The following is a 56,713-nucleotide window of genomic DNA, read 5'->3' as shown; positions in this document are numbered from 1 at the left end:
CCACCTACGACCCGCCCAAGCGCGACCGGCACCTGACCACGCTGGAAGACCTGGCGCACAGGCTGCAGGAAGCGCGGCAGGGGTAAGCGGCGCGGGCTCAGGCGGACTGAGGGAGACCCTCCGGTCGAGCCGGAGGGAAGGCGGTTTGTTTGGGGTGGGGTGTTAGCCCTCCCCATGTCACCCCGCGACTTGATCGCGGGGTCCAGGGCCACGCGGCACCGCATGAGTTGGTCGCCCTGGATTCCGCGATCAAGTCGCGGAATGACACATGGGTGTGGGAAAAAGGTGTGTCCCGCTGCGCCCCCTCTCCCGCATCCCTCCGACTTGACCGGAGGGTCTACTCTCAAATCAGCCTGCCGCAGCGCGCGTGGCTGCGGCACGGCAGGGGCCGCGAATGCCGTGCCCAACAGCAGATGCGAGTGGGCCCTCCGGTCAAGCCGGAGGGATACGTATTAGTGGGGGGTCGGACTCCATCTTGATTGTTCACTATGTAAACAATACACTTAAGGAACAATAAGGGAGGAGACATCATGGCTGACACGGAACAGGCGGCGGACATCGCCGCGCTGGTGGCGGCGCTGCCGACGGGCGACACCATCGCCAACCCCTACCCGCTCTATGACAAGCTGCGGGCCTATGCGCCGGTCAAGGGCTACCGGGATTATCCGCCGGGCACGGTGCCGGGGGCGGACGAGCCGGTGAATGCGTGGGTGCTGCTGGACTACGACCATGTGTCGAAGGTCGCACGCGACCACCGCACTTTCTCGTCGCGCGACCCGCTGCAGGAAAGCTCCTCGGCACCGACGCTGATGCTGGTGAACCACGACAACCCGGAGCATGACCGCCTGCGCGCGGTGGTGAACCTCGCCTTCTCGCGCAAGCGCATCGAGGATCTGTCGCCGCATGTGAACCGCATGGTGCATGACCTGCTGGAGGAGGTGACCCGGGCCGGCACCACGAGTATTGAAGTCATGGGCGAGATATGCGCGGTGCTGCCGGCCCGCGTGATGGTGCATCTGCTCGGCCTGCCGCCGGAGATCGCCGACCGCTTCCGCCACTGGGCAACCGCCTTCATGCTGTCCGCCGACCTGACGCCGGAGGAACGCGAGCGCTCCAACGTGGACCTGTTCACCTATTTCGCCAGGACCGTGACGCAGATGGAAGCGGATCTCGCGGCAGGCGCCGACGTGCCCGACAGCCTGATGCGCGCCCTGCTGACGGCGGAAGCCGACGGCCGCAAGCTGACAACCGACGAAGTGATCCGCTTTTGCCTGACGCTGGTGGTGGCGGGCGCCGAGACCACCACCTTCCTGCTCGGCAATCTGCTGCATGAGCTGGCGACCATGCCGGACATGCAGGCGCGGCTGCGGGCGGAGCCTGCAAAGATCGACGCCTTCATCGATGAGAGCCTGCGCCATTCAGGCCCGCCCCAGCGCCTGTTCCGCATCGCCGAGGCGGACACGCAGATCGGCGACGCGCTGATCCGCAAGGGCGACTGGGTGGCGCTGTTCTTCGCCGCGGCCAATCACGACCCGGCCATGTTCGCCGATCCGCAGGCCTTTGACATCGACCGGCCCAATCTCAACAAGCAGCTGACCTTCGGCGTGGGCATTCACCATTGCCTGGGCTCAGCGCTTGCGCGGGCCGAAGCACGCGAATTGCTGCGGGCGGTGCTTGAACGCTTCGGCGATATCCAGCTTGCGGGCACGGCCCCCGAGCCGCAGCGCGCCAGCCTGCTCAACCACGGGCTGGCAAATCTCACCCTCGCGCTCACCCCACGCCTGGCAGGAGCCGCCGAATGACCGAGCAGGACCGCAACATCGCAGCGACGCAGAACCTGTTCGCAGCCTTCGGCGCCGGAGATATCCCCGGCATTCTCGGCCTGTGCAATGATGACATCCACATCGAGTTCTACGGCCCCGCCGATATCATTCCGTATGCCGACATGTATGACGGGATGAACGCGGCGCGCCGCTTCTTCGAGACGGTGCTGTCGTCAGTGGACATCCATATCTTCGAGCCGCAGGAGTTTTTGGCAGACAGGGACAAGGTGGTGGTGACCGGGGTGCTTCACCTGACGGCAAAGGCCACCGGCCGCGACATCAAGTCGGACTTCGTGCACGTGATCACCATGAAGGACGGCAAATGGTCAAAGTTCCGCGACTTCATGAACACCCACGAGGCGGTGAAGGCGTTTTCGTGACAGGCGACGGACGCTGAGCTTCTTCCCCTCTCCCCTTGCGGGAGTGGGAGGGGCCTGCGGGCGCAAGCCCGTAGGAGGGTGGGGGGGCGGCAGCGGTGGTAATGGATCTCTGACGGTGGTGCGGGGGGATGGGCTCACCCCCTCACCCGGTGCTCACGCACCGACCTCTCCCGCAAGGGGAGAGGTGACATTAGGACTGCCCCCTTCTCCGTATCCCTCCGGCTTGACCGGAGGGTCTGCTCTCGGAGCCGCCTACCGCAGCATGCGCGGACACGGCACAGCAAGCACCGCCACCCCTGTGCCCGACAGCGAATGCGAGTGGGCCCTCCGGTCAAGCCGGAGGGAGGCGGTTCGAAGAATGGGCCTACACGTCGCGTTCCATGTCGGCGACTGAGTCGGTGATGGCCCGGAAGAACTTGATCCCCTCACGGATGGTTGTCTCGTCCATCGGTTCCATGATCTCGCGGATGACGGCGACGCCGCGCTGCATCATGGCGGCGATGTGCGCTTCGCCCTTGGGCGTGAGGCGGACGATCTTTTCGCGGGCGGAGCGCGGGTCTTCTTCCTGGGTGACCAGGGCCAGCGGCTCGGCGGCCATCGACCGGATGGCCTTGGTAATGGCGGCCCCGGAAATCTCGAACCAGGCACGCAGGCTCTGCTCGATGTCCTTGCGGCGCATCGTGGTGCCGCCCTCGCCTGCCGAATGGATGTGCCACAGCACGGCCACCTGATGGCGGCTGAGTTCGTCCGGCGCGCCCTTGTTGCGCAGCGCGTCCTCCACCTTGATCCCGGCCTTGTAGTGGATCGGGTAGAAATAGCCGAGCAGCGACTGCGCGGCGGCGGGCCGCGTGAAGGCGCTGGCGGCAGGCGGCGTCTTGGGCGTCGGCATAACGGGAACGGCTCCGGCGGGTGAATCAGTCCCCGCCAGTCTAGCCTGTTTTCAGCCGCGCGCGGCCTCACTCGGGCAGCGCGAAGGCCACGATCCGGTCATTCAGCGTTGCAGTGGACCGCGAATGACCGCCCGCCGAGATCACCACATATTGGCGGCCCTGCCACTTATAAGTCATCGGCGTGGCCTGTCCGCCGCCGGGCAGACGGCCCTTCCACAATTCAGCGCCGCTGGCCGCATCAAAGGCACGCAGATAGTCATCCATCGCAGCCCCGATAAAGACGAGGCCGGAAGCGGTAACCAGCGGGCCGCCGAAATTGGGCGTGCCCAGTTTCCACGGGATCGGCACAGGCGCGAGGTCGCGCACCGTGCCCAGGGTGGCCTCCCAGGCAATCTCGCCGGTGGAAAGGTCGATTGCGTGCAGCACACCGAAGGGCGGCTTGTTGCAGGGCAGGCTGAGCGGCGACAGCATCAGGTCGCGCTTCATGCCATAGGCGGTGCCGGCCTGCGGCGAGATTTCCTTGCCGGGCTCAGCCGCCTTGGCAGCCGCAAACCCCTCACGCGGGATAAGCTTCACCAGATGCACCGCCCGCGACGTGTTCACATACATGAGCTGGCTTGCGGGATTGAACGCCATGCCGCCCCAGTTCGCCCCGCCGCCGGAGAACGGGAACATCAGTGTGCCCTGCTCGCTGGGCGGAGTGAACAGACCGTCATTGCGGTATTTGGCGAACAGGTCCGCGCAGGCACCGCGATCAAGGAAGGTGAGGCCCCAGGCGTCATCCGGGGTGATGCTGTGCGGCACCAGCGCCGGCGGTTTCTGCGGCATGGGCTGAGTGGGCGACAGCCATTCCCCCGGCGCCCCGTCCTGCGGCACCGGCACCTCATCGACCGGGAAGACCGGCGCGCCCGTGTCCCGGTCGAGCACGAAGACAAAGCCCGTCTTGGCGACCTGCACCACCACGTCGCGCGAACCACCCGCATACTGAAGGGTGACAAGGCTGGGCTGCGCGGGCAGGTCATAGTCCCAGACATCGTGATGCACGGTCTGGAAATGCCAGCGCACCGCGCCCGTGGCACCGTCGAGCGCGACGACGGAATTGGCGTAGCGGTTATCGCCCGGACGCGCGCCGCCATAAAAATCCGGCGACGGCGAGGAGGTGGGCAGGAAGACAAGCCCGCGCGCCTCGTCAACGCTCATCGGCGCCCAGACATTGGCGTGGCCCGTGCGCGCCGCATCCTCAGCACGCCAGCTGCCCGGCTGCTCGGCGGCCCCCCGTGCCACGGGGTCAAACTCCCAGCGTGGCGCACCGCTGCGCGCGTCAAACGCCCTGACGCTGCCCTTGGGCGCGTCAGCCCGCGCTCCGTCGCTGATCGCGGAGCCGACCACCACCGTGTCGCCGATCACCACCGGCGGCGAAGTGATCTGGAATTCACCGCGCCACAGAAGCGCCATGCCGGGATCGATGGTGACAGTGCCCGCATTGCCGAAGCCGGCGCACGGCGTGCCCGTGGCAGCATCCACCGCGATCAGCCGGGAATCCGCCGTGCCCATGAAGATGCGCGCCACGCAGGCCGTGCCGTCTTCCGCCGACGGGTCCGCCCAATAGGTGACGCCGCGGCAGACGAACTGGTTGGCGGGGTTGTAGTCGGTCTCGATCTCAGCGTCATGGCGCCAGCGGATATCCCCGGTGCCCGGATCCAGCGATATGATTTCGTTGAATGGCGTGCAGTAGGTGAGCGCCCCGCCCGCGAGGATCGGCGTGCCCTCGGACGCACTGCGGGCCACCGCCTCCGGCCGGCGCTCCATATCGCCGCTGTCGAACACCCAGGCAGGTTCAAGGTCGGTGACATTTTGCGGGGTGATCTGTGTCGCGGCGCTGAACCGGCTGCCGCCCGCGTCGCCCCCATAATGGGCCCAGCCCTGACCGGGCTCTTCGGCGGCCGCCTCCCCGGCGGCGAGGGCCACAAGGGCATGACCAAGCAGAATGGCAAACGCAGACAGGCGGATCAGGCGCATGAGATCATCTCCACTAATTGAATGAATGATTCATTTAATTATGATCGCCTGTCAAGTGCTACGCTCACACCGACCACTGCCCTGATTCCGGAGACCGTCTTGGACCTGCCGACCGACGACACCAGTCCTGCCCCCTCCCCCGGCCGCCGCCGCTCCAAAGGCGGCGACACGCCGGAGGAGCGCCTGGCCCGCGTCGCCGCGGCGGCACATTGGTGCATCAGCCGCTTCGGGTTCCGGCGCACCCAGATGGCGGATGTGGCGAAGAAGGCGGGACTGTCAGCGGCAGCGCTCTACTCCTACGCCGCCAACAAGGACGCCCTGCTGACGCTCGCAGCACTCCACGCCATGGGGCATCCCCTGCCCGGCGCTGACGCCCTGCCGGTGGCGCCCTGGTCCATCGCCAAGCTGCGGGACATGGCGGAGGCGGATGTGGCGCGCATCGCGCACTGGCCGGTGATGGCCAGCGTCCTCAAGCGCCGGTCCCGGCCCACGCGGGCAGACCTGCAGGCCATCGCCGAGGAGATGTATGATTTACAGAGCGCCAACCGCCACGGCATCTGGCTGATGGACCGGCTGTCGCTGGAAATCCCCGAGATCGACCGGCTCTGGGCCACCAAGGGTCACGGCGCGACGCTGAAGCAGCTCATCGCCCTCATCAGCAAGGCGCCTGCGCCGGGGATCGCGGTGGACGTCGCCGCCCGCAATGCCATCGAGATCATGGCCTGGCCCTCAATGCACCGGCACCGGGACCTGTGGCTCAAGCCCGACGCGGACGAGGCCACCATACGCAAAACCGCCACCGCGCAATTTGTGGGCGCGGTGGCGGCTGCAATGTCGATCGACTGAGTAAAGGCGGCGGCAGGCGTCAGCCTTCGTTGGCCACCTGCTCACGGGCCTTCACCAGCAGTTCCTGCATGGTGCGGCGGATCTGGTGCTCGGACTTGTCCACGCCCTTGGCGGAGAAATCGCCGGAGACCTTGCGGAACACGTCTTCCTCGCCGGCTTCCTCGAAATCGGCCTTCACCACTTCCTTGGCGTAGGCCTGGGCATCCTCGCCGGACAGGCCCATCTCTTCGGCGGCCCACAGGCCGAGAAGCTTGTTGCGGCGGGCAACTGCCTTGAACTCAAGCTCCTGATCGTGGGCGAACTTGTTCTCAAAGTCCTTGCCGCGCTTGTCTAGTGAACTCATCGGATAAAGCCTCTTTGCCGGACCGCGTAGGAATGGGAGCCATGCTTTGGTGCATCATCCTGAAAAGCACGGCCAAAACGGCGGAATTCCGCCTGAAACCACGGGCTTGAGGCGCAGACCCCCGCCCAAGTTCAGCTAGGCATAGCCCCCAATTTCCGCTAAAGCAACACGTGTGCGCGCGCACTCTTGACGTCAAGTGGTCGCAGCGCGCAAAGAGCCGGTTTCGGCCCAAATCCAGCCTGGATTCTCTCCATATGACCCGTCGCAGAAAAATATACGAAGGCAAGGCCAAGATCCTCTATGAGGGCCCTGAGCCGGGCACCATTGTTCAGCATTTCAAGGACGATGCGACCGCCTTCAACAACAAGAAACACGACCTCATCGAGGGCAAGGGCGTTCTCAACAACCGGATCTCCGAGTTCATCTTCACCCGGCTCAACGAGATCGGCGTGCCGACGCATTTCATCAAGCGCATCAACATGCGCGAGCAGCTGGTGAAAGAGGTCGAGATCATCCCCGTCGAGGTGATGGTCCGCAACGTCGCCGCCGGCTCGCTGTCAAAGCGCCTGGGCATCGAGGAAGGCACGCCCCTTCCTCGCTCGATCATCGAATTCGCCTACAAGTCCGACGAGCTGGACGACCCGATGGTCACCGAAGAGCACATCACCGCCTTCGCCTGGGCAACGCCCCAGGAGATCGACGACATGATGGCGCTGTCCCTGCGCATCAACGATTTCCTCTCCGGCCTGTTCCTCGGCATCGGCATCCGCCTGGTGGACTTCAAGATCGAGTTCGGCCGCCTCTATGAGGGCGACATGATGCGCGTGGTGCTGGCTGACGAAATCAGCCCCGACTCGTGCCGCCTGTGGGACACCGCCACCAACGAGAAGCTCGACAAGGACCGCTTCCGCCGCGACATGGGCGGGCTGATGGACGCCTATCAGGAAGTTGCCCGCCGCCTGGGCATCCTGATGGAGAATGATACCCAGCCGCCGCGCACGGGCCCCGTGCTCGTCAAATAGGCGCCGACGCATTTCTGCCCTGCGCCCGGCACCATGGGCGCACCGGCGGGACCGGCACTATGCTGCCGCCCCGCACCACCTCGATTCGGAACCGCGCCCGCTCCGCCCGCCGGTGGCTGCGCGACCAGCAAGGGAGCCCTGCCAGAAACGGCCGGGAACATGTCCATGAAGGCACGTGTGCACGTCACACTGAAGAACGGCGTCCTCGACCCCCAGGGCAAGGCTATCGAAAAGACCCTCGGCAATCTGGGCTTCAAGGGTGTCGGCGATGTGCGTCAGGGTAAGGTCATCGAGATCGACCTCGACGAGACTGACACCGCCAAGGCCGAAGCCGCCGTCAAGGACATGTGCGAGCAGCTCCTCGCCAACACCGTGATCGAGAACTACACGATCGAACTGACCTCCGCCGAGAGTGCGGCCTGATGAAAGCTGCCGTCATCATCTTCCCCGGCTCCAACTGCGACCGGGACACGCTGGTGGCGCTTGAGCGCATCAGCGGCAAATCGCCCGCGAAAGTCTGGCACACGGAAACCGAACTGCCGGAGGCCGACCTCGTGGTGCTGCCCGGCGGCTTCACCTATGGCGACTATCTGCGCGCCGGCGCCATGGCCGCCCGCTCGCCGGTGATGGCCGCGGTGAAGAAGCGCGCCGAGCAAGGCGCCTATGTGCTGGGCATCTGCAACGGCTTTCAGATGCTGACCGAGACGGGCCTTCTGCCCGGCGCGCTGATGCGCAATGCAGGTCTCAAATTCATCTGCAAGGACGTGCATCTGAGCGTTGAACGCAACGACACGCCCTTTACGAAGAAATACGCGACCGGCAAGCCGATCCGCATTCCTGTGGCGCATCACGACGGCAATTACTTCGCCGATGACGACACGCTGAAGCGCCTTGAAGGCGACGGCCGCGTGGCCTTCCGCTACGTGTCGAAGGATGGCGAGGCCAGCGACGACGCCAATCCCAACGGCTCGCGCGGCAATATCGCCGGCATCTATTCGGATGATTTGCGCGTGCTCGGCATGATGCCCCACCCGGAACGGCTGATGGAGCCGGCCCTTGGCGGCAGCGACGGCCGCCCGATGTTCGAAGGCCTGATGGAGACGCTGTCATGAGCGAAGCTGTTTCTCACGACGCGCGGGAACTGCCCCAGGCCGACCCCGGCGTGACCGAGCCGGAAATCACCGACGCCGTCATCAAGGAGCACGGGTTCACGCCGGAAGAATATGACCGCGTGAAACGTGCGCTGAACCGCACGCCGACCATGACCGAGCTTGGAATCTATTCGGTGATGTGGTCCGAGCACTGCTCCTACAAGTCATCCCGCGTGTGGCTGAAGCAGCTGCCGACCACCGGCGAACAGGTGATCTGCGGGCCGGGCGAAAATGCCGGCATCGTCGATATCGGCAACGGGCTGGCCGCCGTCTTCAAGATGGAAAGCCACAACCACCCCTCCTTCATCGAGCCCTATCAGGGCGCTGCGACCGGCGTGGGCGGCATCATGCGTGACGTGTTCACCATGGGCGCGCGCCCCGTCGCCAACCTCAACGCCCTGCGCTTCGGCGCACCGGAAAACGGCAAGACCCGCCACCTGGTGGAAGGCGTCGTGGCCGGCATCGGCGGCTATGGCAATTGCTTCGGCGTGCCGACCGTCGGGGGCGAGGTGGAGTTCGACCCCGCCTACAACGGCAACATCCTCGTCAACGCCATGTGCGTGGGCCTGGCGGAAGCCGACAACATTTTCTATGCGGCTGCCTCCGGCATCGGCAACCCAGTCGTCTATGTCGGTTCCAAGACCGGCCGCGACGGCATTCACGGCGCCACCATGGCGTCCGCCGAATTCGACGATGACAGCCAGGAAAAGCGCCCCACCGTACAGGTGGGTGATCCGTTCACGGAAAAACTGCTGCTGGAAGCCTGCCTGGAGCTGATGGCCGAGGATGCCATCGTCGCCATCCAGGACATGGGCGCCGCCGGCCTCACCTCGTCGTCGGTTGAAATGGCCGGCAAGGGCAATGTGGGCATCGAGCTGAACCTCGACGAGGTGCCCTGCCGCGAAGAGGCCATGACGGCCTATGAGATGCTGCTGTCGGAAAGCCAGGAGCGCATGCTCATGGTGCTGAAGCCCGGCAAGGAAGACGTGGCCCGCCGCATCTTCGAAAAGTGGCAGCTCGACATCGCCGTCATCGGCACCATCACCGATACCGGCCGCATGGTGGTGCGCCACAAGGGTGTGATGGTGGCGGACCTGCCGCTGGACAGCCTGAACGATGACGCCCCGCTCTATGAGCGGCCCTACGAGTTCACCAAGCCGCCCAAGCCTTTCGACACGTCGAAAGCCAAGGCGCCGGACAATTGCGCCGAGACCCTGCTGCAGATGGTGGGCTCCCCTGCCCTGTCGTCGCGCCGGTGGATCTATGAGCAATATGACCACACCATCATGGGCGACACGCTGCAGCGCCCCGGCGGCGATGCCGGCGTCGTGCGCGTGCACGGCACCAACACGGCGCTCGCCGTCACCGTCGATGTGACCCCGCGCTATTGCTATGCGGACCCGAAGGAAGGCGGCAAGCAGGCCGTGGTGGAAACCTGGCGCAACCTCGTCGCCACGGGCGCGAAGCCACTGGCCATCACCGACTGCATGAATTTCGGCAACCCGGAACGGCCTGAGATCATGGGCCAGTTCGCCGGCTGCATCCTCGGCATGAAGGAAGCCTGCGAGGCGCTGGACTACCCGGTCGTCTCCGGCAATGTGTCGCTCTACAACGAGACCAACGGCAAGGGCATCCTGCCCACGCCGGGCATCGGCGGCGTCGGCCTCATTGAGGACGCCCGCATCTATGCCCGCATGGACGGCATGAAGGACGGCGACGCGCTGATCCTTGTCGGTGCCGAGGAAGGCTATCTCGGCCAGTCGCTTTATCTGCGCGACGTGCTGGGGATGGACATCGCCAAGGACGGCGGCGCGCCGCCCCCGATCGACCTTGAGACGGAGCGCCGCAACGGCGAGTTCGTCCGTGGGCTGATCGCCACCGGCCGCCTCTCCGCGGTGCACGACATCTCCGATGGCGGGCTCTATGTGGCCATGGCCGAACTGTGCATGGCCAGCAAGGTGGGGGCCGAGTTCTCCCTGCCCGACGGCGTGCCCGCCCATGCGGCCCTGTTCGGCGAGGACCAGTCCCGCTACGTGATCGCCCTGCCCGCCAATCTGGTGCAGCAGGCCCTGCGTGCTGCCGAGCGCGCCGGCGTCGAGGCTCGCCGCCTCGGCACGGTGGGCGGCGACCAGTTGATTACGGAGAACTGTGATCCCATATCCGTCGCGAGCCTGAGCGAGGCCCATGAGGGTTGGTTTCCGGCCTATATGGATGCTACCCATTAGGCGGATTTGAACGCCAAAACCACAGTGAAACTAAGCCTTTAGGAGTTGTCTCCATGCCGATGGCAGCAACCGAGATCGAAAAGCTGATCCGCGAGGCCCTGCCGGACGCCGAGGTAACCATCGAGGACCTCGCCGGTGACGGCGATCACTATTCCGCCAATGTGGTGAGCCCAGCCTTCGCCGGCCTGACCCGCGTGCAGCAGCACAAGCTCGTCTATGACGCGCTCCAGGGCCGCATGGGCGGCGAGCTGCACGCCCTGGCCCTGCAGACATCCGCGCCCAAGTAAGCGCCTGAAAGGATCGAACCGATGAGCGACATTCCGGCACTAGATATCATCCAGAGCGCCATCAAGAGCGACGACGTGGTGCTCTTCATGAAGGGCACGCCCGTCTTCCCTCAATGCGGCTTCTCCTCCACTGTCGTCCAGATCCTCAGCTATCTGGGCGTCAAGTTCACCTCGGTGAACGTGCTGGAGGACATGGATGTGCGCGAGGGCATCAAGCAGTTTTCCAACTGGCCGACCATCCCCCAGCTCTACGTGAAGGGCGAATTCGTCGGCGGCTGCGACATCCTCCGCGAGATGTTCGAAGAAGGCGAACTGCGCGACTTCCTCGCCGGCAAGAACATCCCCATGGAACAGCAGGCCGACGCGTAAGCACGCGCCTCACTCACAACACACCATTCCCCGGTTCAACCGGAAGAGCCATGCAGCCTCTCGGATAGACCCTCCGGTCAAGCCGGAGGGAAAGCGGTGGTGGGTTGGGCGGCTCATGTAATAGCCGCTATTCCTCCGGCTTGACCGGAGGATCTCTCTCACCCTGACAGAGCCTTAACCTCTCCCTGTGGGAGAGGTCGGCGCGCCAGCGCCGGGTGAGGGCTGCCGCGGGTGAGACATCCCGCATCCTCAGCCCCCCTCACCCTCCCACGTGCTGACGCACGCGGGCCCCTCCCTCTCCCGCAGGGGGAGAGGGGATTTCCCCAAGTCACAGCACCATTCCCCGGCTCGACCGGGAGAGACACCCGCCCCTCGGATAGACCCTCCGGTCAAGCCTGAGGGAGAGCGGTGGTGGGTTGGGCGGCTCATGTAATAGCCGCTATTCCTCCGGCTTGACCGGAGGATCTCTCTCGCCCTGGCAGAGCCTTAACCTCTCCCTGTGGGAGAGGTCGGCGCGCCAGCGCCGGGTGAGGGCTGCCGCGGGTGAGACATCCCGTAGCCTCAGCCCCCCTCACCCTCCCACGTGCTGACGCACGCGGGCCCCTCCCTCTCCCGCAGGGGGAGAGGGAAAATGATGCTGACGCCGCCACCACGTTCAGCTTCACCAAAAGAACCATGCTGCCTCTCAGATAGCCCCTCCGGTCAAGCCGAGGGAGAGCGGTGGTGGGTTGGTGGGTAAGTAAAAAAAATCGCTGTCCCTCCGGCTTGACCGGAGGGCCCATGGGCGGCGCGGCCGGGACATGCCGCGAAACATAATCCCCACCCCCAGCACATCGCGTATCCTGTGCAATGCCCCAAACGAAAAAGGGCCGCTCCCTCGGGAGCGGCCCTTCTCGTCTGGTCTGGAAACCGGCCTTAGCGGGAGTAGAACTCGACCACCAGGTTGGGTTCCATCGACACCGGGTACGGCACGTCCATCAGCTGGGGCACGCGCACATAGGTGGCGGTCATCTTGTTGTGGTCGACGTCCAGATAGTCCGGCACGTCACGCTCCGGCGAGCCGACGGCTTCAAGCACGAGAGCGAGCTGCTTGGACTTGTCCTTGACCTCGATGACGTCGCCTTCCTTGACCCGGTAGGACGGGATGGTGACGCGCTGGCCATTGACCTTGATGTGGCCGTGATTCACGAACTGACGGGCCGCGAACACGGTCGGCACGAACTTGGCGCGGTAAACGACCGCATCCAGGCGGCGCTCCAGGAGGCCGATCATGTTCTCGCCGGTGTCACCGCGCATGCGCACCGCTTCCTCATAGGTGGAGCGGAACTGCTTTTCGGTGACGTCGCCGTAATAGCCCTTCAGCTTCTGCTTGGCGCGAAGCTGGATGCCGAAGTCGGAGAGCTTGGAGCGGCGGCGCTGGCCGTGCTCACCGGGGCCGTAGGACCGGGTGTTGAACGGGCTCTTGGCGCGGCCCCAGATGTTCTCGCCCATGCGGCGGTCGATCTTGTATTTGGCGCTCGTGCGCTTGGACATGTGCGGTCTCAACTCGTTTGTGGTGTGGAGGCAGCCCGTCGCATGAAAAAAGCGCCGAAAACTGCCGGAAATCAAAGGCGGGCCCAACCGATTCCGGCAGAGCCCGCTAGATGGCGCCGGAGTATAGTCATGCAGCCCTTTGTGTCAAACGCTTATGGCCACTGCGAAAAACTGCGAAAACCGGCAGGAACAGGCGGCCCCCGCCCCCTTCAAATGCCCCGTCAGCCGCTCTTGTCCCCCATATCAAGCGGCACGGTTGTCCTGGGGTCCGGGAATGTCACGAACAAGGCCCCCACCAGAATCACCGAAAGCGCCACGAGGCCGAAATAATGCGGCAGGTCCGGCGACAGGGAATAGCCGCCCGGGCCGACAAGACTTCCGATCATAAACCCGGTGGCGCTCATGGAGGCGTTGAGGCCCGCCGCACTGCCCTGCTCATGCGGCTCCACCGACAGCGAGATGGCCGCCGAGATGCCGGGATTGGCCATGCCGAAGGCGACCCCAACCATCATCAGCCCGCCCGTCAGCATCCAGAAGGACCCGGCAAGCGTCAGCACCCCATAGGCGGCCAGCGCCAGCACCAGCCCGCCATAGATGAGCACCGGCGGCGTCAGGCGGAACCGCTGCACGATGGCCGTCTGCACAAACAGCGTGGCACCGGCCATCAGCATCAGCGCTGTGCCCGTGGCCCGCGCTGTGCCGGCGGCATCCAGCCCCAGAATGTCCTGGAAATAGAAGGCCGAGGTCTGCTGCGTCACCGCCACCATCATGGAGATCGCCATGGAGATGGGCATCATGGCGATGATCCGCCGGTCACGCAGGCGGATGCGCGGACGGCCGCCATTGGCCTCGGCCTCGAGCTGCGCCGGTGTCCGCTGCGGCTCCGGCAGCAGCTTCCACGCAGCAATGCCGCCGATGATGCCCAGCCCCGCCGCCAGATACATCGGCGCCAGCAACTGATAGGCGGACATCAGCCCCGCGATGCCCGGCCCGGAGATGAGCCCGAAGCCCATGGCCGCCGCCACCATGGAAGTGCCCGCGGTGCGGTCCTGCGCCGTGGTCGTGTCCGCCACATAGGCCTGGGCTGCGGGGAACACGCCCGCCGACGCCCCGGCCGATGCCACCCGCGGCACCAGCATGAGCAGGAAGATAGCCCAGAGCGGCAGCGCCACGGCCAGCCCCACGGCGACCGCGACCGTGAACAGCATCATGGTGACGCCGAACCCGGCCAGCCCCAGCGCGATGACATTGACCCTCCCCACCCTGTCCGCCTGCCGGCCCCAGACCGGTGAGCACAGGGCGAAGGTGCCGGCGGCAGCCGCGAACATCAGCCCCACCATCCATTCATTGAGGCCGATCTCGCGGGCGATGGGCGGCAGCACCGCAAACAGCATGGAGCGCGAAATGCCCACCGTCACCAGCGCCAGAAACAGGATCGCCAGCGGCCCGCGCCAGAAAGCGCGGCTCAATATCTGCGGAGCGCCGGTGGGAGGCGCACTCAAAGCGGCTTGCGCCCGTTGGAGGTGCGCACCAGCGAGGCGACGATACCCCTCAGGGTACGGACTTCCTGCAGCGTCAGCCCGGCACGCTGGAAGATGGCGCGGATGTTGCGCACCATGGCCGGGCGCTTTTCCGGCGGATAGAGGAAGCCGTGGCTATCAAGCTCCCGTTCCAGATGCTCATAAAAGCCGATCAGCTCGTCCCCCGGCGCGAGGTCTTCCTCTGTGGCGGCGGGGATCAGCGGCTCGGCCTCCTGCGTCTGGCGGAAATACTCGTACCCCACCAGCAGCACCGCCTGGGCGAGATTGATGGACGCAAAGCGCGGATTGACCGGCACGGTGAGAATGGCATGGGCGAGCGAGACATCGTCATTGTTGAGGCCCGACCGCTCACCGCCGAACAGCACCCCCACCCGCGCCCCGGAGGCTTCCAGCCCGCGTGATTCGGCAATTGCCGTCTGCGGCGTCATCACCGGCTTGATCAGGTCCCGGTCACGCGCCGTCGTCGCATAGACGCGCTCCAGATCCGCGATCGCATCTTCCGTGCGGTCGAACAGCCGCACCCGCACGCCCTCCTCCAGCGCGCCCGACGACGCCTTCTCCGCCCACGCATTGGGCCAGCCGTCACGCGCCTTCACAAGGCGGAGATCGGTAAGGCCGAAATTGAGCATGGCGCGCGCCGCCGTACCCACATTTTCCCCAAGTTGCGGTGCAACAAGAATCACCGCCGGGCCAGAATTCGCCGCCGCGACAGTATCTTGCTTGGTCCGGTCCGTTCCCGCCATGAAATGCCGTCAATTCCCATACCTACGCAGCTTGCGCTGCTTTAATCGTTAACGCTTGGGTGCTATACGAAATTGCTGGCGGAGGCCATATGCGTAAGGCTGCCGCTCCCCCATTCCGGCGCACCCCCCTTTCGGCGTGGCGTGCGCCAGGTCATCTCAGCGCAGCGTCATATATGCGCGATCCGCATATGCTTCCATTGAACGGGAATCACGTGCGGCGCACGCGCAGAACGGGTCAGAGGATTACATGTCGAAAATCAAGGTGGATAACCCTGTTGTGGAACTCGATGGGGACGAGATGACCCGCATCATCTGGCAGCTCATCAAGGACAAGCTGATCCACCCCTATCTCGACGTCGATCTCAAATATTACGACCTGGGCATGGAATACCGTGATCAGACCGACGATCAGGTGACCATCGACGCGGCCGAGGCCATCAAGCAGTACGGCGTCGGCGTCAAATGCGCCACCATCACCCCGGACGAAGCCCGCGTTGAGGAATTCGGCCTCAAGAAGATGTGGCGCTCGCCCAACGGCACCATCCGCAACATCCTCGGCGGCACGGTGTTCCGTGAACCGATCATCTGCAAGAACGTGCCCCGCCTGGTGCCCGGCTGGACCGACCCCATCGTCATCGGCCGCCACGCCTTCGGCGACCAGTACCGCGCCACCGACTTCGTGGTGCCCGGCGCCGGCAAGATGACCATGAAGTGGGAAGCCGAGGACGGCTCGGAGACCAAGGAATTCGAAGTCTTCAACTTCACCGGCCCCGGCGTCGCCATGGGCATGTACAACCTCGACGCCTCGATCATCGACTTTGCGCGCGCCTGCATGAATTACGGCCTGCAGCGCAAATGGCCGGTCTATCTGTCCACCAAGAACACCATCCTCAAGGCCTATGACGGCCGCTTCAAGGACCTGTTCCAGAAGGTCTACGAGGACGAGTTCAAGGACCTGTTCGCCGAGGCCGGCATCACCTATGAGCACCGCCTGATCGACGACATGGTGGCCTCCTCCATGAAGTGGTCCGGCAAGTTCATCTGGGCCTGCAAGAACTATGACGGCGATGTGCAGTCGGATTCAGTCGCCCAGGGCTTCGGCTCCCTCGGCCTCATGACCTCCGTGCTGCTGACCCCGGACGGGCAGATCTGCGAATCCGAGGCCGCCCACGGCACCGTCACCCGCCACTACCGCCTGTGGCAGGACGGTAAGGAGACCTCGACCAACTCCATTGCCTCCATCTTCGCGTGGACCCGCGGCCTGTCGCACCGCGCCAAGCTCGACAACAACGAGGACCTGGCCAAGTTCGCCAAGACCCTGGAGAAGACCTGCGTCTCCACCGTCGAAGGCGGCTCCATGACCAAGGACCTCGCGCTGCTGGTGGGCGCCGAGCAGAAATGGCTGTCCACCGAGGCCTTCCTCGACAAAGTCTCCACCAACCTCGAAAAGGCCATGTCCGCGGCCTAAGCCGCGACAAGTATTCCCCCTCTCCCTCAACGGGAGAGGGAGGGGCCCGCCGCAAAGCGGTGGGAGGGTGAGGGGGAGACCCCTCTCGCCCCACCAATGCCCCACCAGTTGCTTGCGCAGCCACCCCTCACCCGGTGCTCGCGCACCGACCTCTCCCGCAAGGGGAGAGGTGACGTGTCACCCCCCACCCCGTATCCCTCCGGCTTGACCGGAGGGTCTACTCTTGGTGCCGCCTGCCGCAGCGCATGGGACCGGCGGAGCAAGAGCCAAAGACACCATGCCCAGCAGCAAAGGCGAGTGGGCCCTCCGGTCAAGCCGGAGGGATGCGGAATAAAATTCCCCCTCTCACCACACCAAAGCCTCAGATCGCAAACCTCAGCCGGGACGTCCGGTCAGTCGTCCTGGGCGGCTTCTTCCAGCTCTTCGGTTTCGCTGAAAGCCTCAAGCTCCCAGGCCCGTTCGCGCGCCACGGCCAGCACGGCTTCGCGGATTTCCGGGTGGCGGCGGGACAGCACGGCGAAATCATCCGCACTCAGCTTGAGCAGATTGGTATCCTTGCTGACGATGAGCGTGTGCTGCCGCCGCGCCTTCTGCAAGAGCGCGATCTCGCCGAAGAAATCCCCCTCGGTCAGCGTCAGCGCCCCCTGCCCGCGCTCCACCGTCACCTCGCCGCTGACAATGAAATACATCGCATCCGCCTCATCGCCCGCATGCGCTATATGAGTGCCGCGCGGCAGGGTCACGGCCTCAAGGCTGCCCATAACCACGAAGATCTGCTCCGCATCCAGATTGGCGAACAGCGGCACCCGCGCCACCATGCCCCAGGTAACGGCGAATTCACGCCGGTGGATTTCATGGCTGAAACCGGTGGCGATGATGCCGATGGGCAGCGCGAACATGCCAAGCCCGAACAGCATGACCAGCGCCCCCACCATGCGGCCGGCAACCGTCACCGGCACAACATCGCCATAGCCCACGGTTGTCAGCGTCGCCATCGACCACCACATGGCCGCAGGCACGCTGCCGAAGGCCTCCGGCTGCGCCTCGCGCTCGATGAAGTAAAGCAGCGTCGATGACACCAGCAGCGCGCCGGTCATCACAATGATCGCCGCCCCCAGCGCACGGCGCTCCTGCCACATCACCCGGTTGATAGAGTCAAGCGCCGGAGAATAGCGCGCCAGCTTGAAGAAGCGCAGCATGCGGAACACCCGCAGCACCCGCAGGTCGATCGGCAGCAGAAAGGACAGGTAGAAGGGCAGGATCGCCAGAAGGTCGATCACCATCATCGGCGTGGCGGCAAAGCGTAGCCGAGCCCCCGCAGCGCCCAGCCGCGCATAGGGCCGATGCTCCGTACACACCCACAGGCGCAGCACGTATTCCACCGTGAAGACGGCCACCGACGCCAGGTTGAATGCATCGAACCACACCGCGTGGGCAGTGCCGATGTCCTCCACCGTTTCCAGCGCGAAGGCCACAACATTGGCGAGGATCAGCAGCGTCATCGACACATCGAAGATGAGGCTTGCCCGGTCCGTCGTCTTGCCGGCTTCGAGAATGTGGTAGAGCCGCGCTTTCAGGCTCCGCGTGCGCGGCCGTGGGTCAGGAACCGTGCCCGCTTGCGGCATGCCGTACCGTCAGGCCGCGCTGGCGGGCTCGGCCACCAGCGAGGTGATGGCTGCCAGTGCATCATCGGCCTTGTCCGGGTCCGGACCACCGGCCTGGGCCATGTCCGGCCGGCCGCCGCCGCCCTTGCCGCCCAGCGCCGCCGACCCGGCGCGCACCAGGTCAACCGCCGACAGCCTGTCGGTAAGGTCACTGGTGACGCCGACGGCCACCGCCGCCTTGCCGTCCGCCACCGCAACGATGGCGACCACACCGGAGCCGATCTCGGTCTTGCCCTCGTCAACGAGGCCGCGCAGCTCCTTGGCAGGCACACCGTCCAGGCGGCGCGCCATGACCTTGATACCGGCAATTTCCTGCACCGCAGCGGCCGGGGCACCGCCCCCGCCGCCCGCGCTCGCCAGCGCCGCCTGTTTGCGGGCCTCCGCCAGCTCGCGCTCCAGCTTCTTGCGCTCGTCAACCAGCTGCGCCACGCGGGCAGGCAGGTCATCGATCTTGGTCTTCAGCACATCGGCGGCTTCCTGCGCCCGGGCTTCCTGCGCGATCAGATATTGCCGCGCGGTCTCGCCGGTCAGCGCCTCGATGCGGCGTACGCCGGAGGACACAGCCCCTTCGGACACGATCTTCACCAGCGCGATGTCGCCGAGACGGCGCACATGGGTGCCGCCGCACAGCTCGGTAGAAAAGAAACCTGCCCGGTCCTGGTCGCCGGAATGGCCCATGCTCAGCACACGGACCTCATCGCCGTATTTCTCGCCGAACAGCGCCAGCGCCCCGGCCTCGATCGCTTCATCCGGCGTCATCAGCCGCGTGGTCACATCGCCATTGTCGCGCACGACGCCGTTCACGATCGCCTCCACTTGCGCGATCTCGTCCGCCGTGACGGCGCGCGGATGGGAAATGTCGAAACGCAGGCGGTCTTCGGCAACAAGCGAGCCCTTCTGCGTCACGTGATCGCCCAGCACCCGGCGCAGTGCCTCGTGGAGCAGGTGGGTGGCCGAGTGATTGGCCCGCAGCCGCGCCCGGCGCTCACCATCCACCCGCAATTCGACAATGCCGCCGGTCGACAGGGTGCCGTCCTGCACCTTGCCCAGATGCACATGCAGATCGCCTGCCCGCTTGGCCGTGTCGGTGACGGCGAAGCTCGTGCCCTCGGCGCCGATCATCACGCCGGTATCGCCCATCTGGCCGCCGGATTCCCCATAGAACGGGGTCTGGTTGACGATGACCGCACCCTCGTCGCCCGCCTTCAGGCTGTCGACGACCGCACCATCCTTGACCAGCGCCACGATCTGGCCTTCCGCCACTTCCGTGTCATAGCCGAGGAACTCCGTCGCGCCATGCGCGTCCCGCAGTTCAAGCCAGATAGTATCCGTCGCAGCCTCGCCGGAGCCGGACCACGCCGCCCGGGCTTCCGCCTTCTGCCGCGCCATGGCGGCATCAAAGGCCTGGGTGTCGACCTCGATGCCGCGGGGACGCAGGGCATCCTGGGTGAGATCGAGGGGAAACCCATAGGTGTCATAGAGCTTGAACGCTGTCTCGCCGGGGAAAGTCGTCGCGCCGGAGAGCTGCGCCACTTCCTCGTCGAGCAGCTTGAGGCCGCGATCAAGCGTCACGCGGAAGCGCTCTTCCTCGAGCTTCAGCGTTTCGGTCACCAGCGCCTGGGCGCGCTGCAGTTCCGGATACGCCGTGCCCATCTGCGCCACCAGCGCCGGCACCAGCCGGTGCATCAGCGGGTCGCGCGCGCCGATGATATGCGCGTGCCGCATGGCACGGCGCATGATTCGGCGCAGCACATAGCCGCGGCCTTCATTGGAGGGCAGCACACCATCCGCAATAAGGAAGCTGGTGGCCCGCAGGTGATCGGCGATCACCCGGTGGCTGACCGCATGTTCCCCGTCAGGCGACACGCCGGAGGCCTCCGCCGATGCCTCGATGAGCGCGCGCATGAGGTCGATGTCGTAATTGTCATGCTTGCCCTGCAGCACCGCGGCAATGCGCTCAAGCCCCATGCCCGTGTCGATCGACGGCTTGGGCAGCGTCAGCCGCGACCCGTCCGCCTGCTGATCAAACTGCATGAAGACGAGGTTCCAGATCTCGATGAACCGGTCACCATCCTCGTCCGGCGAGCCGGGAGGGCCGCCGGGCACCTTGTCGCCATGGTCGAAGAAAATCTCCGAGCACGGCCCGCACGGCCCCGTGTCACCCATGGACCAGAAATTGTCGGATGTTTTGATCCGGATGATCCGGTCATCGCCGAGGCCTGCCACCTTCTTCCACAGGTCCGGGGCTTCCTCGTCCTCGTGATAGACGGTGACCGTCAGCCGGTCCGCCGGCAGGTCGTAATCCTTGGTGAGAAGCTCCCAGGCAAAGGCAATGGCGTCTTCCTTGAAATAGTCGCCGAAGGAGAAATTGCCGAGCATCTCGAAGAAGGTGTGGTGGCGCGCCGTGTAGCCCACATTATCGAGGTCATTGTGCTTGCCGCCGGCGCGCACGCATTTCTGCGACGAGACCGCGCGCACATAGTCGCGCTTCTCAGCCCCGGTGAACACGTTCTTGAACGGCACCATGCCCGCATTGTTGAACAGCAGCGTCGGGTCATTGCGCGGCACGAGCGGTGCCGAGGCCACGGGCTCGTGGCCCTTGCCTGCAAAGAAATCGAGAAACGTCTGTCGGATCTCGTTGACGCTCGCCATGACTTACAACCTGCATTCAAGTGGACTGGACGGAAGCGGCTCCGGGGATTCGCCCCGGCCCGCGACGGCCCAATATATAGACATTTATACAGACAAAGGGCGCATGGAAGCTCCATGCGCCCTTATGACCGGGATGTGTGACCTGCCGGTCAGACATCTGTTATCGCAAGCGGAAACCCGCGTCGAGCCTGCGGCCCGGCATTACACGGCTTCTTCCGCCCCGCCCTCTTCATCGGCGGTCATTTCCTCGCCCGCCAGCTCGGCGACCACGCCGGCCTCGGCCCGCACCTTGTGCTCAATCTCGTCGGCCACATCCGGGTTTTCGGTCAGGAACTTCTTGGCGTTTTCGCGCCCCTGGCCGATCCGCTGGCTGTCATAGGAGAACCAGGAGCCGGATTTCTCCACCACGCCCGCCTTGACGCCGAGATCCAGCAATTCGCCGGTCTTGGAGATGCCCTCGCCATACATGATGTCGAACTCCACCTGCCGGAAGGGCGGCGCCACCTTGTTCTTGACCACCTTTACGCGGGTCTGGTTGCCCACCACCTCGTCGCGGTCCTTGATCTGACCGATGCGGCGGATGTCGAGGCGCACGGAGGCATAGAACTTGAGCGCGTTGCCGCCCGTCGTCGTCTCCGGGTTGCCGAACATGACACCGATCTTCATCCGGATCTGGTTGATGAAGATGACCATGGTGTTGGACTTGGAGATCGAGCCCGTCAGCTTGCGCAGCGCCTTGGACATCAGCCGCGCCTGCATGCCCGGCTGCATGTCGCCCATATCGCCTTCAAGCTCGGCGCGCGGGGTCAGCGCGGCCACGGAGTCGATCACCAGCACGTCGATGGCACCCGAGCGCACCAGCGTATCGGCGATTTCCAGCGCCTGCTCGCCCTCATCCGGCTGCGAAATCAGCAGCTCGTTCACGTCCACGCCCAGCTTGCGGGCATAGACCGGGTCCAGCGCGTGCTCGGCGTCGACGAAGGCGCAGATGCCGCCGCGCTTCTGGGCTTCGGCCACCGTGTGCAGCGCCAGCGTCGTCTTGCCCGAGGATTCAGGCCCGTACACCTCGATGATGCGGCCGCGCGGCAGGCCGCCGATGCCCAGCGCGATATCAAGGCCCAGGGAACCGGTTGAGATCGATTCGATCTCGACGACCTGCCCTTCCTTGCCGAGCTTCATGATCGAGCCCTTGCCGAAGGCGCGGTCAATCTGGCTCAGGGCCGCTTCCAGCGCTTTCGACTTGTCCATGTCCCGATCCTTCAACTGCACTACGTTTTCAGCCATGTGCCACCCCTTATGTCAGAGCCCCGGAGCCGGGGCAATGAGAACCGGAAAAGCCGGTCGCCTGCCGTGATTGGGGTTAATGTACACATTTTGTTCGCACCAGCAAGCGCTTTGGAGAACATCCATCAAGGTATTGAAATAAAAGCACTTATCAAAACATGTTCGCACAGCGTTCACGGCCGGTTTCGGCGAATCCCGCCCGCGCCCGCCGTCAGCCGTCGACAAGCGCCGGTATCTCGATCGTGAGCGGGACGGCATCGGCCTGTGCCCGCACCGAGTCGAGCCGCTCCGGGGCCGTCAGCAGCCCGCGCAGGCAGAAATCCGCGGTCGCCCGTGCCTGCGCTGCGGCGGGGATGTCCTGCGCCATCTCGCCGGCCAGGATGCTGGTTTCCGACAGCTGAAACAGCTGCTCCGCCGCCAGCGACGGATGCGCCACCGCCAGCGCGCCGGACATGCAGCCCTCGGCGATCAGCCAGTGATAATGCACCACCAGCCCCTCGCGCACTGCCTGCGCCGGGGCGAAATCCGGCAGCCGCAGTTCCGGCAGGTAGAACAGCGCCGCCTGGTCCCGGTCGGCTGCCGCAACCACGCGGGTTTCCTCGTAGATGCTTTTGTAGAGCGCCACCTCCGCCGGCAGGTCGAGCTGGCACAGCGCCTCGTAAAAGGTCCCGGACGGGCCCGCCGCATAGGCGATCATGTCGTTCAGCAACCCCGCCTTGGAGCCGAACAGGTGAAACAGCGAGGCGGGCGACGCCTGAAGCGCCCCGGCGATCATCCGGATGCTGGTGCCCGACACCCCGTGCTGCGCCACCAGCCGCGCCGTCACCACGAACACCTCTTCGCGGGTGAGATGCGGCCGCCCGTCGCCTCTCGGACGTCCAACGGGACGTCCGGGGGGACGTCCCCCCTTCCGGCCTGATTTTCCGCTCTCGCTCACCATGCCCCCCTCATACAGCCCGCGGGGTTGATGGTCTATTTTATTTCAACTGGTCTAAATAATTGACTCTGCCCACGCGCCCTGCCTACCCTGACGGTCAGTGACCCCACCCCGGAGCCTGCCGACCATGACCGCGTCCCCGCCCCTTCTTGCCCCTGAAGCCACCGCCCGCGCCCGCGCGCCCCTGGCCTCGGCGGCCACCCTGCCGCCGCAGGCCTATCGCGACCCGGCCATCTTCGCCGCCGAGCGCGCATGCCTCTTCGCCTCGGCCTGGCTCCCCCTCGCCCGCCTCGACCAGATCCCCGAACCCGGCGACTACATCGCCATGGACCTGATGGACCAGCCTGTGCTGGTGGTGCACGGCATGGATGGGGAGATCCGCGTCCTCTCCAATGTCTGCCTGCACCGCGCAGCGCCCCTGGCGGAGCCCGGCCCCGGCCACCGGCGGCTGTTCAGCTGCCCCTATCACGCCTGGAGCTATGACACCGAAGGCCAGCTCATCCGCGCCCCGCTGATGGACGGCGCCGACCATTTCGACACCCGGAACTGCCGCCTGCCGCAGCTCCGCTCCGAGATCTGGCAGGGCTTCATCCTCGCCACCCTGGACGAGACGGCCGCCCCCTTCGCCCCGCAGGTCACGGGCTTCACCGATTATGTGGCGCCCTATCGCCTCGATGACATGGCCATCGCCCGCACCCTGGATTTCCCCGGCCACTGGAACTGGAAGGTGCTGGTGGAGAATTTCATGGAGGCCTATCACCACATCGCCACCCATTCAGCGACGCTGGAGCCGGTGTTCCACGCCCGTGACTCCCACATCCCCGACAATGACGGCCAGCCCTGGTCGATCCTCCACATGCCGGCCGCCGATGTCTCCGGCCCGCATCCCGAGGGCACCCTCCCAGGCCTCACCGACGCCCAGGCCCATGACCTGCTGGCCACGGTCCTGTTCCCTCATTTCCTGCTCGGCATCCAGGGCAATGGCGCTGTCTGGTATCAGCTCCTGCCCCGCGCCCACGACGAAGTGGATCTGCGCATCCACGTGCTGCTTCCCCGCAGCACCGTGCCGCCGGAAGCGTGGGACGAAACGGCCGACGCCGTCGCCGCCCTCGTCACAGTCATCCACGAGGAAGACATCGCGGCCAACAATCTCGTCTGGCAGGGCCTCACAGCCCCCCTCACCACCCAGGGCCGCCTGTCACCGCTGGAAAAGAGCATCTGGCAGATGAACCAGTGGTGGCTCACCCGCATGGGCCTCTGAAGCCATTTGGGAACACCTGCTGGGGGCACAGGGTTGGAGACCGCTATTCGGCGGCATCGAGCTTGCCCAGCAGGGAGGTCTCCAGGCCCGCCTTGGCATGGGCGTGGCGGGTGATGATGCTCACCGACGCATCCGTTTCCAGCACCACCGAATGCACATCGCACAGATCAGCGATCCCCTGCTCGCGCATCTTGCTCATGATCTCCGGCTCCGTCACCCGCTCCCGGCGCATGGCCGCGCGCAGGAACTTCCCGTCGTGGAACAGGAGCCGCGGCTCCGCCTTCACCAGCCGCGCCACCCACTCGCTGCTGAAAGCCGCCCGCGTCAGCACATATTGCAATGCCATCAGCACCGCCATGCCCGCCAGCGCATCCGCCACACTCACTTCCGACAGCAGGATGCCCGACGATGCCAGCGAGCCGATCGCCACCGTCACGATCCAGTCGAAATTGTTCATCTGCGACGTCGACCGCTTGCCGCCGACCCGGATGAACAGAACAATCGCTGGATAGATTAGCATCGCCGCCACCACGGTCGGCAACAGGTCTTCCGGCTTCCCGATAAGTGCCTCGAGCATCACAAACCCCTCGCATGGTCCGGTCCTCTCACCAGAACACCCGCGAAGCCCGAAAGTGCCGCGCCAAAGACCGCAAGTCTTTCCAGCCCCCCTCAGGAGAGGTGACGTGCCGCCAACACCCAGAAAAACCCGCAGCCCTCCGGCTTGACCGGAGGGCCCACTCGCATCCGCTCTTGGCTCAAACCTGCGCAGCATCGCGCCAGCCCCAACCAACCCTGAGGCAAGCAGCCCCGAGAGTAGACCCTCGGGTCAAGCCGGAGGGACACGGATGAGGAGAGGCAACCGGCAGACCTTTGACTCGCTAGAGAGAGGCCAGCGTATGAGACGGACGGGCCCTCACATCAGGCCCCTGCCCTCACTTGACCTCACTCCCCCTCGATCACCTCTTTCACCTTCGCCGCCAGCTGCTTCAGCGAGAACGGCTTGGGCAGGAACTGGAATTCCACGTCCTTGTCGAGGTTCTTCTTGAAGGCTTCTTCCGCGTAGCCGGAGATGAAGATGATCTTGAGGCCCGGTTTGATCTTGGCGAGCTCGCCCACCATGGTGGGCCCGTCCATGTTGGGCATCACCACGTCCGACACCACCACGTCCAGCTCGCCGTCAAACTCGTCCACCACATCCAGCGCGTGTTCGCCGGAGGCTGCCTCCAGCACCGTGTAGCCGCGCGTTTCCAGCGCCCGCACGGCGAAGCTGCGCACGGCGTCCTCGTCTTCCACCAGCAGCACCGTGCCCTTGCCGGACAGGTCCGCCTGCTTCTTTGAGGTCTCGGCCACTTCTTCCTTCGGCTTCTCCACCTCGATGTGGCGCGGGATATAGATGCGGAAGCTCGTCCCCTTGCCCACAGTCGAGAACGGGAAGATGAAGCCGCCGGTCTGCTTGACGATGCCGTAGACGGTGGACAGCCCCAGCCCCGTCCCCTTGCCCACTTCCTTGGTGGAGAAGAACGGCTCGAAGATCTTGCCGAGATTTTCCTTGGCGATGCCGCAACCCGTATCGCTCACCTCGATCAGCACATATTCCGCCGCCGGCATGATGGCATGGTCGAGCGCCGCAGCATCTTCCTGGGTCACATTCGCGGTACGGATCGTCAATGTACCGCCCACATTGCCTTCAGCATCCGGCTCCAGCATCGCGTCGCGCGCATTGACGGCAAGGTTGATGATCACCTGCTCGAACTGGTTCTGGTCCGCCTTGATGGTCCAAAGATCGCGCCCATGCACCATCTTGAGCTCCACCATCTCGCCCAAGAGCCGCCGCAGCAGGTTAGAGAGGTCTGCCAGTGCATCCGTCGGCGTCAGCACCGTCGGCCGCAAGGTCTGCTGCCGCGAGAACGCCAGCAGCTGCCGCACAAGATTGGCCGCCCGGTTGGCGTTCTGCTTGATCTGCATGACATCCGCAAAGGACGGGTCCCCCGGCTGGTGCCGCACCAGCAACAGGTCGCAGAAGCCGATGATCGCCGTCAGCAGATTGTTGAAATCATGTGCCACCCCGCCCGCAAGCTGACCCACCGCCTGCATCTTCTGGCTCTGGGCAAACTGAACTTCCAGGGTCTTCTGCTCGGTCATGTCCACGAAATAGACCATGATCCGCGCAGCCTCTTCGGGGGCCTTCTCCGTATCCTGAGCATCCCTGGCCGTGCCGCCGGCAGCGGGCTTGCCCGCGCCGTCCGCCGCGGCCCCCGCCCGGCTGATATAGGCCTGCAGCACCTTCTCATTGTCGGCGGCCTTCTTGTCGGCGGCCTTGTCGCCCGTCTCCGGCTGCAGCAGCCGCACATCCACGGGCCCCTTAATGGGTTCACCCTTCGCCGCGTCCAGGATCGCCGTATCAAACGCCGCCCGGTCCTCATGCGCGATCAGGCTCGACAGGGTCACCGCCTTGTCCTTGTCACCGGCCAGTGCACCGTCCGGCAGCGCCATGTCCAGCATGTCGCGGAACGCCCGGTTGACCGACACCAGCCGCCCCTCGTCATCCACCGTCGCCATGCCGATGGGCGCGTTGTTGAAGAAATGCGCAAACCGCACTTCAGCCGCGTCCAGCAGATCGTGGCCCATATTGGTCCGCCGGTCATGCAGCACCAGGAAGGTCACCTTGCGCCCGTCCGGCATTTCCCCGGCCCGCTCGACGATGCGCACCGGCACCACCGGCGCCGCCGACGCAGCCCCGCCGCGCGGCTTCAGGTCCGCGTCATGCACCCGCACACCCGCCTCATCCGCCGTCTTGGACAGCGGCACCCGTGGCCCCGCCAGCAGGCTGTCGAACTCAAGCGCGCCTGCCGTAAACGCCTTGGCATCGAGCCCCACCCACTGCGCCAGCGTGTCGTTGAGGTAAAGCACCCGCCCCTGCTCATCGAGGGCGCAGATGCCGGAGACCAGCCCGTTGAGATAGGCATCCAGCCGCCCCGCCTCGCGCTCGCTGGCCTCCAGCTTCTCATGCGACGCTGAGCGGTCCGTCACCCGCCACAGGGCATAGGCCTGCCCCACCGTGCCCGGCGCCAGGTGGTCCGGCAGCGGTGACACATGCGCCGTCACCAACCGCGTTGTGTCCGCTGCGCCCTCGGCACCCGGCACTGCAATCGAGATGTCTTCCTGCGCCTCCACACCGGCCCGTGCCGCCCGCGCCAGGCGGAAGGCCCGCGCCGCCGCCGTATCCTCTTCGGCGGCATCCGCTGCGTTGACGCCTGCCAGCGCGCTTTCCGCCGTGCGCACCTTGCGCCCGCCCGCCAGCGCCATGAAGGCCCGGTTGGCATAGACCATCCGCCCCCGGTCATTGGTCACGGCCATCGCGGTGTCGGAGGTTTCAGCCAGCCCCGCCGCCAGCCGCTCTCCCAGCATCCGCCCGCGCAGATCAAGCCGCACGACACCACCGAAGATGCCCGCCATCACCAGCAGGCCAAGCGCCCCGAAACCACCGAGAATGTAAAGCGCCAACTGCCCCAGCGCACCGGGCTCCGCCAGCGCGATGCCGACCGCCACCAGCGCCACCCCGCACAGCACTAGCCCCAGCCAGCGCCCCGTCGGCCGCGTGCCCGCGTCCAGATCCTCCGGCGCCGGCTCGAACACCGCAACACCCGCTTCGCCGGCCTCCGCCGCTGCGGCAGCAGGCGCGTCACCGGTCTCATCCGCACCATCCTGCAGCACGGCACCATCAGCAGCGATGCCGGTCCCGCCTGTTTCAGCCGTCATAGCTGTCTCAGCCGTCTTGGGTGTGTCAGGCGTATCGGATGTGTCGGCGGCTGCGGATGCGGGGTCTGCCGGGCGTGCCATTCTTGGCCTCCTCATGGGTCCCCGGAGCGGTCCTTGCCGGCGTCCGGAGCTGGCGGATGCGCGCCATCCTGACAGCCACATGAGGCCCTGTCATGACAGGGGGTCAGGGAATCACGCGCGCGCGGAACTGCGGCGCATTTTACCCTTGAGGCGCATCACATAGCCAATGACTTGCGCCACGGCCTTGTAGTGCTCCGGCGGGATCTCGTCGTCCACTTCCACCGTCGCATGAAGCGCGCGGGCCAGCGGCACGTTCTCCACCAGCGGAACGTCGTGTTCCTTGGCGATTTCCCGGATCTTGAAGGCCACCTGGTCCACACCCTTGGCCACGCAGACCGGCGCCGCCATGCCGTCTTCGTATTTCAGCGCCACCGAGTAGTGGGTCGGGTTGGTCACCACCACGGTGGCATCCGGCACCTGCGCCATCATGCGCTTGCGGCCCTTCTCCGCCCGGATCTGGCGCAGCTTCGCCTTCACCGCCGGATCGCCTTCCATTTGCTTGTACTCGTCCTTCACTTCCTTCTGCGTCATCCGCTGCTTCTTCAGCCATTGCGCCTTCTGGAAGGAGAAATCGAGCCCGGCAATGATGGTCATCACCGCCACCACGCCGCCCAGCAGCTTCAGCGCCAGTTCCTGCAGCACCACCGGCACCGCCACCAACTCCATGCGGATGAGGGCAAACAGCAATTCGCGCTCCGGCCAGATAACCAGGAACGCGATCACGCTGACGATGGTGAGCTTGGCCAGCGCCTTGAGGAAGTTCGCCATCCCCTGCGGCCCGAAAATGCGCTTGAGACCGGCGAGCGGCGAAATCTTGGAGAATTTCGGCTTCATGTTTTCAGCCGTGAACACCGGCTTGTGCTGCACGAGATTGCCGACGATCGCCGCGACGATCACCACCAGCATCGGCAGCGCCAGCGCCGCCACCACGAGCAGTCCCAGCTGCTGGGCAATCTGCAGCAGCGTGCTGCCGTCAACGGCGAAGGCATGCGGCTGAACAATGAAGCGTGACAGCGGCGCGGCCAGCTGCCCGGCCATCGGCCCCGCCAGCAGCACCACGATGATGGTAATGCCAATGAGGCCGAACCAGGCGCTTACCTCCTGGCTCTTGGCAACGTCGCCCTTCTTGTGGGCCTCTTCCAGTTTCTTGGAGGAGGCCTCTTCAGTCTTTTCACTTTGATCCGGCTGATCTGACATCGCCCGGACGCCTCCTCAGCCTACAGAATGAACTGCCGCAGCATCGTCTGGAAGTGGTCGAAGAACCACAGCATCAGCGCGCTCAACAGCAACAGCAGCAGGACGAACCCGACCAGGATATTGGCCGGCATCGCCACGAAGAAGATCTGCACCTGCGGGATCAGCTTCGAGATGATGCCGATGCCCAGGTAGAAGATCAGGGAAAACACGATGAACGGTGTCGCCAGCTGGATGCCCAGCGCAAACGCCTTGGACATGCTGCTGATCGCCACCGTCAGGAAGTCATGCACGGGAAACGCCGCCCCCGGCGGAAACAGCACGTAGCTGTCATGCAGCGCCATCAGCATCAGGTGGTGGGTGTTGGTGGCAAACACCATCGCCGTCCCCAGCACCACGAGGTAGTTACCGATGATCGCGCCCTGCGTGCCCTGCGACGGGTCCACATTCATCGCGAATGCCAGGCCCGACTGGAAGGCGATGACCGTACCGGCCACCTGCAGCGCACTCATGAAGATGCGCGCCGTCAGCCCCATGAACAGGCCGGTGAAAATCTCTGAGATAAGACTGCCAGCCATCGGGCCGATACCCAGCGGCACCGACGGATAGGCTGACGCCACCACCGGGGTCAGCGCCACCGTCACCGTCAGCGCCATCACCAGTCGGATGCGCGCCGAAATGCTGATTTCACCCAGCCCCGGCAGCACCATCATCGCCCCGCCAATACGTGCAAAGGCCAGCACGTAAAGCAGCGCCGTCTCCGGCAGCATGTCGGCGGGAAGGGTGAAAATCATGGGTGTCAGATGCCGATGATGAGGTCACTGATGCGCGCCATATAGGCGTGCAGCACCTGCGCCATGAAAGGCAGCGCCACGAGCAGCGCCAGGAAAATGGAAATGATCTTCGGCACGAACACCAGCGTCATTTCCTGTACCTGCGTCAGCGCCTGTACCAGCGCCACCGCGAGGCCGACCACAAGGCCGACAATCATCAGCGGCCCGGCAAGCTGCAGCAGCAGCCAGATGCCGTCGCGGCCGATATCCAGAACCTCGGGTCCCGTAAGCATGAACTTTTCTCCCCCGGAGCGCCCGCCCCCCTCAAGGCGGTGCCCCCCACGGACCTGCCGTCAGATCGGCATCCGCATGATTTCCTGATAGGCCGTAATCACCTTGTCGCGCACGGAGACCGCCGTTTGCAGCATCAGCTCGGCTTCCGCCACCTGGGTCACGAGGTCCACCAGATTGCCCTGCCCGGCCGCAGCCTTGGTGGCTGCCGCTTCGCTGGCCTTCCCCGTGCTTTCAAGGTTGGTCACCTGCTGGGCCAGCACGTCGCCGAAGCTCTGCACCGGGTTCTTGACGGCCCCGCCATCGGCGCCCTGCGTGGCCTCGGCCATGCGCTTGATGGCATCCGTGTAGGCACCGGCGGCACTTGCGATATTGATGCTCATGGAACTGCTCCTCTAGCTGGGCCGGCCTTAGCGGCGCAGCAGGTCGATCGTCGCATTCAGCATGCGGCGCGACGTGTTGATGACATTGAGATTGGCCTCATAGCCGCGCTGCGCCTGGCCCATGTCGATGCTCTCGATCATGGTGTTGACGTTGGACGTCTTCACATAGCCCTGCTCGTTGGCGGCCGGGTGGCCCGGCTCGTAGCGTTCACCGAACGCACCGGTATCGCGTTCGATCTTGCCGATCTTCACCCGCTCCACCCCGGCAGCCCGGTCCAGTTCGCTGGCGAAAGTGGGGATCTTGCGGCGATAGGGCTCACCATCCGGCGTCTTTGCGGTCGAGCCCGCATTGGCCATGTTCTCGGCGATCACCCGCATGCGGCCGCCCTGGGCCTTGAGGCCTGACGCGGCAATCATCATCGATTTGACGAGGTCCATAATCCTGCTCCTGTTACTTGACCGTGTCCCGCAGCGCTTACGCCTGCGAACGACCGGTCACCGCCATGCGCAGCATGCCCAGCCCCTTGGTGTAGAGGGTGGTGGCGGTCTGATAATCCATCTGGTTCTCGGCAACTTTCATCATCTGCTCTTCGAGCACGACGGAGTTGCCATTGGCGGAGGTTTCGCTGTCCGGCGCGCTCTCGGACTTGAAGTCCCCGCGCGTCGCCATGCTGGTGGCCGAGCCGGACAGGTGCCCTGCCCGCGTCGAGGCCATATGAAGCTGGCCGGACGTCGTGCTCTTCAAAGCGTCACGAAAATTGAACTCGCGCACATCCTGCGCCGCATAGCCGGGCGTATGCGCATTGGCGACATTTTGCGATAGCACGCTCTGGCGCGCCTGCACCCAGTGCATGCGTTCGCGCAGCATGCCGAAAAGCGGAATATCGGAAAGTGCCATTCCAACGAACCTCGCTAGTCAAAGCGACAATGCCGACAGAATTTCATCGGCATACGGACGGACTCTCACGCGGGAGAAACTTCTGGCGTGAATATTTGTGCTGCTTCGAGCACGGCGAAACCCGTCCTGGGCTCGTCATGAGTAGGCAGTATCTGCCGGGTGAATTAAGAAGGGCTTAAACCGGTCATACACACGCGGTTTTTCGCCAAGTGCCCGTCGCCAATGCAAAATCGTGCAACGCTTGATTAGGCTTAATCGCTTGTTAAGCACGCACGCGGAAAATCCTGCCTAGTTGATGTCCACCATCGCGGCCAACCGGCAGTCCCCTCGCAGGACGCCACGCCGCGGCATCCCAGCGGGTTCCGCACATGGAAATTGCCGAATATCTGCGCTTCTTCGTGGCCTTATTGTTCGTGGTCGGATTGATTGCCGGCACCGGCATTCTCGCCCGCCGCTTCGGCTTCGTGCCCGGCGCCGCCACCGGCGGTTCGTCCCGCGAAAAGCGCCTGGAGATCGTCGAGACCATCACGCTGGACGCCAAGCGCCGCATGATGCTGGTCCGCCGCGACGGCCGCGAACATCTCATTCTTCTGGGTACGGACAGCGAAACGGTCCTCGAAACCGGTATCGAGCGTCCGGCCCCGCTCACCAGCACGGCCCCCGTCGCGGCGCCCAGCCACGACATCACCACCACCCATAAGGCCCCCAGCCCCGCAAGCGCGCCCAGCGAGGATGACGATATCTTCGCCCGCCTGCGCAAGGTGGCTGACCTGATGAACGAAAAACGCGCCGTTGCCCTGCGCACCGGCCGGTCCGTGCCGGGCCAGCGCACCACCATCCGCGCCGAGCAGCGCAAGGCCGCAGGAGACAGCGCGTGACACGCCTCGCCCGCCCGGTTCCCTTTGTTGCGCTGATCGCCGCGGCCCTGGCCGCCGTGATGCTCCTCGCCGTCCCCGCCCAGGCCCAGGAAATCAGCCTGGCCCTGCCGGAAGAAGGCGCGCTCACCTCGCGCATCATCCAGCTCGTCCTACTGGTCGCGATCCTCAGCCTCGCGCCGTCCATTCTGGTGATGGTCACGAGCTTCGTGCGCATCGCCGTGGTGCTGTCGCTCCTGCGCACCGCCATGGGCGTGCAGCAGGCCCCGCCCAATTCCGTGCTCATCAGCCTGGCGCTGTTCCTCACCGCCTTCGTGATGGCGCCGGTCCTGCAGGAAAGCTACCGCACCGGCATCGAGCCCTATCTGGCCGATGAAATCTCCACCGAGGAAGCCTGGGAGCTGTCCTCCGGCCCCTTCCGCAGCTTCATGCTGAGCCAGGTCCGCGAGGATGATCTCAAGCTCTTCCTCGACCTCTCAAAGACCGAGCGCCCCGAAACGCCTGAAGCCACGCCGGTGCACATTCTCATCCCGGCCTTCATGATCTCCGAGCTGCGCCGCGCCTTCGAGATCGGTTTCCTGCTGTTCATCCCCTTCGTAGTGATCGACCTGGTGGTCGCCTCCGTCCTCATGTCCATGGGCATGATGATGCTGCCGCCCATCATGATCTCCCTGCCCTTCAAGCTCATCTTCTTCGTGCTGGTGGATGGCTGGCGGCTCGTCGCAGGCTCACTGGTGCAAAGCTTCGGCACCTGACCCGGCTCTCTCGGTCAGCCTATTCGCTGGCCGATGCCTCTTCCTGTATCCAGGACAGAAACCGCCGCACCTTGCCGACACCGGCATGGGCCTCGGTCGTAACAGCGGTATAGGTCAGGCCTGGAAGCACGATGTCAGGCCTGTAGGGCTCGAGCCAGCCGCGGCGCACCATGTCTCCGACCAGAAGCGAGCTCATCAGGATCAGCCCCTGCCCTGCCAGCCCCGCCTGGATCACCTCCTGCTCCTGATCGAATTGGCGCAGGCCGGTCTCAGGCTGCTTCTCAGACGCAGCCTTTGCCCAGTCAGCCCAGGTGAAAGCAGGCAGTGCCGGTGACACCCAACGGGTGCTGATCAACGCCGCGTCCGACAACCGGGTCAGGCTGCGGACATAGTCCGGCGCCCCGAATGCCCCGAACGTCTCTGTCGCAAGCGGCATCGTCTCAAGCCCTACGTAGTCACCACAGCCATAGCGGATAGCAAGATCCACCCGCCGGTCACGGGCGAGATCAACCAGCGCCGTCGAGGTCTCCACGCGCACGCTGATATCAGGATTAAGCGCCTCGAACGCACCAAGCCGTGGCGCGAGCCACAGCGCCGCGAAGGCCGGCACCGTCGAAACCGTCAGCATACGTTCTGAGTGAGACAGGTCCTCGAGCGCGTCCGTGATCTGCTGAAACGCCACCGACGTGGCCGCCGCCAGCCTTGTCCCCGCCTCCGTCAACTCCACCCGGCGCGTCCTGCGGACGAACAGCGCGAGCGACAATTGCTCCTCGAGCGTGCGGATCTGATGCGACACCGCCGTCGGCGACACGCCCAGCTCCTCAGCGGCAGCCTTGAAGCTGCCGAGCCGGGCGGCGGCATCGAAAACCCGGAGAGCTGAGGCAGAGGGAAACCGCATCGGTCAATCTCATGGATGAGCTATTTGGTTTTATAGATGAAGCTCTTTCCTTTGTCACTCCCGGTATTACAGCCAACCTATCGCTCACCAAGGCCGCTACGCCAAAAATTCCTTCATCTACCGACGTGAAACCCAGCACCGAGGCAAACTCCCATGACCACGATCCTCCGACTGGACGCCAGCGCCCGAAAGAGCCGGTCCCTCACGCGCACCCTGAGCACATCCTTCATCGACCAGTGGCGGGAGGCTGACCCTACAGCCCGCATCATCGAGCGCGATGTGGGGACAAACCCGCCGTCCCTGATCACCGAAGACTGGATCGCAGCCGTCTTTGCGGACCCTGAGGAACTGAGCCCGGAGCAACAGGCGCTGATAGCGGAATCCGACCAGTTGATCGGGGAGATCGAAGCCGCCGACATCATCGCCATCGCAACGCCGATGTATAATTACGGAATGCCCGCGCACCTCAAGGCATGGGTCGATCAGGTTGTCCGGATCAACAGGACCTTCACCTTCGATCTCGCGCGCGGCGACAAGCCGCTGCAGCCGATCCTCAGCGGCAAGACACTCGTCATGCTCACCTCATGGGGCGAGTTCGGCTTCGGCCCCGGCGAACCCAATGAGCACGCCAACCACCTGACATCGCATCTGCAAACAGTGTCGAAGTATCTCGGTGTCGACGACATCCATCACATCGGCATCGAGTACCAGGAATTCGGCGACGAGCGCTTCGCCGCCTCGCAAGCCGAGGCCCACGCAGCTCTTCCGGTGATGGTGTCCGGGCTTGTCTCGCGCGCAGCAGGCCAAAGCGCTGCCTAGTTGATGGCCTCTTCGCCCGCCTGGGCGGCGTCATAGCGCTCGCGATAGCCGCGCATGAACCGCTCCAGCGAGTCCACCTGGGCAATCTCGCGGGCCAGGTCGCGGAAGGCGATGCCCCGCCCGTCGCTTGAGCTTGCCACGATGGAGAATGAGGCCGCCTGCGGCCCTTCCTGCATCTTGGATGCATATTTCTGCCGCATCCGCTCAATGCCCGCATCATCGCCCGCCAGCACATAGGAGATGGCCGCGCGCAGCACGTCAAACTGCTCGTCATCCGTCAGCGGATCATCGCGCGTCCAGCGCAGGCCCAGCCGGTCTTCCATGGCCGTGCCCGCTTCCGCGTAGCGGCCCGCATCCCACAGCACGTCCGCCATCAGCGCCTGGGCCGGGTCAGACTTGTTCTCACTCAGCAGCTCCAGCGCATGGTCATGGCGCTCAAGCGCACTCAGCGCCTTGGCCTCCAGCAGCAGCCGCTCATCGGCGATGCTGCGCGGCAGTTGCGCCTGGCGTGTCTTGCGCAGCGCCGCCAGCGCTTCCGCCGGCGCACTGTTGAGCAGATGCACCGCCGCTAGACGGCCCGCAACCTGTGCCCGCGCCACCCCGCGCAGGCGATGCGTTACCTGGTGGTCCAGCATCTCGGCTGCCTGGTCTAGCAGCTCCACCGCCACCAGCCGGTCCGCCAGTGCACGGATCATCCTGTCACCATCCGCCCCCACCGGGGTCAGTTCGCGGAAATCATAGAACAGGCTCAGCGCCTCAAGCGGCGGCAGACTGTCCACCTCGCCATCCAGGAATAGCCGCCGGAACAGATCCATCATGTCGTCGGAGATCTGCCGCCCTTTCTCGGTGCCGGGGAATTCCGTCGCCGCCGACCGCATCACGTCCAGCGCCGCGCGGTAATCGCCCTTGGCTTCGTAAATGCGGGCCAGCTCGGAAGCTGCTTCCAGTTCCACGTCGCCGCCGCGCCAGGTAAAGCGCAGCCGGTCAAGCGTGTTCACCACCTCATCAAGCGCACCCTCACCCGCCTCGCCGCCCATCTCGCGCAGCACCGCGGCCTTGGCGAGGATGGCCCGTGCCGCCACCGGGCGGTAATCCATGTCGATGGTCTGTTCAAACAGCGACAGCGCTTCGTCGCGGTTACCCTTGACCTTGGCCAGCTGCCCCATCAGCAGCGTGCGCTCCGAGGCAAGCTCCGGGTCCACACCCTTGTCCGGCACCTTGCGCAGATCACCTTCCACCGTCGGAATGTCGTTCACCCCCAGCGACACCTGCGCGGCCGCCAGGTGGAACCGCGCCTGGATCGACGGGCCGTAATCGGAAATCACCGTCCGCGCCCGGTTGAGGTCCGGCCGCGCATCCACGAACTTGCCGTTGCGCGCCCGCGCCATCACCCGCCACACCGACGCATTGGGGTCATAGGCCAGCACCGGGCGGCTCAGATCTTCCAGCGCCAGGTCGTCCCGGTGCAGCATGTGGTTGGCAATGCCGCGCAGCATGATGAATTCCGGGTCATATTCCTGTTCCTCGTCGTCCTGCACCATCAGCGCCATCACGCCCAGCGCCTCGGACGCATATTCATAACCAAGATAGAACCGCGCCAGCGCCAACCGCGCGATCTTGCGCTCCTCCGGCGTCTGCGCGTCGGAGATTTCCTTGTTCAGTGTCGCAACGCCCGCATGGAAATCATCCGGGTCACCGCTCGCCAGCCGGAAGCCGACAATGCCCGGGGCGAAGATATTGTTCTGCCGCCCCAGCTCGGCCTTCGCCGGGCGGCGCGGATTGGCGGTCAGCACCAGGCCGGAGCGGCGCGAGGCCGTCACCTGCCCTTCACCGTTAAACCCGATCTCCACATCATCCGCGATCGGACGGAACACCAGACCATGCGCCGAAGGCAGCACTTCGAGGTCCACCGTCTGCCGCGGCGACACCACGCCGCGCACCGGTGCCGGCAACGGCACCAGCGCCAGCTCGTCACCCACCAGCGGGTCCTGAATGCGGAAGGTCGGCCCGGCATCCGGCGCGATCACGAACAGGCGACCGCCGCCATCCTCGCGCACGCCGCGCTGCACCGGCAGCGGTCCCGGCGGCTGCAGCACGGTTTCACCCACGCTCACCAGCCAGTCGTCATCCTCCGACTGCGCCGTCACCAGCGCGTTGCCGGTAAGCCGCAGCCGCAGGCCGCGCAGACCATTGTCGAATGTCAGCGCCTCGGCGTCCTGCACATAGCGCTGGTGTTCTTCGGTCAGTTCTGGCTGGGCAACGTCCGTCTCCGTATCAAGCAGCGCCCAGACGAACCCGTCGCGCTCGAAGACGGCTGCGGGCGCTGCGCCCAGCCCTGCAATGGTGAACGTCACGATTTCGCCGCGGCGGCGCACCTTCACGCTGCCCGGCTGATCTTCCGCCCGCCGCTCGGCCACATCCGCCGCTTCCGGATAGCTCTCAGCTGCAGGCGTCTTGGGCGCAGGCGCGTCCGCCGCACCACTATTGCCCGCCGCCGCTTCCGGCGCAGCCACCTCGGCAACGCGTGCACCTTCAGATGCCTGCCCCGCAGGCTTCACGATGCGCGGCGTCTCCACCTCGATGCTGTCGGTCGGCACGTCCGGGGCAGTCACGTCAGGCCGCACCTGACGGCCTGCGGCCACATTGTCCTGGGCTGACCCTGCCGAAGCAGGGGCCGTGCCGCCACTCTGGCCACGGTCAGGCGCGGTCTCGCGCGGCCCTTCCGCATAGCCCGCATCCTTGGTGATCCGCGCCGGGTCCGGGCGGCCGATACGGCGCGGGTCGATCATGGTCACCGCCCCCGCCTGCCCGCCGTTCTGGGCACCAGGTTGCGCATTCGGCTGTCCCGCGGCCGCGTTGTCGGCAACCTCCGGCATCGGGTCCACCCGGTCCCGCTTCTGCGCCTTGCCCGCCGCATCCGCCGGCGCCACGCCGGAATAGGGATTCTGGCTCAGCGCGAACGCTGCCAGCGCGCCTGCATCTTCCGACGCCGCGGTCAGGTCGAGCACGATGCCCGTCGGTTCCCGGAACATGCGGAACTCCGCTTCCGGAGAAATCATCAGCCGCAGCGTGGCCGACTGGGTGTTGGTGTCCGCCTTGGCCGCCACCACGAAGGGCGGCGGATCGACCCGCAGCCGGCCCACCTTCATGTGGCCGGGTGAATCGAATTCCAGCTCCAGCAATTCACCGTCGCGCGTCACCTTGTAGTTCACGTCCTCCGGCCACTCGAACACGATGCGGCTGTAGGATTCATGCACCCCCACCCGCACCGGCACATCCGGCAGCTCCAGCAACGCCAGCGCCTTGCGCGCCGCCGCCGCCCTAGCCGCGGCTTCCTGCGCTGCTTTCTCGCGCGCCACCACCTCTTCCGGCAGCCCCGGCAGCTCGGCCGACTGCCAGGCATCCGGCACCAGGTTCACATAAACCTCATTGGCCGCCGTCAGCGTTTCCAGCCGGAACGGGAATTTCAGCGCCAGCCGCAGCGTCCGCCCGTCCGCGTCCTGCCGCGCCAGCGCCACGTAATTGGGAAGGTCCGAGGGCAGATCATTCAGCGATGCCTTGAACGGCCGCGCGAATTTGAGAACAATCACCCCGTTGGTTTCCTGCGAAACCACCTCCACGGGCTCCGGCCACTCAAAGCGGATGCGGGCAAAGCCCGGCAGCTCCTGCCCCTTGATATAGACAGCATCCTGCGCATGCGCCGGCAGCGCCGCGAGGATGGAGATCACCGACAGGGCCGCCGCCAGCAACCCCGCCACGAAGATGCGCGTGAGGGTCATGAGCGCCCTCCCGCCGGTTCCTCGGCAATCGCGATCGCTGCCTGGCCGGGCGCAAGCCAGCCCGCAAATCCAATACCGGTGCCGCCGCCGATCCGCGGCAGCGCCGCCATGGCAGCCTCCAGCCTGTCCGCCTGCCCCAGCGCCGAGGACGCCAGCAGCGTCACCCGCCCGGCAGCAGCCCGCGCCACGCGTTCCAGGACAACGCCCGTATCGCCATAGCCGGTCATGCCCGTCAGCATGTCCTCGGGCACCAGCACGACCACACCCGTGTCACCGACCCGCAGCGTCACATCCGCATCCGGCTCAAGCGCTGAAAGCTGCTGCACCAGGAGCCCGCCGAGATAGCGCGCACCTGCGCCCTCCGCTGCAGCCGTCACCGGCACCAGCGGCCGCCCGGAGGCGTCGTCCGGCGACGTGCCGTCCCCGCTTGCCTGCACCGGCACCCCCGTCAGCCGCGCAATCGCGTCCGGCTCGAAGGACGACATGGAGAGGATCAGAACGAAGAAAGCGATCAGCAGCGCCGTCAGATCCGCAAACACCACCATCCAGCGCGGCGCACCCGCAAAGCGCAGGCCCACCGGCATATCACCAGCCGCACGCCGCGCGCCCTTGTCAGGCACAGCGGTTGCAGCGGTTACAGCAGCCGCATCACCTGCAGCCTCAACGGCATCCGTCTGCACAGCATCCAGGGCAAGCGCCGCATCAGTCATCAGCGCGCCTCCCCCATGCTTGCGGCGTAAAAAACAAACTCGGCCACGTCCCGCCCGGGCAGCGTCCGCACCGCCACGGCCTCAGGCCCGGCCACATCCGTCACTGCCGCGGCCAGCGCCACTGCGCGCCGCAGGGCCAGCTCGTCACCGCCGCCAACGGCCATCTCGACGCGGCGCAACGCGTCACCGCCCTCCGCCTCACCGGCCCGCATGGCCGTTGCCACATCGGTCAGCGCCGTACGGGCCGCAGGTGCCAGGGCCGCCGTTGCACCGACAAACAGCGCCTCCACCGGCAGCCGCACCCCGTGCCACGCAGCACCCTCCGTCAGCGGAACATCTTCCCGACCCGCCTCGAGCGGGGCGAAGGCATCAATCGCCGCTGTGATGAAATCCGTGTCCGCCACCACGCGCATGCCCGCGGGTCCGGCGAAATGCGGCGTCAGCGCCTGCGGTCCCGTCACGCTTTCGCGCTGGTGGGCGAAATGCGCCTCGACGGAGTCGAGCACGCTCACCGTGCGCGCCGGGTCAAAGCTCGTCAGCGAATTGAGAAACAGGAAGAAGGCCAGCAGTGCCAGAAACAGGGCGAGATAAAGCGTTGCCGCCTGCGCCTGTTGCGCAGCGGATTGCTCCCTGCCCCGTGCTTCCATCCGCACGTCTGCCGTCACCGGTGAGCCTCCTGCCCGACCTGCCCGGTTCATCCGGGTTCCGGGCGCGCGAATCGCCAAAGCGACGCGCCCCCGCACATGAAGGGCGAGATTACGGTCACAGCGGTTAAACAGCCGTTAAGGATTATCGCCGGAAAGGCCAATAAGCCGCAGAAACAGGGGCTTAACCGGCATTCCCCGGCACGATCGGCTCAAGCTCGTCCAGCCCCAGCGGTGCCGGCCGCTCCGGCATCGGCACGGCCGTCATCCGATTCTCGTTCGCCGTCGCCAGCTCCACAGTCACGGCCTGGGCCCGCTCCGGGTCCATCGCCGCCATGATCGCGGCCAGCTTGCGCTCGTTCATCCGCTCAAGCAGTTCCAGCAGCACGGCCATGTCCAGCCGCTCGAACACCGCAGCGGCGTCCTTCGGCTTCATGTTCTCATAGACCTTGACCAGGCTGTCATATTTGGCGTCGCCCTCGGTCTCTTCGGCCTTGAACACCGTGTCGATCTGTCCCTTGAGGGTCTTCAATTCGGCGATCTTCTCGTCGATCCGCGCTTCCGCCGCCGCCAGCAGCTTTTCGCGCATGGCCACGTCGTTCTCGCGGGCATCAAGCGATTTGCGGCGGTCCGCCAGCGCTTCCAGCACATCCGCGCTCTGCGCCTTCACCGGTTCCGGCCGCGCTGCCAGGTCAACCGGCGGGCGTGCATTCTCTTCGCCTTCAGCCCCGTCTTCCGCCGCGGCGCTGTCTTCGCCCGCAGCCTCCTCTTCGGAGGGCTCGGAAGCCGCCGCCACTTCGCTCACCACCGGCGACGCACCCGTCACCACGGCGGTCACCTTGAGGGTCAGCAGCAATGCCGCGCCCACCATCACGGCGGGCAGCAGGCGCAGTTTGTCGGGCGAATAGCTGTTCATGTCCTTGAACTCCGCGTTGGCCTAGCGCATCTGCCGCAGGGCAGCCGCAAGGCCCGTTTCCGCCAGCGGGTCGTCTTCGTCACCCGCATCCCGTGTCGTCTCGTCGGCACGCGGGCCATCCTCGCCGCGCAGATCCGAGGCTGCCTTGCGCGCGCCCGCATTCGATGCGGAGCCGAGCCGCTCGGCAATGTGATCACCAGCTTCCACCATCACCGCCAGCTCATCCGCCAGCGCGCGGGCTTTCTTCAGGTCGCGGTCCATGTCCCGGGTCAGCCCGTCACAGCTCACCCGCAAGTCCGTCACCGCGCCCTGCGCCCGTGTGGTTGCCTTGTCCAGCGCCACGATGATCTTGCGCAGCTCCCCTTCCCCGTCGCGCAGCGCCTTCAGGCGCCGGTCGAGAACGAAGCAATAGGCGATGGTGGCCACAAGCAGCACACCCACCACCAGTTCAACCATCATGCTGATCGAAAAAGCGCTCATCAGTCCCTGTCCCCGCGCAGGCCCATCGCTTCCACCCGGCTGGCGGTCTGCTTCAGGGGCTTGTCCACAAGCACGCCCATGTAATTACCCACCCGGCCCATGCGCCCGGTGGTGATCGGCACCCCGCCGGAGCGCAGCTGCACCGTGCTGTTGCCGGTACAGTTGAGCATCAGCGTCTGGCCGACCTCGAATTTCATCACGTCGCGCAGCGACATCACCTGCTCGTCCAGCAGCGCGTCCAGCTCCACTTCCGTGGACCACAATTCGGTCGCCAGATGGCCTTCCCAGATCGAGTCACGGCCGAACTTCTCACCCATGAACATCTGCAGCAGCAGCTCACGAATGGGTTCGAGCGTCGCATAAGGCAGCATCAGCTCGATGCGCCCGCCGCGGTCTTCCATGTCGATGCGCAGCTTCACCAGGATCGCCGCATTGGCGGGACGCGCGATCGCCGCAAAGCGCGGATTTGTTTCCAGCCTGTCCAGCTCGAAATTCACCGGCGACAGCGGTTCAAATGCCGCGCAGGCGTCCTGCAGCACCACTTCCACCATGCGTTGTACGAGATTGAGCTCGATGGTCGTGTACGGACGGCCCTCGATGCGCATCGCAGCCGTGCCGCGGCGGCCGCCCAGCAGCACGTCCACGATTGAATAGATCAGGTTGGAATCGACCGTGAACAGGCCGAAATTGTCCCATTCCCGCGCCCGGAACACCGCCAGGATGGCCGGCAGCGGAATGGAATTCAGATAATCGCCGAAACGGATCGACGTGATGTTGTCGAGGCTCACTTCCACATTGTCGGAAGTGAAGTTGCGCAAGCTTGTGGTCATCAGGCGCACCAGCCTGTCGAACACGATTTCCAGCATCGGCAGGCGCTCATAGGACACAAGCGCCGAGTTGATGATCGCGCGGATGCCGGTCTTGTCCCCGCCCGCGTCATCATCCATCTCGAAGCCGAGCAGGCTGTCGATTTCATCCTGGTTGAGAACACGTTCCGCCGCGCCGGACATGCCCGGCATGGCTTCCTCTTCCTCGTCTTCCGAAAGGCTGGCCTCCCAGTCAGCAGCCATGGCGTCGGCATCGCCGTCATCACCATCGCCACCTTCAGCGCCACCATCAGCGCCATCGTCGCCGCCGTCACCGGCAGCCTCAGCCTCCCAGGCTGCAGCCATTTCGTCCTGGTCGAGATCGTCGTCTTCGGGAGCCATGAATTCTTGCCTGTCCGTATGCGGGGTCCGTCGGGAAGCGGAAAGCCGCTACTGGATGATCATTTCGGTAAACAGGACGTCGGCCACCTCATAGGGGCGCACATCCATGTTGATGCGGCGCAGGATCTCTTCCTTGAGCCGGAAGAGCCCCGCCGAGCCGTCAAGGTCTGAGGGCCGCAGCTCGCGCAGATAGACCTGGAAATTGTCCATGATGCGCGGCATCAGCGGCTCGATCTTCGGCAGCGCCGTTGCGTCATGCAGCTCCAGCGTCACGCGGAATTTCACGAAGGAAGCCCGCTCCTCCTTGGAGCGCAGATTGATGATGAGTTCCGGCAGCTCGTAGAACACCACCTTGGACGGATCGACGACCTTCTTGCCGTCCGCGCCCATTTCGGCCTGTTCCTCTTCCTCACCGCCGCCGAACACCCCCATCATGAAGGCACCACCGACGCCGCCCACCACCAGAAGCAGCGGCAGCACGATGAACAGCACAAGCGTCTTGCCGGAGAGCTTCTTCTTGCCGCCCTCTTCTTCACCGTCGCCGTCGATGTCTTCGATGTCTTCTGCGGCCGTTTCGTCACTCATCGTGAGAACCCTGCATATGTGTCACCCGCTTCGTCACTGAAGCCCGGTGATGCGAACCATCCCCAATGCAGACCGGCCGTCCTTGGCACCCTGCGCTTGAATTGTCCGCCACATACGCATTCTGCCTGTGGCCAGTCTGGTGAGCCTTCAGGGCGGCCGGCCATCAGCGCGCGGATGCCGCGCGAACCAAGCCCCCCAAGGATCATGCGGGCGAGTGTGCGTCCGACGCGGTTAACGAAGCGTTTTACAAACCCGCAGGTCAGGCAAAAAACCGGCAAAAAATGCCGGGTGCCGGGCAAAACGCGACCTCTTGCCTAGCCGCCGCCGTGGCCCACACCCGTGTTTTCCGCAGTGTTCAGCCGTTTTTCACTTGGCACGCCCGATGCACTTCAGGGGGCGTGGCAGCGGTCCCGACGCCGCCACACGACCAAAATGACTTTCCGTCCACAGAGCTTTTTCCCGATCGCCCTGTGGAAAACATGACCAGCCTGAGGTCCGTTATGGAACAAGCAGTTTCGATTGCCCTGTCGCGTCAGATGACGTTGCGCCGCGCGATGGATATCGTGGCCAACAACATCGCCAACGCCAACACCACCGCCTACAAGGCGGAATCCCCGGTGTTCAACGAATTCCTGATGCCGGAAGCCGAGGCGGAAGACCGCGGCTACGGCAAGGCGGCGGCCCTGTCCTTCGTGCTGGATACCGGCACGCACCGCGATCTCGCCGAAGGCAACATCACCCATACGGGCAACCCCTTCGATGTGGCGATCACCGGCGACGGCTTCTTCTCCGTCGAGACCGCCAACGGCGTGCGCTACACCCGTGCCGGTCACTTCACCGTCGACAACACCAACCAGCTGGTCACGCCCATGGGCGACCCGGTGCTGTCCAATGCCGGTGCACCCATCACCATCAATCCGGATGACGGCGCCGTCGAGATCGCCCGCGACGGCACCATCTCCGCTGGCGGCAACACCATCGGCCGTCTCGGCGTGGTGAATGTCGAGAACCCCGGCGCCATGAAGAAGACCGGCGACAACTACCTGGAAACCGAGCAGGACGCCGTGCCCGTGGAAAACGCCACGGTCATGCAGGGCTTCATCGAGAGCTCCAACGTCAAGCCGGTGGTGGAGATGACCCGCATGATCGAGGTCATGCGCGCCTACACCTCCACCCAGAAGACGATCAACGACATGGGCGACCTTCAGCAGTCCGCCATCCGCCAGCTCGGGCGCGAACCCAACTAGCAACCGCGCCACCCAATTCCCATGACGGGGTTTCCCGGCCCCTGAAAGAGGAGACGACGAAATGAAGTCACTCAGCATCGCAGCCACCGGCATGTTGGCCCAGCAGCTCAATGTCGAGGTCATCTCGAACAACATCGCCAACATGAACACCACGGCCTACAAGCGTCAGCGGGCCGAGTTCCAGGATCTGATCTATCAGAACATCCGCCGCGTCGGCTCCACCTCGTCCGATGCCGGCACCATCGTGCCCACCGGCGTTCAGATCGGCGTCGGCGTCAAGGCGGGCTCCGTCTACCGCATTTCCAGCCAGGGCAACCTGACGCCCACGGACAATACCTATGACCTGGCGATCCAGGGCGAAGGCTATTTCCGCGTCACCCTGCCCACCGGCGAAGATGCCTATACCCGCGCCGGTGCCTTCCAGCTCGATGCGACGGGCCAGATCGTCACCACCGACGGCTACCCGCTCTCCCCGGCCATCACCGTGCCGCAGGATGTGCGCGATGTGAGCATCAACACCCAGGGCCAGATCGAGGCCTTCCTCGATGGGCAGACCGACCCCACCGTGCTGGGCCAGCTTGAGATCGTGCGCTTCTTCAACAAGGCCGGCCTCGAAGCCCGCGGCAGCAGCCTTTATCTCGAAACGCCCGCCTCCGGCGCCCCCGTGGCCGCCACCCCCGGCTCCGTCGGCTACGGCACCCTGCTGCAGGGCTATCTCGAGACCTCCAACGTGGATTCGGTTGGCGAGATCACCAATCTCATCAGCGCCCAGCGCGCCTATGAGATGAACGCCAAGGTCATCACCTCGACGGATGAAATGCTCTCCGTCGCCTCCAACCTCCGCTAACGGGCCCGTATCATGACCTCCTTCAAGTCCCTGATCGCAGCCCTCGTCATCGCCGCCGCCACCCTGGCACCGGCGCTTGCCGCCGCCGCGGAAGAAGCCGTGCTGCGCACCCGCGCCGTTGTTACCGGCGACACGGTGACCCTGGGCGACCTGTTCCTCAATGCGGGCGACACGGCAGACAGGCCCGTCTCCCGCGCCCCTGCCCCCGGCGAACGTGCCGCCATCGCAGCCGGCCACGTCGTCAATGCCGCCCGCGCCGCCGGTCTCCTGTGGCCGAACCACGAGCGCTACACCCATCTCATCGTCCAGCGCGACGGCTTGGAAGTGCCCGCCGACATGCAGCGCGATGCTGTGGCCGACGCCATCATGCGCAGCCAGGCAACCGCCGCCCCGGCAGATGTCCGCTACGCCGTCAGCTTCGACAAGACGCCCCGCGCCCTGCATGTCGCCCGCGGCACCACGCCGGAAGCCGTTGTCGCAGGCCTCGAATATGATGCCCGCACCGGCCTGTTTACTGCCCGCGTCACCACCCCGGCCCGCAAGGCCCGCACCCTGACCCTCACCGGCCGCGCCCGGCAGATCCGCGAAGTGCCCATGCCGGTCACCGCCATCGGCCGCGGCGAGACCATCACCGAAGGCATGGTGTCCATGGTAGAAATGGATGCCGCCCGCATCGCCCCGGGCACAGCCCTCACGGTGGACGAAATCATCGGCATGAGCTCGCGCACCGCCCTGCGCGCCGGACAGCCCGTCCGCGTCGCTGACCTGCGCCTGCCCGTCGCCGTCTCCAAGGACAGTCGCGTCTCCATCACCTTCGAGATGCCGGGCATGATCCTCACCGCCACCGGCCGCGCCCTCGAGGACGGCCCCATGGGCGGCCTCATCCGGGTGCTGAACACCCGCTCCCGCCGCACCATTCATGCCCGTATCGTGGCACCGGACCGCGTGGTCGTGGAAAGCGACTTGCCCATGCAGCTCGCCCACACCCTCAACTGATCCCGATTCACCCGATCATCCGCCCCAATCGTCACCGGCCAGCCCGAAAGCCGGTTCCAGCCTGAAGGAACATCCCATGACGATCCAAGCTTCCCGCACGCTCCGCCTGGCAGCCCTCGGCGCCCTCGCCCTGTCGCTCGCCGCCTGCAGCGCTGCCGACCGCCTCAAGAATGTGGGCAAGGCCCCGGACCTGACGCCGATTGAAAACCCCGCCATGCGCAACGAGGTGCAGACCGTCTCCCTGCCCATGCCGCAGCCGGAAACAGTCAGCTACAAGCCAAATTCCCTGTGGCGTTCAGGCGCCCGCGGCTTCTTCAAGGATCAGCGTGCCGCCACCGTCGGCGACATCCTCACGGTGCAGATCGAGATCACCGACAAGGCCGAGATCGACAACACCACCGAGCGCACCCGCTCCAATTCCGAAGACGCCGGCCTCGACAACCTGTTCGGCTACGCCCAGAACCTGGATCGTCTGCTGCCGGACGAAGTCAGCAACACCGATCTCGTTGGCCTCGACTCCACGAGCCGCAGCCGTGGCGCCGGCACCGTGGACCGCGAGGAAAAGGTCAACCTCACCGTGGCCGCCATCGTCACCCAGATCCTGCCCAACGGAAACCTCGTCATCCAGGGCAAGCAGGAAGTGCGTGTGAACTTCGAAGTGCGCGAGCTTCTCGTCGCCGGTGTCATCCGTCCGGAAGACATCTCCAACCAGAACACCATCAAGCACACCCAGATCGCCGAAGCCCGCATCTCCTATGGCGGCCGCGGCCAGATCACCGACGTCCAGCAGCCGCGCTACGGCCAGCAGGTCTTCGACATCCTGATGCCGTTCTAGGCACCAGGCCCTTCACACCAGTCTGCCGATCAGGTGCTGCCGTCTCAGGCACACCAACCCGGCTGAGGGAGCGGGCGTTCAGGCCGCCCGCTCCATCCCGCACCGCCATCGGGACCCGTGCCGCACGGCATGGGAGGAGGTGCAAACAAAACGGCGCGCGAGCTCGGGAACTCGCGCGCCGTTCTTGTTGTTGCGGCAGTGGTGAGGCAGCGCCCCGCCCTATTCGTCCCGATAGACCTTTTCACGCCGCTCGTGGCGCTCCTGGGCTTCGATCGACAGGGTGGCAATCGGACGGGCTTCCAGGCGCTTCAGGCCGATCGGCTCCCCCGTCTCCTCGCAATAGCCATAGGTGCCATCCTCGATCCGCTTCAGCGCCGCGTTGATCTTGTTGATCAGCTTGCGCTGCCGGTCACGCGCCCGCAGTTCCAGCGACCGCTCCGTCTCGGACGACGCCCGGTCGGTGAGGTCCGGATGGTGGCTCGTGTCTTCCTGCAGGTTGTTGATGGTCTCCCGGGTCTCGCGAAGGATGTCTTCCTTCCACTCCAGAAGCTTGCGGCGGAAATACTCCCGCTGCCGGTCATTCATGAAAGGCTCGTCGTCTGACGGCCGGTAATCTTCAGTCAACTCAGCGGTCACCAGTGTTCTCCCTTCACAGGTGCCGGATGTCCGCCTCATACCCCCAAAGCATCCCCAAACGCTTTCAGCAGTCACGGGCATCCGGTGTGGCGCGCATATATATAGAGAGCGCCGCCCGCGCACAACACGCCGCAAACGGCTTACCCCATGAATTATTTGTATAATTTCGCGTGGACATCCCGGCCGCGCACCCTATGGAGGCACGCGAAGCGCAAGGCTTTTTGCTGAGAATTCAGCCGCTTCAGCCCGTCAGGATGCGCTCATATTTCGCCAGCTCCACGCGCGCGCGCAGCTCGATTTCGTCCAGCACCTGCGACAGACGCGGGTCCTGGAACTCCGTCTGCGAATCACGGCGCTGGTCCACCAGCTTCAGAAGCTGCTGCAGCTTCTGCTTGGGAATGTCCCCGGCCAGCAGAGATAGTTTGAGATCGTCGAGAATATCGAGCATGGATTCGGCCCGCGCCACGGCCTTGCTGCGGCCGTCGGTGGCGGTGCCCACTTCCTGCAGGGCGATCAGCGCGTCGACCGGGGCCACACCGCCAACGGCATGGCTGCCGCGCGGGGCATCCGTTTCCGCCGCGCTGTCGATGCTGAAACGCTCGCCGCTGCCCGGGCGGGCCTTGCCGGCCCCGCCCGTCTTAGCTGGTCCCTGCGCACGTCCGGCGCCACCAACCTTCATTGCTCGGCTCCTGCCAATCAGGCGCGCCCTGCGACGCACCGCCAATTCCTCATTCCGCACGCTGCGCCAAACTGCTTAACGCCTGCTTAACGCTATTCACCACATTGGGCAGAAATTGCCGCCCTCCCGGCAGCAAACTCCCCCTTGAGGCAGCCGGACCGCCACCGCCCAGCGGATTTATCCTTTGTTTTCAGCACATTGGAAAAACCGCCGGAATGGCACGGCTTTCGCTAGGTACCGCCCAGACAGACCCATCTCCGGCGCCCGCCTGATCCCGACAGGGCCGCCGACAGAACGGACACCAGACCCGAATGCTGTTCGCAGACCTGAAAATCTTCCGCCCTGCCCTGCTGGCCGTCCCCGCCGCTTTGGTCGCTGCCTCTCTGGCTGCGGTCTTCCTGCTGGCCGGCCCGGCGCAGGCCTCTTCCCGCATCAAGGATCTGGCCTCGGTCGAAGGCATCCGCGAAAACCACCTTGTGGGCTACGGCCTCGTGGTCGGCCTCGACGGCACCGGCGACAGCCTGCGCAACGCGCCGTTCACCCGCCAGAGCCTGCAGGCCATGCTGGAGCGTCTGGGCGTCAACACCCGTGACGCCAATCTCAACACCGATAATGTGGCCGCCGTCATGGTGACCGGCAACCTGCCTGCCTTCGGCGCGCAGGGCAGCCGCATGGACATCAGCGTCGCCACCCTCGGCGATGCCACGTCGCTTCTCGGCGGCACGCTTCTCGTCACCCCGCTAATGGGTGCCGACGGCGAAGTCTATGCCGTGGCCCAGGGCCCGGTGGCTGTTGCCGGCTTCAGCGCCGAGGGCGATGGCGCCAGCGTCAAGCGCGGTGTCGCCACCTCCGGCCGCATCCCCAACGGGGCCATCATCGAGCGCGAGATCGCCTTTGCGCTGGATGACCTCAGCACCGTCCGCCTGTCGCTGCACAACCCGGATCTCACCACCGCCCAGCGCATGGCCAATGTCATCAACACCTTCATCGGCGGCGACACCGCCACCGCAACCGACCCGTCCACCGTGGCGCTCAGCATTCCCCGCAACGGCAAGAACGCCGTCGTCAGCATGCTGACCGAGATCGAGCAGCTGCGCGTCTCCCCGGACAGCCCCGCCAAGGTGGTCATCGACGAAGCGTCCGGCGTCATCGTCATGGGCAAGGATGTGCGCGTCTCCACCGTCGCCATCGCCCAGGGCAACCTGACGATCCGCGTCACCGAGACACCGCAGGTCAGCCAGCCCAACCCGTTCGCCGAACAGGGCCAGACCGCCATCGTGCCGCGCACCAATATCGACGTTGACGATGATGCCGAAAACCGCCTCGGCCTGCTGCGCGAAGGCGTGACGCTGGAAAGCCTGGTCGATGGCCTCAACGCCCTCGGCGTCGGCCCGCGCGACATGATCTCCATCCTGCAGACCATCCGCGCCGCCGGTGCCCTGCAGGCCGAGCTGGAGGTGCTGTAATGGATTTCGCCCTCTCAGCCCCCGTCGCCACCGGCAGCATCGCGGGCCTCCCCGGCCAGATGCTCTCCACGCCGAAGGCACCCGGCAATCTCACCTCTGCCCAGCAGCAGGAAATGCAGCGCGTCGCCCGCGAGTTCGAAGCGGTCTTCATCGGTCAGATGACCCAGACCATGTTCTCCGGCCTCAAATCCGAAGCTCCCTTCGGCGGCGGCCACGCAGAAGATATGTGGCGCTCGCAGCTTGCGTCCGAAATGGGCAACACCATCGCCGCCTCCGGCGGCATCGGCATCGCCGACAATGTCTATCGCTCCATGCTCGCGCAGCAGGAAATGGCCACCCGCGCCGCCACCGAGGCAGCCCCGGCGCCCCACCCTGCCGCCACCCAGCCTGCCGCAACACTGATTGAGGAGTAGTCCCATGCCCAGCCTGCACCCCCGCCCGGAACAGAAGCAGTGGCAGCCGCCCGTTACCTTCCTGGATGACATGGCCGCCCTCGCCACGGCGCTGGACCGGATCATCACCCGGGAAAACGCCCTGGCGCTTGAAAACCGCCTGATGGATATCGGCGCACTGGCCCCCGAAAAGACCAAGATCGCCGTGGACTATGACCGCCACGCCCGCGCCCTCAAGGCTGATCCCGCCAAGCTGCACGCAGCCTCGGATGAAACCCGCGGCCGCCTCCGCGCCGCCGTCCAGAGCCTGGAAGGCAAGCTGGAGGAAAACCGCATGCTGCTGGGTGCCGCCAAGGATGTGTCCGAGGGCATCGTCAAGGCCGCCGCCCGCGCCGCCAGCGAGGCCCGCGCACCGACCATCGGCTACGCGCCGAAGTCCACCGCCAAGGCCCGCCCCGTGGCAGCCACCGCCACTATCGCGCTGGACAAGCGCGTCTGACGACAGACCGTTCAGAGCCTATCGGCCGCGCGGAGAACCGCGCGGCCTTTATGCTTAAGGCACCCTTGCAGCGGCCGCTGAAATCCCGCCCCAAATGTTAGCCGGACCTTAACGGGCTCACCGGTAAATTTTGCCTACTTCTGCACGTGCAGAAGGGCGGATGACTGGGAACTCCGCTCAACCCCGGGGGGCGCGACCCAAGAAATGGGTGCCGCCATGGACGCAATCTCAGGCCAGAAGCCTGTCAACATCGCCGTCTCCTCACCAGGTGCCACTGTCCCGGCCGCTTCAGGCCCAACCGGACAGGGGGCCGTTCCGCCTGTTCAGAAGACAGAAGCCGCCGTCAACACGCCCCGCCGCCCGGCAGGTGCGTCGGCCCTGCCGCAACAGCGCAACTCCGACCGCGAGGCGCTGGACCGCGCCATTGCCGAGCTCGAGAGCAAGCTGCCGGTCAATGTCAGCTTCGACATTACCTACGACAAGAGCATCAAGCGCGAAGTCGTACGCGGCACCAGCACGCTCACCGGCGAAACCGTGATCGAATTCCCCACCGAGGAAATGCAGAAGCTGATCCGCGGCCTGCGGGAAGAACTCGGCCTCGCTGTCGACGAGAACGCCTGATCCGGCCCCGGCGGACCATCCGGCAAACCGTGCGGCAAACCGTGCGACGGTCCGCTGACTCGCCAGGTGTTAAGACGCCGGTAACCACGATCTGCCACTTCTGACGCATGGGACTTTCCCCCGCGATCCGTCAGAGGGTGCTTCATGGCCGGCTCACCACTGCAGCTCAACGCGCAGACCATCACCGAAGACTTCAACCGCGCCGTTGAACAGCATCAGAAAGGCAAGCTCGACCGGGCGCGCCGCGGCTACAAGCGCGTCCTCAAGGCAGCGCCCAATCACGCCGACGCCCTGCACCTGCTCGGTGTCATCGACCTCCAGCGCGGCAATTACGAGCAGGCCGAAAAGCTCATGCGCCAGGCGCTCGAGCAAAACGCGGCCATGGCCCCCGCCCATTACAATCTGGCCCGCTGCCTCAACGAGATGGAGCAGCATGAAGAAGCGCTCCTCGCTGTCCGCCAGGCCATTGAACTCATCCCCCAGGACGTGGATTGCTGGGTGCTGTGCGCCAACCTGCTCATCAAGCTCGACAAGAAGGCCGAAGCCGTCACCGCCCTCCGGCAGGTGCTGACCTTCAAGCCGGACGTCACCTCCGTGCGCCGCTCGCTCGCCGGGCTGCTGCTCGATCTCGACCGCGGCGAGGAAGCCGAAGAAGAAATCGCGCGCCTTACCGAAAGCGCCTCCCGCCCCCACGAAGCCCTGCGCGACCTCGCCATCCTCCGTGTCCAGAATGAGGACCGCGAAGACGCGATCATCCTGGTGCGCCGCGCCCTCGAGATCGAACCCAAGGACCGCCAGTGCCGCACCCTGCTTGCCGGCCTGCTGATCGACAGCGACCGCAATCTGGACGCGGTTCCCATTCTTGATGAGCTGCTGGAAGAGTATCCGGACGACGTTGAGACCAAGCTGAAGCTCGGCATCGCGCTGGCCAATATGCTGCGCTTCAAGGATGCCCTGCCCGTCCTCCAGTTCGTGCACGAAAAAGCGCCGGAAAACTCCAACGCCCTGCTCAAGCTGGCCTTCGTCTATCAGCGCCTCGAAATGTTCGACGAGGCGATCGCCCATTACGAGAAGCTGAAGGTGCAGGAGCCGCGCGAGGCCCGCTCATGGTCCAATCTGTGCGCGGTCTATACCGAGCTTGAAGAGTATGACAAGGCGGTCACCGAGGGCATGGACGCCCTCAGGATCAACCCGGATGTCGAGCAGACCTATCTGAATCTCGCCGTCGTGTTCCAGCGCGCCGGCCACTGGGATCAGGCCAAGGAGCTCTACCGCAGGGCGCTCAACGTCAATCCCGAATATCACAGCGTCGGCTCCAACCTGTCGCACCTGCTGCTCGCCCAGGGCGAGATCGAGGACGGCTGGGATCTCTACGGCCACGGCTTCAATGCCCAGATGCGCCGCCCCCAGCGCTTCATCGACGCCACCCTTTGGCAGAACGAGGACATCTCCGGCGACCAGATCATGGTCTGGAAGGAACAGGGCATCGGCGACGACATGCGCTTTGCCTCCTGTTACCCGGATCTCATTGCCCGCGCCGGCCACGTCATCATCGAAACGGACCCGCGCCTGGTCACGCTCTACCAGCGCTCCTTCCCCGAGGCGACGGTGCGGCCGGAACAGACGCCGAAGGAAGACATGGTCTTTGTCGGCCCGCGCGAGTTCCGCTACCACACGCCCGCCGGCCAGCTGCCGGTCCATCTGCGCCGCTCCCTGGACAAATTTCCCCAGCATGAGGGCTATCTGAAGCCGGACTCCGAGCGCGTGGCCTATTGGCGCCAAAAGGTCGAGGCGGCCGGCGACGGCATCCGCATCGGCCTGTCATGGCGCTCCATGCACCGCAATGTCTCCCGCGACATGGTCTATACGGAGCTTGCCGACTGGGCAGAGCTGATCGCTGCGGACGGCATCACCTGCATCAGCCTGCAATATCATGAGCCCGACGAGGAAATCGCCGCGCTGGAGCGCGACACGGGCCTCAAGGTGCATCTCATGGAAGGTGTCGATCTCAAGGACGAACTGGACGAGGCGGCAGCCCTTACCAAGGCCTGTGACCTCGTCGTGTCGGCCGGCACCTCCGTCGCCGACATGTCCGGCGCCCTCGGCGTGCCCGTGCTGTTCTACGGCAACTACCTGCACGCCATGCAGCTCGGCACCGACGGCTTCCCCTGGTACCCCTCTTCGGTCTTCTTCAGCCGCCCGCCCGGCTCCACCATGCAGCCCATCGTGGAGACGATCACCCGCGAGGTGATCGGCCTGGCCCGGAAGCATCAGGCCGGCGAACTTACCTGATATCCACAGATTATTACCTGCATCACGGGGCTGCCCATTGGGCGGCCCCGTTTGCGTTTGGGTTGCAAACTGCCGGGCAAATTCTGCCGCTGACGGCAATCACTGCCGGGTGGGCCTCGGCGGAATTCACATAACTCCTTGATTTTATTGAGATTTCAAACTGGCACGCCGCATGCTCTTACAGGGCCAAGTGCTGGTCACCCGACCGTGCTGAAGGATCTCCAGGGCCAACGGGCTATTCCCCGGCTGTCCCGAAATGGCGATCCGCAGGCGGAGTTGTTTACGGGCGATTAAGCATTAACGCGCAGTATCCAGCGTAACGAACTGGGACACTACCCTCGTGGATGAGGGCGCTGGATTTGGTCCTAGGAGGGCATGAGATATGAGTGACGTCGTTCTTTCCGCAGGTATCCGTTCGAACCTGCTGAGCATTCAGAACACCGCCAAACTTCTGGATCAGACCCAGAACCGTCTGGCGACGGGCCTTAAGGTCAACGGGGCGGTGGACAATCCCACATCGTTCTTCACCGCTCAGGGTCTCAACAACCGGGCCCGTGACCTGAACACACTGCTGGACTCGATGGACCGTGCCGTCCAGACGCTGGAAGCAGCCGACGAGGGCATCAAGGGTGTGATCAAGCTGATCGAAAACGCCAAGGCCACGGCCACCCAGGCGCTGACGGCGAAGATCATTCCGAGTTCCGTTTCCAGCACCACCACCGGGCTGGTCGCCACGCAGAACGCATCCCAGATCACCGGCATCGACGCGCAGGACAGCTTCACCATCCAGGTGGGCACCGCCGCTGCCGTGACCATCAACATCGCCAACTCCACCCAGGCCCTGAGCGCAATCATCGCGTCCATCGCCGCGGTGGCCAATGTGACGGCCTACCTGACCTCGGACGGCAAGCTGAAGATCGAAGCCACCAACGGCGAAGACCTGCAGATCACCGATGTCTCCGGCTCCACGGGCAACGACCTGGCCATTGCCGGCACCTTCACCAATGGCGTCAACCGCAACTCCTTCGAGAGCGATTTCAACGCGCTGCGCACGCAGATGGACCAGTTGGTGGCCGACGCCTCTTACCAGGGCGTCAACCTGCTCCAGGCCAACAACGACCTGACGGTGTTCTTCAACGAATCCCAGACCTCGAGCCTCACCATCAATTCCAAGCTGGTGGATACCTCGACCAACGGTCTGAGCATCTCCGAGATCACCGCCAAGAGCTGGGCCACCGACGGCAATATCCGCGGTGCCATCGATGAGCTGGACGGGGCCATTGCCAATCTGCGGCAGCTTGCCTCCACCTTCGGCGGCAACCTCTCCGTGGTGCAGACCCGGGAAGACTTCACCGAAAACCTGGTCAACACGCTGGAAACCGGTGCAGCCAACCTCACCTTGGCCGACACCAATGAGGAAGGCGCCAACCTTCTGGCCCTGCAGACCCGCCAGTCCCTGGGCACCACCGCCCTGTCGCTGGCTTCCCAGGCCGACCAGAACGTGCTGCAGCTCTTCTAAAAAGAGCCTCCGGCCAAAAAAGATCGAAGCGGCTGCAATTTTTTTGCAGCCGTTTTTTCTTTGTTTTCCGCTGTTTTTTCCACATGCCCCCCGTGCCGCGCTGTAAGGGGTCGGTGTGTGTACGATTGGGGTAACGACGCTTTAAGACCTTTCGCCGAGAGTTTCGCTCGACACCTCAGAACGAGGGTCAGTGACATAGTTTTCCTAGGAAAGGAAATCAGCAAATGGCTGAAATTGCTCTCTCGAACGCTCTGCGTACGAACCTCAACTCGCTCCAGTCCACCGCCTCCCTGCTTTCGAAGACCCAGGAACGTCTGTCGACGGGCCTGAAGGTGAACGGCGCGATTGACAACCCGACCTCGTTCTTCACGGCCCAGGGCCTCAACAACCGCGCATCCGACCTCGCCACCCTCGGTGACGACATCGGTATCGCGATTGATACGCTGCAGGCTGCTGACGAAGGTATTAAGGCGATCACCACGCTCGTCGAAAACCTGAAGTCGACCGCCAACCAGGCTCTGACCACGAAGATCAAGGGCGCCAACGTGTCGTCCTCGACCCTCAATGCTTTCGCTGGTACGGCTCACGCCTCCCAGGTGACCGGCATTGACGCTGGCGACAGCTTCACCATCCAGGTGGGCACTGCCACGGCCGTGACCATCAACATCGCCACCTCCACGCAGGACCTCAGCGTCATCGTTGCGTCCATCGCCGGCGTCACCAACGTGACGGCGTCGATCACCAGCGAAGGCAAGATCAAGATCGAAACCACCAATGGTGAAGATCTGAAGATCACCGACGCCTCTGGCTCCACCGCCAACGATCTGGGCGTGTCCGGCACGAAGACCAACGGTGTGAACCGCAACTCCTTCGTGACCGACTTCAACGAACTGCGCACGCAGATCGACCAGTTGGCCGGTGACGCCTCCTTCAAGGGTGTCAACCTGCTTCAGGCAAACAACAACCTGACGGTGAACTTCAACGAAGACCAGACGTCCAGCCTGACGATTAAGTCCAAGCTGCTCGACACGTCTTCCAGCGGTCTGAACATCTCGCAGCAGACCAAGTCGAACTTCGCTTCCGACAGCTCGATCGAAGCTGCTGTTGCCGAGCTTGACGCCGCTATCGGCACGCTCCGCAGCCAGTCGTCTTCCTTCGGTAACAGCCTGTCGATCGTGGAGAACCGTCAGACGTTCAC

Annotated in this window: 54 protein-coding genes (2 of these 54 running past the window's edge); 26 read left to right on the top strand and 28 right to left on the bottom strand. The window is 65.0% G+C overall.

Features of this window, described 5'->3' with window-relative positions; all coding sequences use genetic code 11:
• The 3 genes from HG718_RS04210 to HG718_RS04200 all read left to right on the top strand — a co-directional run.
• Window positions 1-86 carry the 3' end of a histidine phosphatase family protein gene (locus HG718_RS04210; protein ID WP_160588519.1) on the top strand. It extends 679 nt beyond the left edge of the window, so the window shows 86 of its 765 coding nt (coding positions 680-765); the start codon falls outside the window, past its left edge; the stop codon is at window positions 84-86.
• A gap of 444 nt (window positions 87-530) precedes the next feature.
• Window positions 531-1,802 (top strand): cytochrome P450, encoded by a 1,272-nt coding sequence (locus HG718_RS04205; RefSeq protein WP_160588520.1) that lies wholly within the window; start codon window positions 531-533, stop codon window positions 1,800-1,802.
• Window positions 1,799-2,203 (top strand): nuclear transport factor 2 family protein, encoded by a 405-nt coding sequence (locus HG718_RS04200; protein ID WP_160588521.1) that lies wholly within the window; start codon window positions 1,799-1,801, stop codon window positions 2,201-2,203. Before HG718_RS04205 ends, HG718_RS04200 begins: the two co-directional genes overlap by 4 nt.
• 364 nt (window positions 2,204-2,567) lie before the next feature.
• Here the strand turns inward: HG718_RS04200 and HG718_RS04195 are convergent, their stop codons facing one another.
• Window positions 2,568-3,092, bottom strand: coding sequence for a MarR family winged helix-turn-helix transcriptional regulator (locus HG718_RS04195; RefSeq protein WP_160588522.1), 525 nt, complete (start codon window positions 3,090-3,092; stop codon window positions 2,568-2,570).
• Between the two features lie 67 nt (window positions 3,093-3,159).
• Window positions 3,160-5,112: a pyrroloquinoline quinone-dependent dehydrogenase gene (locus tag HG718_RS04190; protein ID WP_160588523.1), complete on the bottom strand. Its 1,953-nt coding sequence runs from the start codon at window positions 5,110-5,112 to the stop codon at window positions 3,160-3,162.
• A gap of 99 nt (window positions 5,113-5,211) precedes the next feature.
• Between HG718_RS04190 and HG718_RS04185 the strand changes: the two genes are divergently transcribed.
• Window positions 5,212-5,958, top strand: coding sequence for a TetR family transcriptional regulator (locus tag HG718_RS04185; RefSeq protein ID WP_160588524.1), 747 nt, complete (start codon window positions 5,212-5,214; stop codon window positions 5,956-5,958).
• Window positions 5,959-5,977: 19 nt separating this feature from the next.
• On the opposite strand, the gene HG718_RS04180 is transcribed toward HG718_RS04185, so the two are convergent.
• Entirely contained in the window at window positions 5,978-6,301 is a 324-nt protein-coding gene (locus HG718_RS04180) for a DUF1476 domain-containing protein (protein ID WP_027839850.1), read from the bottom strand.
• 254 nt (window positions 6,302-6,555) lie between these two features.
• Here HG718_RS04180 and purC point away from each other — a divergent pair, with 254 nt between their 5' ends.
• The 6 genes from purC to grxD all read left to right on the top strand — a co-directional run bounded on the left by purC (window position 6,556) and on the right by grxD (window position 11,355).
• On the top strand, window positions 6,556-7,323 hold the full coding sequence (gene purC, locus HG718_RS04175; protein WP_027839851.1) for a phosphoribosylaminoimidazolesuccinocarboxamide synthase: 768 nt from the start codon (window positions 6,556-6,558) through the stop codon (window positions 7,321-7,323).
• A gap of 165 nt (window positions 7,324-7,488) precedes the next feature.
• The gene (gene purS, locus HG718_RS04170) at window positions 7,489-7,746 is read left to right on the top strand and encodes a phosphoribosylformylglycinamidine synthase subunit PurS (RefSeq protein WP_160588525.1); all 258 of its coding nucleotides are present in this window, start codon (window positions 7,489-7,491) and stop codon (window positions 7,744-7,746) included.
• Window positions 7,746-8,435, top strand: a complete 690-nt coding sequence (purQ, locus tag HG718_RS04165; protein WP_160588526.1) for a phosphoribosylformylglycinamidine synthase subunit PurQ — start codon at window positions 7,746-7,748, stop codon at window positions 8,433-8,435. Before purS ends, purQ begins: the two co-directional genes overlap by 1 nt.
• A complete protein-coding gene (purL, locus tag HG718_RS04160; protein ID WP_160588527.1) occupies window positions 8,432-10,699 on the top strand; it encodes a phosphoribosylformylglycinamidine synthase subunit PurL in 2,268 nt (755 codons plus the stop codon). The genes purQ and purL overlap by 4 nt, the downstream gene beginning before the upstream one ends.
• Before the next feature lie 53 nt (window positions 10,700-10,752).
• Window positions 10,753-10,986, top strand: coding sequence for a BolA family protein (locus HG718_RS04155; protein WP_027839856.1), 234 nt, complete (start codon window positions 10,753-10,755; stop codon window positions 10,984-10,986).
• Window positions 10,987-11,007: 21 nt separating this feature from the next.
• Window positions 11,008-11,355, top strand: coding sequence for a Grx4 family monothiol glutaredoxin (grxD, locus tag HG718_RS04150; protein ID WP_160588528.1), 348 nt, complete (start codon window positions 11,008-11,010; stop codon window positions 11,353-11,355).
• A gap of 915 nt (window positions 11,356-12,270) precedes the next feature.
• Here grxD and rpsD read toward each other — a convergent pair.
• The 3 genes from rpsD to HG718_RS04135 form a co-directional block, all read right to left on the bottom strand.
• Window positions 12,271-12,888 (bottom strand): 30S ribosomal protein S4, encoded by a 618-nt coding sequence (gene rpsD, locus HG718_RS04145; protein WP_027839858.1) that lies wholly within the window; start codon window positions 12,886-12,888, stop codon window positions 12,271-12,273.
• 221 nt (window positions 12,889-13,109) lie between these two features.
• Window positions 13,110-14,357, bottom strand: coding sequence for an MFS transporter (locus HG718_RS04140; protein WP_170080181.1), 1,248 nt, complete (start codon window positions 14,355-14,357; stop codon window positions 13,110-13,112).
• A 29-nt stretch (window positions 14,358-14,386) separates the two neighbouring features.
• Complete coding sequence (locus HG718_RS04135) at window positions 14,387-15,172, bottom strand: RNA methyltransferase (RefSeq protein WP_160588530.1); 786 nt, start codon at window positions 15,170-15,172, stop codon at window positions 14,387-14,389.
• Between the two features lie 247 nt (window positions 15,173-15,419).
• On the opposite strand from HG718_RS04135, the gene HG718_RS04130 reads away from it, so the two are divergent.
• The gene (locus tag HG718_RS04130; protein ID WP_027839860.1) at window positions 15,420-16,640 is read left to right on the top strand and encodes an NADP-dependent isocitrate dehydrogenase; all 1,221 of its coding nucleotides are present in this window, start codon (window positions 15,420-15,422) and stop codon (window positions 16,638-16,640) included.
• 392 nt (window positions 16,641-17,032) lie between these two features.
• On the opposite strand, the gene HG718_RS04125 is transcribed toward HG718_RS04130, so the two are convergent.
• The 4 genes from HG718_RS04125 to HG718_RS04110 form a co-directional block, all read right to left on the bottom strand.
• On the bottom strand, window positions 17,033-18,265 hold the full coding sequence (locus HG718_RS04125) for a cyclic nucleotide-gated ion channel (protein ID WP_160588531.1): 1,233 nt from the start codon (window positions 18,263-18,265) through the stop codon (window positions 17,033-17,035).
• Between the two features lie 9 nt (window positions 18,266-18,274).
• Window positions 18,275-20,956: an alanine--tRNA ligase gene (gene alaS / locus HG718_RS04120; RefSeq protein WP_160588532.1), complete on the bottom strand. Its 2,682-nt coding sequence runs from the start codon at window positions 20,954-20,956 to the stop codon at window positions 18,275-18,277.
• Between the two features lie 201 nt (window positions 20,957-21,157).
• Window positions 21,158-22,240 carry a recombinase RecA gene (gene recA, locus HG718_RS04115; RefSeq protein WP_160588533.1) on the bottom strand — a complete coding sequence of 361 codons (1,083 nt, stop codon included), beginning with the start codon at window positions 22,238-22,240 and terminating at the stop codon, window positions 21,158-21,160.
• 211 nt (window positions 22,241-22,451) lie between these two features.
• Window positions 22,452-23,180: a TetR/AcrR family transcriptional regulator gene (locus tag HG718_RS04110; RefSeq protein ID WP_160588534.1), complete on the bottom strand. Its 729-nt coding sequence runs from the start codon at window positions 23,178-23,180 to the stop codon at window positions 22,452-22,454.
• Between the two features lie 124 nt (window positions 23,181-23,304).
• Between HG718_RS04110 and HG718_RS04105 the strand changes: the two genes are divergently transcribed.
• On the top strand, window positions 23,305-24,438 hold the full coding sequence (locus HG718_RS04105) for an aromatic ring-hydroxylating oxygenase subunit alpha (protein WP_160588535.1): 1,134 nt from the start codon (window positions 23,305-23,307) through the stop codon (window positions 24,436-24,438).
• 43 nt (window positions 24,439-24,481) lie between these two features.
• On the opposite strand, the gene HG718_RS04100 is transcribed toward HG718_RS04105, so the two are convergent.
• The 8 genes from HG718_RS04100 to flgB all read right to left on the bottom strand — a co-directional run bounded on the left by HG718_RS04100 (window position 24,482) and on the right by flgB (window position 31,817).
• Window positions 24,482-25,015, bottom strand: coding sequence for a DUF421 domain-containing protein (locus HG718_RS04100; protein WP_160588536.1), 534 nt, complete (start codon window positions 25,013-25,015; stop codon window positions 24,482-24,484).
• Between the two features lie 365 nt (window positions 25,016-25,380).
• A complete protein-coding gene (locus HG718_RS04095; RefSeq protein ID WP_244617775.1) occupies window positions 25,381-28,278 on the bottom strand; it encodes a hybrid sensor histidine kinase/response regulator in 2,898 nt (965 codons plus the stop codon).
• A gap of 111 nt (window positions 28,279-28,389) precedes the next feature.
• The gene (gene flhB / locus HG718_RS04090; RefSeq protein WP_160588537.1) at window positions 28,390-29,475 is read right to left on the bottom strand and encodes a flagellar biosynthesis protein FlhB; all 1,086 of its coding nucleotides are present in this window, start codon (window positions 29,473-29,475) and stop codon (window positions 28,390-28,392) included.
• A gap of 20 nt (window positions 29,476-29,495) precedes the next feature.
• The gene (fliR, locus tag HG718_RS04085; RefSeq protein ID WP_027839870.1) at window positions 29,496-30,266 is read right to left on the bottom strand and encodes a flagellar biosynthetic protein FliR; all 771 of its coding nucleotides are present in this window, start codon (window positions 30,264-30,266) and stop codon (window positions 29,496-29,498) included.
• 5 nt (window positions 30,267-30,271) lie between these two features.
• Window positions 30,272-30,538 carry a flagellar biosynthesis protein FliQ gene (fliQ, locus tag HG718_RS04080; RefSeq protein WP_027839871.1) on the bottom strand — a complete coding sequence of 89 codons (267 nt, stop codon included), beginning with the start codon at window positions 30,536-30,538 and terminating at the stop codon, window positions 30,272-30,274.
• A gap of 60 nt (window positions 30,539-30,598) precedes the next feature.
• Entirely contained in the window at window positions 30,599-30,919 is a 321-nt protein-coding gene (gene fliE / locus HG718_RS04075) for a flagellar hook-basal body complex protein FliE (protein ID WP_027839872.1), read from the bottom strand.
• A gap of 27 nt (window positions 30,920-30,946) precedes the next feature.
• The gene (flgC, locus tag HG718_RS04070) at window positions 30,947-31,357 is read right to left on the bottom strand and encodes a flagellar basal body rod protein FlgC (RefSeq protein ID WP_027839873.1); all 411 of its coding nucleotides are present in this window, start codon (window positions 31,355-31,357) and stop codon (window positions 30,947-30,949) included.
• 37 nt (window positions 31,358-31,394) lie between these two features.
• On the bottom strand, window positions 31,395-31,817 hold the full coding sequence (gene flgB / locus HG718_RS04065) for a flagellar basal body rod protein FlgB (protein WP_160588538.1): 423 nt from the start codon (window positions 31,815-31,817) through the stop codon (window positions 31,395-31,397).
• Between the two features lie 368 nt (window positions 31,818-32,185).
• Between flgB and HG718_RS04060 the strand changes: the two genes are divergently transcribed.
• The gene (locus tag HG718_RS04060) at window positions 32,186-32,695 is read left to right on the top strand and encodes a FliO/MopB family protein (RefSeq protein WP_160588539.1); all 510 of its coding nucleotides are present in this window, start codon (window positions 32,186-32,188) and stop codon (window positions 32,693-32,695) included.
• Entirely contained in the window at window positions 32,692-33,447 is a 756-nt protein-coding gene (gene fliP, locus HG718_RS04055) for a flagellar type III secretion system pore protein FliP (RefSeq protein ID WP_027839875.1), read from the top strand. The genes HG718_RS04060 and fliP overlap by 4 nt, the downstream gene beginning before the upstream one ends.
• A 19-nt stretch (window positions 33,448-33,466) precedes the next feature.
• Here the strand turns inward: fliP and HG718_RS04050 are convergent, their stop codons facing one another.
• Window positions 33,467-34,345, bottom strand: a complete 879-nt coding sequence (locus HG718_RS04050; protein WP_160588540.1) for a LysR substrate-binding domain-containing protein — start codon at window positions 34,343-34,345, stop codon at window positions 33,467-33,469.
• A gap of 153 nt (window positions 34,346-34,498) precedes the next feature.
• Here HG718_RS04050 and HG718_RS04045 point away from each other — a divergent pair, with 153 nt between their 5' ends.
• Window positions 34,499-35,164, top strand: coding sequence for an FMN-dependent NADH-azoreductase (locus HG718_RS04045; protein ID WP_160588541.1), 666 nt, complete (start codon window positions 34,499-34,501; stop codon window positions 35,162-35,164).
• Here HG718_RS04045 and HG718_RS04040 read toward each other — a convergent pair.
• The 7 genes from HG718_RS04040 to HG718_RS04010 all read right to left on the bottom strand — a co-directional run bounded on the left by HG718_RS04040 (window position 35,161) and on the right by HG718_RS04010 (window position 43,486).
• Window positions 35,161-38,943: a hypothetical protein gene (locus HG718_RS04040; protein WP_160588542.1), complete on the bottom strand. Its 3,783-nt coding sequence runs from the start codon at window positions 38,941-38,943 to the stop codon at window positions 35,161-35,163. The two genes, HG718_RS04045 and HG718_RS04040, sit on opposite strands and share 4 nt — an antisense overlap.
• Window positions 38,940-39,653: a flagellar motor protein MotB gene (locus tag HG718_RS15565; RefSeq protein WP_205345703.1), complete on the bottom strand. Its 714-nt coding sequence runs from the start codon at window positions 39,651-39,653 to the stop codon at window positions 38,940-38,942. Before HG718_RS15565 ends, HG718_RS04040 begins: the two co-directional genes overlap by 4 nt.
• A complete protein-coding gene (locus HG718_RS04030; protein ID WP_160588543.1) occupies window positions 39,653-40,318 on the bottom strand; it encodes a hypothetical protein in 666 nt (221 codons plus the stop codon). The genes HG718_RS15565 and HG718_RS04030 overlap by 1 nt, the downstream gene beginning before the upstream one ends.
• A gap of 163 nt (window positions 40,319-40,481) precedes the next feature.
• A complete protein-coding gene (locus HG718_RS04025) occupies window positions 40,482-41,213 on the bottom strand; it encodes a MotE family protein (RefSeq protein ID WP_160588544.1) in 732 nt (243 codons plus the stop codon).
• Between the two features lie 21 nt (window positions 41,214-41,234).
• On the bottom strand, window positions 41,235-41,693 hold the full coding sequence (locus HG718_RS04020; RefSeq protein WP_027839881.1) for a DUF6468 domain-containing protein: 459 nt from the start codon (window positions 41,691-41,693) through the stop codon (window positions 41,235-41,237).
• The gene (fliM, locus tag HG718_RS04015) at window positions 41,693-42,901 is read right to left on the bottom strand and encodes a flagellar motor switch protein FliM (RefSeq protein WP_160588545.1); all 1,209 of its coding nucleotides are present in this window, start codon (window positions 42,899-42,901) and stop codon (window positions 41,693-41,695) included. The genes HG718_RS04020 and fliM overlap by 1 nt, the downstream gene beginning before the upstream one ends.
• 48 nt (window positions 42,902-42,949) lie before the next feature.
• The gene (locus tag HG718_RS04010) at window positions 42,950-43,486 is read right to left on the bottom strand and encodes a flagellar basal body-associated FliL family protein (RefSeq protein WP_027839883.1); all 537 of its coding nucleotides are present in this window, start codon (window positions 43,484-43,486) and stop codon (window positions 42,950-42,952) included.
• A 500-nt stretch (window positions 43,487-43,986) separates the two neighbouring features.
• Here HG718_RS04010 and flgF point away from each other — a divergent pair, with 500 nt between their 5' ends.
• From flgF to flgH, 4 genes are all read left to right on the top strand, one after another.
• Entirely contained in the window at window positions 43,987-44,733 is a 747-nt protein-coding gene (gene flgF, locus HG718_RS04005) for a flagellar basal-body rod protein FlgF (RefSeq protein ID WP_027839884.1), read from the top strand.
• Between the two features lie 61 nt (window positions 44,734-44,794).
• Window positions 44,795-45,580, top strand: a complete 786-nt coding sequence (gene flgG, locus HG718_RS04000) for a flagellar basal-body rod protein FlgG (RefSeq protein ID WP_160588546.1) — start codon at window positions 44,795-44,797, stop codon at window positions 45,578-45,580.
• Window positions 45,581-45,592: 12 nt separating this feature from the next.
• Window positions 45,593-46,576: a flagellar basal body P-ring formation chaperone FlgA gene (flgA, locus tag HG718_RS03995; RefSeq protein ID WP_160588547.1), complete on the top strand. Its 984-nt coding sequence runs from the start codon at window positions 45,593-45,595 to the stop codon at window positions 46,574-46,576.
• 76 nt (window positions 46,577-46,652) lie between these two features.
• On the top strand, window positions 46,653-47,411 hold the full coding sequence (gene flgH / locus HG718_RS03990; protein ID WP_160588548.1) for a flagellar basal body L-ring protein FlgH: 759 nt from the start codon (window positions 46,653-46,655) through the stop codon (window positions 47,409-47,411).
• 219 nt (window positions 47,412-47,630) lie between these two features.
• Here the strand turns inward: flgH and dksA are convergent, their stop codons facing one another.
• Together dksA and HG718_RS03980 are read right to left on the bottom strand one after the other, a co-directional pair.
• Window positions 47,631-48,086: an RNA polymerase-binding protein DksA gene (gene dksA, locus HG718_RS03985; protein WP_192928136.1), complete on the bottom strand. Its 456-nt coding sequence runs from the start codon at window positions 48,084-48,086 to the stop codon at window positions 47,631-47,633.
• A 202-nt stretch (window positions 48,087-48,288) separates the two neighbouring features.
• Entirely contained in the window at window positions 48,289-48,726 is a 438-nt protein-coding gene (locus HG718_RS03980; protein ID WP_160588549.1) for a flagellar assembly protein FliX, read from the bottom strand.
• 311 nt (window positions 48,727-49,037) lie between these two features.
• Between HG718_RS03980 and HG718_RS03975 the strand changes: the two genes are divergently transcribed.
• The 7 genes from HG718_RS03975 to HG718_RS03945 form a co-directional block, all read left to right on the top strand.
• The gene (locus HG718_RS03975) at window positions 49,038-50,192 is read left to right on the top strand and encodes a flagellar basal body P-ring protein FlgI (RefSeq protein ID WP_160588550.1); all 1,155 of its coding nucleotides are present in this window, start codon (window positions 49,038-49,040) and stop codon (window positions 50,190-50,192) included.
• Window positions 50,192-50,605: a rod-binding protein gene (locus HG718_RS03970; protein ID WP_205345704.1), complete on the top strand. Its 414-nt coding sequence runs from the start codon at window positions 50,192-50,194 to the stop codon at window positions 50,603-50,605. The genes HG718_RS03975 and HG718_RS03970 overlap by 1 nt, the downstream gene beginning before the upstream one ends.
• 4 nt (window positions 50,606-50,609) lie before the next feature.
• On the top strand, window positions 50,610-51,083 hold the full coding sequence (locus tag HG718_RS03965; RefSeq protein ID WP_160588551.1) for a hypothetical protein: 474 nt from the start codon (window positions 50,610-50,612) through the stop codon (window positions 51,081-51,083).
• A 216-nt stretch (window positions 51,084-51,299) separates the two neighbouring features.
• Window positions 51,300-51,704, top strand: coding sequence for a flagellar protein FlaG (locus HG718_RS03960; protein WP_160588552.1), 405 nt, complete (start codon window positions 51,300-51,302; stop codon window positions 51,702-51,704).
• Window positions 51,705-51,848: 144 nt separating this feature from the next.
• Window positions 51,849-53,996, top strand: coding sequence for a tetratricopeptide repeat protein (locus HG718_RS03955; RefSeq protein WP_160588553.1), 2,148 nt, complete (start codon window positions 51,849-51,851; stop codon window positions 53,994-53,996).
• 382 nt (window positions 53,997-54,378) lie between these two features.
• Window positions 54,379-55,515 carry a flagellin N-terminal helical domain-containing protein gene (locus HG718_RS03950; protein WP_027839895.1) on the top strand — a complete coding sequence of 379 codons (1,137 nt, stop codon included), beginning with the start codon at window positions 54,379-54,381 and terminating at the stop codon, window positions 55,513-55,515.
• A gap of 224 nt (window positions 55,516-55,739) precedes the next feature.
• A protein-coding gene (locus HG718_RS03945) for a flagellin N-terminal helical domain-containing protein (RefSeq protein WP_027839897.1) crosses the window boundary here: on the top strand, window positions 55,740-56,713 show its 5' portion. 166 nt of this gene lie beyond the right edge of the window; 974 of the gene's 1,140 nt are visible here — the first part of the coding sequence; it begins with the start codon at window positions 55,740-55,742; the stop codon falls past the right edge of the window.

Origin of the sequence: Pyruvatibacter mobilis (assembly GCF_012848855.1) — a bacterium.
GTDB classification, from domain to species: Bacteria; Pseudomonadota; Alphaproteobacteria; order CGMCC-115125; family CGMCC-115125; genus Pyruvatibacter; species Pyruvatibacter mobilis.
Note: the sequence above shows the minus strand (reverse complement) of the source record. Positions and strands in the feature narration are given on the sequence as shown.

Bases quoted from the DNA above. Each gene is read 5' to 3' on its own strand.
- HG718_RS04205 (WP_160588520.1), top strand. From the start codon at position 531: ATGGCTGACACGGAACAGGCGGCGGACATCGCCGCGCTGGTGGCGGCG.
- HG718_RS04200 (WP_160588521.1), top strand. From the start codon at position 1,799: ATGACCGAGCAGGACCGCAACATCGCAGCGACGCAGAACCTGTTCGCA.
- HG718_RS04195 (WP_160588522.1), bottom strand. From the start codon at position 3,092: ATGCCGACGCCCAAGACGCCGCCTGCCGCCAGCGCCTTCACGCGGCCC.
- HG718_RS04190 (WP_160588523.1), bottom strand. From the start codon at position 5,112: ATGCGCCTGATCCGCCTGTCTGCGTTTGCCATTCTGCTTGGTCATGCC.
- HG718_RS04180 (WP_027839850.1), bottom strand. From the start codon at position 6,301: ATGAGTTCACTAGACAAGCGCGGCAAGGACTTTGAGAACAAGTTCGCC.
- purC (WP_027839851.1), top strand. From the start codon at position 6,556: ATGACCCGTCGCAGAAAAATATACGAAGGCAAGGCCAAGATCCTCTAT.
- purS (WP_160588525.1), top strand. From the start codon at position 7,489: ATGAAGGCACGTGTGCACGTCACACTGAAGAACGGCGTCCTCGACCCC.
- purQ (WP_160588526.1), top strand. From the start codon at position 7,746: ATGAAAGCTGCCGTCATCATCTTCCCCGGCTCCAACTGCGACCGGGAC.
- purL (WP_160588527.1), top strand. From the start codon at position 8,432: ATGAGCGAAGCTGTTTCTCACGACGCGCGGGAACTGCCCCAGGCCGAC.
- HG718_RS04155 (WP_027839856.1), top strand. From the start codon at position 10,753: ATGCCGATGGCAGCAACCGAGATCGAAAAGCTGATCCGCGAGGCCCTG.
- grxD (WP_160588528.1), top strand. From the start codon at position 11,008: ATGAGCGACATTCCGGCACTAGATATCATCCAGAGCGCCATCAAGAGC.
- rpsD (WP_027839858.1), bottom strand. From the start codon at position 12,888: ATGTCCAAGCGCACGAGCGCCAAATACAAGATCGACCGCCGCATGGGC.
- HG718_RS04135 (WP_160588530.1), bottom strand. From the start codon at position 15,172: ATGGCGGGAACGGACCGGACCAAGCAAGATACTGTCGCGGCGGCGAAT.
- HG718_RS04130 (WP_027839860.1), top strand. From the start codon at position 15,420: ATGTCGAAAATCAAGGTGGATAACCCTGTTGTGGAACTCGATGGGGAC.
- HG718_RS04125 (WP_160588531.1), bottom strand. From the start codon at position 18,265: ATGCCGCAAGCGGGCACGGTTCCTGACCCACGGCCGCGCACGCGGAGC.
- alaS (WP_160588532.1), bottom strand. From the start codon at position 20,956: ATGGCGAGCGTCAACGAGATCCGACAGACGTTTCTCGATTTCTTTGCA.
- recA (WP_160588533.1), bottom strand. From the start codon at position 22,240: ATGGCTGAAAACGTAGTGCAGTTGAAGGATCGGGACATGGACAAGTCG.
- HG718_RS04110 (WP_160588534.1), bottom strand. From the start codon at position 23,180: ATGGTGAGCGAGAGCGGAAAATCAGGCCGGAAGGGGGGACGTCCCCCC.
- HG718_RS04105 (WP_160588535.1), top strand. From the start codon at position 23,305: ATGACCGCGTCCCCGCCCCTTCTTGCCCCTGAAGCCACCGCCCGCGCC.
- HG718_RS04100 (WP_160588536.1), bottom strand. From the start codon at position 25,015: ATGCTCGAGGCACTTATCGGGAAGCCGGAAGACCTGTTGCCGACCGTG.
- HG718_RS04095 (WP_244617775.1), bottom strand. From the start codon at position 28,278: ATGGCACGCCCGGCAGACCCCGCATCCGCAGCCGCCGACACATCCGAT.
- flhB (WP_160588537.1), bottom strand. From the start codon at position 29,475: ATGTCAGATCAGCCGGATCAAAGTGAAAAGACTGAAGAGGCCTCCTCC.
- fliR (WP_027839870.1), bottom strand. From the start codon at position 30,266: ATGATTTTCACCCTTCCCGCCGACATGCTGCCGGAGACGGCGCTGCTT.
- fliQ (WP_027839871.1), bottom strand. From the start codon at position 30,538: ATGCTTACGGGACCCGAGGTTCTGGATATCGGCCGCGACGGCATCTGG.
- fliE (WP_027839872.1), bottom strand. From the start codon at position 30,919: ATGAGCATCAATATCGCAAGTGCCGCCGGTGCCTACACGGATGCCATC.
- flgC (WP_027839873.1), bottom strand. From the start codon at position 31,357: ATGGACCTCGTCAAATCGATGATGATTGCCGCGTCAGGCCTCAAGGCC.
- flgB (WP_160588538.1), bottom strand. From the start codon at position 31,817: ATGGCACTTTCCGATATTCCGCTTTTCGGCATGCTGCGCGAACGCATG.
- HG718_RS04060 (WP_160588539.1), top strand. From the start codon at position 32,186: ATGGAAATTGCCGAATATCTGCGCTTCTTCGTGGCCTTATTGTTCGTG.
- HG718_RS04050 (WP_160588540.1), bottom strand. From the start codon at position 34,345: ATGCGGTTTCCCTCTGCCTCAGCTCTCCGGGTTTTCGATGCCGCCGCC.
- HG718_RS04045 (WP_160588541.1), top strand. From the start codon at position 34,499: ATGACCACGATCCTCCGACTGGACGCCAGCGCCCGAAAGAGCCGGTCC.
- HG718_RS04040 (WP_160588542.1), bottom strand. From the start codon at position 38,943: ATGACCCTCACGCGCATCTTCGTGGCGGGGTTGCTGGCGGCGGCCCTG.
- HG718_RS15565 (WP_205345703.1), bottom strand. From the start codon at position 39,653: ATGACTGATGCGGCGCTTGCCCTGGATGCTGTGCAGACGGATGCCGTT.
- HG718_RS04025 (WP_160588544.1), bottom strand. From the start codon at position 41,213: ATGAACAGCTATTCGCCCGACAAACTGCGCCTGCTGCCCGCCGTGATG.
- HG718_RS04020 (WP_027839881.1), bottom strand. From the start codon at position 41,693: ATGAGCGCTTTTTCGATCAGCATGATGGTTGAACTGGTGGTGGGTGTG.
- fliM (WP_160588545.1), bottom strand. From the start codon at position 42,901: ATGGCTCCCGAAGACGACGATCTCGACCAGGACGAAATGGCTGCAGCC.
- HG718_RS04010 (WP_027839883.1), bottom strand. From the start codon at position 43,486: ATGAGTGACGAAACGGCCGCAGAAGACATCGAAGACATCGACGGCGAC.
- flgF (WP_027839884.1), top strand. From the start codon at position 43,987: ATGGAACAAGCAGTTTCGATTGCCCTGTCGCGTCAGATGACGTTGCGC.
- flgG (WP_160588546.1), top strand. From the start codon at position 44,795: ATGAAGTCACTCAGCATCGCAGCCACCGGCATGTTGGCCCAGCAGCTC.
- flgA (WP_160588547.1), top strand. From the start codon at position 45,593: ATGACCTCCTTCAAGTCCCTGATCGCAGCCCTCGTCATCGCCGCCGCC.
- flgH (WP_160588548.1), top strand. From the start codon at position 46,653: ATGACGATCCAAGCTTCCCGCACGCTCCGCCTGGCAGCCCTCGGCGCC.
- dksA (WP_192928136.1), bottom strand. From the start codon at position 48,086: ATGAGGCGGACATCCGGCACCTGTGAAGGGAGAACACTGGTGACCGCT.
- HG718_RS03980 (WP_160588549.1), bottom strand. From the start codon at position 48,726: ATGAAGGTTGGTGGCGCCGGACGTGCGCAGGGACCAGCTAAGACGGGC.
- HG718_RS03975 (WP_160588550.1), top strand. From the start codon at position 49,038: ATGCTGTTCGCAGACCTGAAAATCTTCCGCCCTGCCCTGCTGGCCGTC.
- HG718_RS03970 (WP_205345704.1), top strand. From the start codon at position 50,192: ATGGATTTCGCCCTCTCAGCCCCCGTCGCCACCGGCAGCATCGCGGGC.
- HG718_RS03965 (WP_160588551.1), top strand. From the start codon at position 50,610: ATGCCCAGCCTGCACCCCCGCCCGGAACAGAAGCAGTGGCAGCCGCCC.
- HG718_RS03960 (WP_160588552.1), top strand. From the start codon at position 51,300: ATGGACGCAATCTCAGGCCAGAAGCCTGTCAACATCGCCGTCTCCTCA.
- HG718_RS03955 (WP_160588553.1), top strand. From the start codon at position 51,849: ATGGCCGGCTCACCACTGCAGCTCAACGCGCAGACCATCACCGAAGAC.
- HG718_RS03950 (WP_027839895.1), top strand. From the start codon at position 54,379: ATGAGTGACGTCGTTCTTTCCGCAGGTATCCGTTCGAACCTGCTGAGC.